Source organism: Enterocloster alcoholdehydrogenati (assembly GCF_013282095.1).
Classification (GTDB): Bacteria; Bacillota; Clostridia; order Lachnospirales; family Lachnospiraceae; genus Enterocloster; species Enterocloster alcoholdehydrogenati.
The window spans coordinates 115,344-173,014 of the sequence record NZ_BLTJ01000002.1; the positions used below are offsets into that span (position 1 = coordinate 115,344).

Consider the following 57,671-nt stretch of genomic DNA (forward strand, 5'->3'; position numbering starts at 1 on the left):
CTCCGGCTGAAAAACAACCAGAAGCGCCGTCACGGCAATGGCGGTAATATTTTTAAGGATCCACAAAATCGTATCCAGCTTAAAAAGCACCACTACCACTGAAAAGGCAAAAATGACTAAAAGTCCCTTAAGCAGCGTCCATGCCCTGGTATTCTTGATCCATACCAGCAGTTCATAGACCAGAAAGGAAATAATGGCAATCTCCACAATATTTTTAAGTGAGATCCTGGGCAGCAAAGACAGCCAGGACGACAGCTGATCCATCACTTCCAGCAAAATATCCATCTTCTATCGTCCTCCTCTCATGAAATGTGTTTTTTATGAAGGCCTCTGTCCGCCAGGCTCCCGTTCCCTTGTACTGCGTTTTCTGGCGCTGATCTTTTTCACCTGCACATCCGTGGTGGACATGGTCATCTTGGGAACTGCCTTTACATAGTAGTAATAGTCCTCGTCCTCAAACTGCACATATTCCGTGCGGGTGTAGTCTACCGAAAATATAAAGAAATTATACACAGCCGCCAGCGCTGCTGAAACCAGCATACCGAGAACCATCTGGATGGGAGCCACCGATACGCCAAATATAAAGTCCCCGATGAAGATCACCAGGAGCTCCGCCACAGAACCGGCCACAATAGCCACCACCCAGGCATAGTCGATAGACATCCTCCGGATCAGGTACACCACCAGGATTCCCACAATACAGGTGACAATCATGACGATCATGGTCTGATTGAAGAATACTGCGCGGACAATCTGGCTGTAGCGCTGTACCATGTCCACAGCCCCCTCTCCCGTAAGGACGCCTGCGTTTTGTTTTACATACATTACGAGATAGTAGAAAAACACGCCGCAGCTTACAGGGATCACAGAGCATAAGCTTCCTCCCAGCCCTACAAGGAGAGGTACCGCATAGGGAATCTTAAAAAGGAACGCTAACGGTGTAAGCACCAGCAGCCAGCTGTCTCCCGGTTTAAAGCCGTAATAAAGAATCCCCACCACAATCATCATCAGAACCGCGATCAGGGCCATCTCCATGGAAACTGCATACAGATGAACCGCCAGCAGGCAGCCGATCAAAAGCACCAGCGTACAATTTGGAAGAAGCGCCCCCACCAGGCAAACCATAAGAACCACCAGGGGATTTTTAAGCTTAGCCATATATCCGATGGTAGAATTGATGCTGAGCACCGTGCACAGAGTAAATAAAAAACGGATCAGCGGATGGATCATGGGGTTGTATTTCTCGTAAAATTCCTTCAGATGCTCTTTCCAGAGCAGAAGTCCTGTCATATGGTTCTTCCTCCTCGATTCTCTCTGCCGGCATCCGGCCGGTCTTTTCCGTATCGCTTCACCAGATGGCGCAGGCGGGCCGTAAACATGGTCTGAGTCCTGGAGGCAATATCATAACGCCTGGCGCTGACCCGCCAGGTGATCATAAGATACAGAAACAGTCCTCCGCCGTAGGCAAGGACGCCATTTGTGATCCAGGAATGAATCTGGCTGATCTCTGCCCCTCCCATAATCACATCCAGTTTATAAATCCCCCAGGTGAGCAGAATAAGGAAAAAGCTGAAGGTATAACCGAAAAAAGCCCGGAACATCTGCCCTCCCACATAGTCGCTTTTAAAGAAACGGTTTACAGGAAAGATCCTTCTGCCTTGATTTTTTTCAAATATGGCCAGCTCTGTCATATAGCGGACCTTCTCTTCATTCAGCATACAGACGCTCCTTAATTTTGAAAATATGTCAATTCAGTATACCACAACTTTTATTATTTTGCGACACTTTAAATGAATTTTTATTTTTGTGTCCTCAAACGGCCCAGCTATGTCCGTTTCCATTCGTTCTTCCATTTATTATATCGGCTCTTTGGCCTAAAGTAAATACGAAACAAACAATTGCAGCCGTTATTATCATTCATAATTGAATACTATATGAAGTAATTATTAAGATTTTATGAATTTCTTTAAAACTCTTGTATTATTTAAAAATTATGCTATTTTTTATAATGATTCTACATAAACCGGTCCCGGCGGATGAGACGGGATCAAAAAACTATATAAAGAGGTTAAATATGAGTACACTGCGAATGCTGCATTATTTTAATTATGTGATGGCAACCATATTTGTTGTGTTCTATTTTTATCAGATCGGTTATCTTCTGCTGGGTCTGATCCGCAGACGCACAAAGACGCCTGATACGCCCCATGCCCTTCACAGGTATGCGGCTGTGATTTCCGCCAGAAACGAAGAAAATGTAATCGGCGGCCTGATCGCCAGCCTGAAAGCCCAGGACTATCCTTCGGAGCTTCTTGACATCTATGTGATCGCCGACAATTGTACCGACAATACGGCTCAGGTGGCCTTAGCGGCAGGCGCCAAGGTTTACCGCCGCTTCAACCGGGATCTGATCGGCAAGGGCTATGCCCTGGATTATCTGTTCAAATGTCTCTCCGCCTCCGGCAAGGACGTATACGACGGATATTTCGTATTCGATGCGGACAATTATGTAGATCCCTGCTTTGTGCGGGAGATGAACAATACCTTTGACAGCGGAAACTACGCTGCCCTTACCAGCTACCGCAATTCCAAGAATTTCGGAGCCAACTGGATATCTGCCGGATACGGGCTGTGGTTTCTGCGGGAAGCCAGATTTTTAAACTTCCCCCGTATGCTTCTTGGAACCAACTGCGCAATCTCCGGAACGGGCTTTCTGGTGTCCGGCGAAGTGATCCGTGAAAATGGCGGCTGGCCCTTCCATCTATTAACAGAGGATATTGAATTTTCTGTAAACTGCGCCATTGACGGCAAGGTCATCGGCTACTGCGACAAAGCTGTCATCTATGACGAGCAGCCGGTGCATTTCGGCCAGTCCTGGAGACAGAGACTTCGCTGGTCCAAGGGCTTTTATCAGGTAGACTGGCATTACAGCTTAGGCCTGATCCGCGGCTGTTTCCGTCCGGGAAGAAAGGGTTTTTCCTGCTATGACATCTTTATGACTGTGGCTCCCGGTATGTTCTTTACGCTGGCCGCCCTGATCATCAATGCAGTCATGCTCTGCGCTTTCTTTACAGAGCCGGGCTACATTGCAAAAATGATCGTTGCCGAGAACCTGTCCTTCCTTGGACGCACCCTGGGTATGTTCTATGTAAGCCTGTTGATTTACGGCGCCATCACCATGGCCGCAGAGTGGAAGCAGGTGGCCATGTCCACCCGCAAGAAGATTCTCTATACCTTCACCTTTCCGCTCTTTATGTTTACCTATATTCCGATCTCTGCCGTAGCTCTTGTAAAGAAGGTAGAGTGGAAGCCGATCTGCCATGGAAATACTACCGGCGAACTGATCCCAAGCAAGGGCCAGGGACGGTAATCGTTTCAATTATTGACGAAAGGGAAACCTCTGAAACATATCAGCGGTTTCCCTTTTCCTGTTAGCGAAAGACGCCTGCACCAATGAGTCTCTCCGCCCGTTCTATCTCCTCTTTTGCCGGTACCGGCGTTCCCTCCAGAGGATAAGTGATTCCCATATTTTTCCATTTAAACATTCCCAATGTATGATAGGGAAGAATCTCCACCCGGCTGACCGTCTTTAAGCTGCGGATAAATTCTCTCAGGCCGAGAAGCCCCTGCTCATCATCTGTAAGTCCCGGCACCAGCACATGGCGGATCCACATTTCTTTTCCGTGATCTGACAGCCAGCGGGCCAGCGCAAGGACGTTTTCATTGGAACATCCTGTCAAAGCCCTGTGCTTTTCCTCATCTATTTCCTTCAGGTCCAGAAGCACCAGATCGGTTGTCTCCATAAGTTTCTCAAACCGCTCTATATAAGGGGAGTTTAAAGAGAACGGATTTCCAGATGTATCAATGGCCGTATGGACACCCTTTTCCTTTGCAAAGGCAAAAAGCTCTGCCACGAACTCCGGCTGCAAAAGAGGGTCGCCGCCGCTGACTGTGATCCCGCCGTTTGGCTGTCCCTTTTTCTTCCAGTAGCTCCTGTAGCGGTATATATGCTCAAACAGTTTCCCTGCCCCCCACATGGTTCCGCCTTCCGCAGGCCAGGTTTCCGGGTTGTGGCAATAGCGGCAGCGCATCTGACATCCCTGTAAAAATACCACAAACCGGACTCCCGGCCCATCTACCAGCCCGAAGGTTTCCATAGAATGAACCTGCCCCTGTACATCTTCTCTCCTTCTTTCCTGTGTTTCCATCTGCAATTCTCCTCTGTCCTGTTTTCCCTGCCGGCTTTGGGTATGTAAATCCCCTATCTCCAACCGGCAGAACCGGTCCAGGGAAAATACGTTTCCCCGGACCGGTTCTTAACTTTTTATGTATAACCGTCTTTTATTCCCGTTCTCACATTGCCTTGTGGCAGGTTCTGGAAATTACATCCATCTGCTGTTCCTTTGTCAGGTCAATAAACTTCACTGCATAGCCGGATACGCGGATGGTAAAGTTGGCGTACTCCTCCTTCTCCGGATGGTTCATAGCGTCAATGAGCTTCTCCGTTCCGAACACGTTTACATTCAGATGGTGCGCACCCTGGTCAAAATAGCCGTCCATCACCTGAACCAGATTTTCAATGCGCTCCGCCTCATTATGGCCCAGTGCATCAGGATTGATGGTCTGGGTGTTGGAGATACCGTCCAGCGCCCACTCATAGGGTAACTTTGCAACGGAGTTTAAGGATGCCAGAAGGCCGTTGGCTTCCGCTCCATAGGATGGGTTCGCTCCCGGAGACAACGGCTCTCCTGCTCGGCGTCCGTCTGGCATATTTCCGGTGGCCTTTCCATATACCACGTTAGACGTAATAGTAAGGATAGAGGTGGTCACCTCTGAATTGCGGTAGGTATGGCGCTTCTTTAACTTGTCCAGGAAGGTCTTAAGAAGCCATACTGCGATGTCGTCTGCCCGGTCATCATCATTTCCATATCGCGGGAAATCTCCCTCTGTCTCGAAATCAATGATCAGTCCGTCCTCTTCACGGATGGTCTTTACCTTCGCATACTTGATGGCGCTTAAGGAATCCACTACATGAGAGAAACCTGCGATTCCTGTCGCGAAAGTCCGGCGCACATCGGTATCAATGAGGGCCATTTCCGCCGCCTCGTAGAAATATTTATCGTGCATATACTGGATCAGGTTCAGGGTGTTTACATACAGACCTGCCAGCCAGTCCATCATCACGTCATACTTGCGGATTACCTCATCATAATCCAGATACTCAGAGGTAATGGGGCGCAGCTCCGGCCCTACCTGCTCCTTTGTTTTCATATCCCGGCCGCCATTCATAGCATATAACAGGCATTTTGCCAGATTGGCCCTTGCACCGAAGAACTGCATCTCCTTACCTGTCTGGGTAGCGGATACACAGCAGCAGATGGAATAGTCATCTCCCCATACCGGCTTCATCACATCATCATTTTCATACTGCACGGAGCTGGTGCGGATGGAAATGTCTGCGGCATACTTTTTAAAGCCTTCCGGCAGAGCAGAGGAATAGAGAACCGTCAGATTCGGCTCCGGGCTGGGCCCCATATTTTCCAGAGTGTGGAGGAAACGGAAGTCATTCTTTGTCACCATAGAGCGGCCGTCTACGCCGATTCCCGCCATCTCCAGAGTTGCCCATACAGGATCGCCGGAGAAGAGCTGGTTGTAGGATGGAATACGGGCAAATTTCACCATACGGAACTTCATAACCAGATGATCGATCAGCTCCTGGGCCTGGGCCTCTGTTAAAATCCCCTTCTTTAAGTCTCTTTCAATATAGATATCCAAGAAGGTTGAAATACGTCCCACGCTCATGGCCGCGCCGTTCTGGGTCTTAATAGCTGCCAGGTAGCCGAAGTAAAGCCACTGAACCGCTTCCCTGGCCGTGGTTGCCGGCTGGGAAATGTCAAAGCCGTAGGACTGGGCCATTTCTTTCATTTCCTTTAAAGCCCCGATCTGACGGCTGATCTCCTCTCTCTGGCGAATGGTCTCATCTACCATAGTGCCGTCACCGCAGATCGCAAAATCATGCTGCTTTTCACGGATCAGAAAATCAATGCCGTAGAGAGCCACGCGGCGGTAGTCGCCTACGATGCGGCCCCGGCCGTAGGTATCCGGCAGACCTGTGATGATTTTACTGTGACGGGCCTTCTTCATCTCGGGGGTGTATGCGTCGAATACGCCCTGATTGTGTGTGCGGCAGTATTCCGTAAAAATCTTGTGCAGCTCCGGGTTTGGCTCATAGCCATAAGTGCGGCAGGCTTCCTCTGCCATCTTGATTCCGCCGTATGGCATAAAGGCGCGCTTTAAGGGCTTATCTGTCTGAAGACCCACCACCTGCTCTAAGTCCTTTGTCTCCTCGCTTATGTACCCAGGCTTGTGGGAGGTGATGCCGGACACAATATCGGTATCCATGTCCAGGACACCGCCCTTGGCTCTCTCCTCCTTCTGCAGCCCCTGTAAAATCCCCCAGAGACGGTCGGTTGCCTCCGTTGGCCCTGCCAAAAAGCTCTCGTCCCCCTCATAGGGAGTATAATTGTTCTGAATAAAGTCTCTTACGTTTACTTCTTCCTTCCAGAGGCGGCCCTCAAAGCCGTCCCACTGACTGTAATCCTGCATAGGTATCCTCCTTCTTGATCCGGCAGTCCTCTTCTGTTGTGTCCCGCCGCAATGTTAGCTTTTGCTAACTTTCATTTGAATCCTATCACATTTCACGTGGAAGGCATAGATGATTATTGAGTATTTTTTCTCATGTGCCGAATAAAAAACATATTTTTCCGTATAGAGGGAGAAAAACTTACTTTTATTTGAATAATGCTGAAAAATATGATATAGTAAGCAGGCATCACGTTTTAACGCTCATGGGAGCGTACTATACTTTAGAAAAGGAAGGTTACAAATGGAAAACTCAAAGAAAATCCCATGGTACACCCTTGCCTTCATGGCCTTTTCCACGGTCTGGGGCTTTGGAAATGTACTCAACGGCTTCGTATACTTTAATGGTATACAGGTCATTTTCAGCTGGATCTTAATGTTTGCCCTCTATTTCGTCCCCTATGCTCTGATGGTAGGCGAACTGGGTTCTGCTTTTAAGCACTCCGGCGGCGGCGTCAGTTCCTGGATCCACGAAACCATCAATCCCAAGTTTGCCTACTATGCAGGCTGGACTTACTGGGCCTGCCACGTTACCTATATCGCAAGCAAGGGAAGCGGCGGCTTAAAAGCTTTAAGCTGGATGTTTTTCCAGAACGGTACGACCTACGACCAGTTCCCCACCATCTGGATCCAGCTTGCCACACTGGCTGTTCTCCTGTTCTTCTGCTGGGTTGCCAGCCGCGGCTTAAACCCCTTAAAGAAGCTTGCGACCATCGCGGGAACCAGTATGTTCATCATGTCCATCCTGTATATCCTGATGATGTTCGCAGCCCCCGTCATCAATCCAAACGGCGGTTATGTTTCTGTGGACTTTACATGGGACAAGCTGATTCCCCAGTTCAACGTGGGATACTTTACCTCCCTTTCTATCCTGGTATTTGCCGTAGGCGGATGCGAGAAAATTTCTCCTTATGTAAATAAGGTAAAGGATCCGTCCAAGGGTTTCCCAAAGGGCATGATCGCCCTTGCCATTATGGTTATGGTCTGCGCCATCCTTGGTACCATCGCCATGGGCATGATGTTTGATCCAACGGTTATCAATGAAAGCTCCGAAAGTTTCAGTTCCTACGTTTCCAACGGCTCCTACTGGTCCTTCCAGAAGCTGGGACAGTATTACCATGTAGGAAATCTGCTGCTGATCATCTACGCAGCCTGCAATGCCATCGGTCAGTTCTCCACTCTGGTGCTCAGCATTGATGCTCCTCTTCGTATGCTTCTTGATAATGAGGATGCAAGACAGTTCGTTCCTACCAAACTGTTAAAGAAGAACAAGTACGGCGCTTACATTAACGGTATCCTTATGGTAGCCTGCCTGTCAGGAAGTATCATCCTGATCCAGTCCTTCGTTCCCGGAGCGGCTGCCGTATTGACCCAGTTAAATAAGTTAAACTCCGTCACCATGCCTTTGCGTTATCTGTGGGTATTTGCCGCTTATATCGCTTTGAGAAAGGCCGCAGACCGTTTCCAGCCTGAATACCGTTTTGTAAAGAGCCAGGGCATCGCTCTGACAGCCGGTATCTGGTGCTTTTTCGTAACGGCCTTCTGCTGTATCTTTGGTATGTATGTAAAGGGAGACATGGTCTCCACCGCTTTAAACGTGATCACCCCCTTTGTCCTTACCGCCCTGGGGCTGATCCTTCCGGTCATCCGCAAAAAAGAAGCGGCCGGCCGCTAAAAAACATCCGGCGTATTCTTCTCATGAATACGCCGGGTGTTTTCATATCTGCTATACAGGCCTGAGGCTGGCCGCTTCTTTATGTCTGTTCCTCGTAGTAGCTGTAGCAGTTTTTTCCCAGCTTTTTGCTGGCATACAGGGCCACATCTGCTTTTCTCAGGTCTTCATTATAGTCAAAATCCTTTTCCCCCACGAGGCGGATTCCCGCGCTGCAGGACAGAGGGATTTTCCCCAGCCGTCCTACTTTTGCAAGCAGCTCTCCCATCCGTTTATCTAAAATGCTTCTGTCAATGGTTCCCTTTACAAACACCAGAAATTCATCCCCTCCAAGGCGGCCGATGGCATCGTGGCTCCTAAAGGTACTCTTAAGAATCTCTGCCAGAAATTTAAGAGTCTCATCTCCCTTCAGATGCCCAAAACGGTCATTTACCTGTTTAAAATCATCCAAATCCAGGATGATCAGCGCCCCCTTTGCATCCGGCTCATCCCCATTCATAAACCGCTTTACCTCAGTTTCAAAGGCAGTTCGATTATATACATTTGTGAGCGGATCCCTGGTAGCGGCATTTTCCTGAGCCAGCTCCCTCTTTTTCTCAGCATCAATGTTTTTCAAATACAGAAGGGCATACATATTTTCCGTGTACCGGTCCTGGAATACATGGAGCACCAGCTTCATCCAGTAAAGCTGCGTCCCGACATAGCGTCTGAAACACAGTTCCATGGTTGGAACGCCTTTTTTATACATCTCCTTCATATAGCGGAGATTTAAGTGGCTGCGGTATTCTTCTTCATCCTCCGGATATACCACCAGGCTCACCTGTTTTTGCACTACCTTGTCAAAGTCCGCCCGTTCTTCTCTGCTTTCTATCCCATAGGTTTCCCATACGCCGGTGGCCTTCATGATATGTCCGCTCTCCACATCCACCTCCGCATGGGCCACTGTATCCGAGAGCAGAGCCTCGTAAAAATCAGACTTTTTCATATACTCCAGCTCCATGGCCCGCTCATGATCCGCCGGTTCCATAATTACCGCAATGGTACCTGCGTCCTGCTGCTTACGGCTTAAATGAGCTGCCTTCAGCTTAAACCATTCGTAGTTCCCTTTCTTTGTGAGAAGCAGCATCTCTTTGCCTCTCTCATCCTCTTTTTCCTGTACATTCTTAAAAATACCTTTAAATTCAGCCGCAAAATGAGGATGTACAATCTGTTCTCTGATCCAGCAGTCCGGAAATCCCTGCTCTCTTATGGCATCGCCTGCAATCAAACGCCGCTTGGTGTGAAAATAAATGGCCTGTTTTTTCTCGTTGTATTCAAACTGCTCGCTCAGACGGTTATTCGGCAGAAAATCAGGGATTTCCAGATCACTGATAATCCGATGGTATCCTTCCAGACAGATCTTTTTGCCATGGGCTGGCCGTCTCACTGCCGCACACCGCACGGTTACAGCTCCCCGCTTCGGATGATTCCAGGTGTATTCTATCTGCACCATCCTGCCGGTCCGGGCCGTCTGTTCCACTGCCTGCTCTACATAGTTATAATACCCCTCGCTGATACGGTTATACCAGTAGGCATAGCAGTCTTTTGGGGACAGTTCTTCTTTCAGGCCCATAATACTGCGCATGACTGCATCTGCATACATCTCGCAGCTGCCCGTCTCCTCGTTCATGCATATCCTCCAGAGGCCCAGCTGAATATCCTCAAGGATACTTAAATATCCCTCCTGGTCCCCGCCTGAAACATATACCGCCTTCTTTGCAGGCAGCTTTCTGAAACAGCGGCCCTGCTCCATGCGTTTTTTGTATTCCTCGGTATCTGCCTCAAGATAGAGCCGCTCAAACTCCTCCCTAAGGCAGGGTTTTGCAAAAAGGAACCCCTGGAGCACATCCGGCTTTAGTTCCTTTAAGGCAGCCAGTTCTTCCGTAGTCTCCACGCCCTCGCAGCAAACCCGGATCTGTGCGCTGTGAGCCAGCTCGATCATGTTGGAGAGCAGGCGGTAATGATAGGCATTTTCCTGAATATGGGTGACAAAACAGCGGTCTATCTTGGCCTCGTCTATGTCAATGCTTTTTAAGTAGCTTAAACTGGAATAGCCAGTGCCGAAATCATCGATAGCGATCTGTATCCCGTTTCGTTTCCACTGGTGGAAGATTCGGTTAAAATAGGGATAGTCCCGAAGCTGTATGCTCTCCGTCACCTCCAGTGTAAGAGCCTCCCCCGGCAGCCCCTCATCCTGCAGAAGTTCCAGCACCTGTCCCTCTATCTCCTTTTCACGCAGCTGCACATAGGAAATGTTTACATTGATATGAAAATCAGGCACCTTCTTTCTCCAGAGTACACACTGTCTTACTGCCGTCCGCAGGGCCCATAGCCCCACTTCGCAGATCAGCCCGCTCTGCTCTAACAGGGGAATAAATTCTCCTGGCCCTACAAGGCCGCGAGTATCTGACTGATAGCGCAGCAGCGCCTCCGCTCCGTAAAGAACAAAGGAATCCTGGGTAATCTGAGGCTGATAGCAGAGGAAAAAACCCTTATATCCCTCCCGGACAGACGTCTTAATCTCATCTAACAGCCGGATCTGCTCCAGGTTTTTCTGATAATCCTCAGATGAGAAAAATATCAGCGTATTTTTTCCTTCTTTTTTTGCCCGGTCCAGAGCGTTTTCCGCGTACTGGTAGATCATTCCTCCATCCATGCCATTGCCCTGTTCATAGGGCACAACGCCTGCAGAAACAGTACACTGCTTTTCAATCTCCTGTTTTACGGCTGTGTAAAACTGCAGGACATCCTCGCGGCTTTTTTGCGGAAAATCCACTGCAAAGCAATCCCCGGCCATGCGGTACAGTTTCATAGGCCGTACGCTGTGCTCCTCCAGTATCTCTGTTATCATTTTAAGGATACGATTTCCATATACACGCCCGTTTTTAACATTGATATGTTTGAAATCATCAATGCCTAAAACCATCAGATATCCATCTGTATCTGCAAGACATTTCCCCATATCCTCTATATATTTATCGTAATTCTGCAGTCCGGTCAGATCATCCACTCTGAGCCGGGCCGCCAGCTCGGATACACTTCCAATAAGAACCCGCGGCCGGCCTTCCTCATCTGTATGTACATTTCCCCGGCAGTTGACCCACACACGGTTTCCTTCCCGATCGATCAGCCGGTATTCCATATCATGGGTATCAGAAATTCCATTTTTAATATCAGCTAAATTCTGCTCAAGCTGCGCCAGATCTCTGGAGTAAACGATGCTGCCCCAGACGTTTAAAGGGATACCCTGGTCTTTCGCCGCAGGTAAGGGATATTTTTCACATATCTTATCCGTGAAATAAATACGGTCGCTGATCATGTCATATATATACAGATAATCATTGGTACTCTCATCCAGAAATCCTATGGTCTGCATATATATCTTCATCTCTTCATTTATATCCATATCCCTGTTCTCTCCTTTCCATCTTGCTATTCTATCATCCCCTGTCATATTTTTGCAATTTATTTTTAAGTATATCCCGCAAAAAGAGAGCAGGCCGCAGATATCGGCTGCTCTCTTTTCTATATTGAAATACAATTATTTCCAGTTTACTCTTCTTTTTCATCCAGCAGATCGGTCATGCTCTTTAAGCTGACCGCCACAGTGGAAGTATTGTGAAGCAGCGCAGAGGTCGCGGGAGAGATAAGACCTGCCACGCCCATGAGGATCAGTCCCAGATTGAAGCTGATTACGAAACGGTAATTCCAGTTAATCCGGCTCATAAGACGGTTGCTGATGGCCTTTAAGGTAACCAGCTGATATAAATCCTCCTCAGATATGGTGATATCGGCGATCTCTCTTGCAATGGCCGCCCCCTCACTGATGGCGATGCCGGCGTCTGCGGCTGAAAGGGCCGGTGAATCATTGATCCCGTCCCCCACCATGATCACCTTGCGGCCGGCGGCCTTTTCCCGCTCCACAAAGCCTGCCTTGTCCTCAGGCAGCACCTCCGAAAAATACTGATCCACGCCTACCCGCTGTGCAATGGCCCTGGCGGTGCGTTCGCTGTCTCCGGTCATCATGACTACTTTCCTGATGCCCAGTTCTTTTAAGGAGCGTATCACCCGGCCCGCCTCTTCCCGAAGAGGATCCTCAATGAGGATAACCGCTGCCAGCTTTCCGCCCATTGCCATATACAGATGGGAATAGGAGGGCGGCAGAGCCTCAAATTCCTCCCTGCGCGCCTCAGGAATCTCACAGCCTTCATCTTCAAATACAAAATGATGGCTGCCGATGATCACGCGTGTTCCGTTTACATAAGTAGCGATTCCATGGGCAACAATATAGTCCACCTTGGAGTGCATCTCCTCGTGAATCAGTCCCCGTCTGGCCGCTTCCTTAACCACTGCGTTGGCCATGGAATGAGGGAAATGTTCCTCTAAGCAGGCGGCTGTCTTTAACAGCTCATCCCGGCTCATATCGTTAAAGGGAACAATGTCGGCTACTACTGGTTCTGCCTTTGTAAGAGTTCCTGTCTTGTCAAATACGATGGTGTCCGCCTGGGCCACTGCCTCTAAAAATTTGCCGCCCTTGACTGTGATGTGGCGGCTGCCGGCCTCACGCATGGCCGACAGCACCGCAAGAGGCATGGCAAGCTTTAAAGCACAGGAAAAGTCCACCATCAGGATGGAAATCGCCCTGGTGGCGTTTCTGGTGATAAGCCAGGTCAGGGCTGTCCCCCCCAGACTCCAGGGAACCAGGGCATCGGCCAGGCCGGAGGCTTTCCCCTCCACCGCAGATTTTAATTTTTCAGAATCCTCGATCATCTGAACAATACGCTCAAAACGGGTGGATCCCTGGGCGCTCTTTACCTGTAAGGTAATCTCCCCTTCCTCTACGGCAGTTCCCGCATAGACATAGGATCCCTTCTCTTTCTTTACCGGTATGGATTCTCCGGTCATGGAAGCCTGGTTGACCATGGCTTCGCCCTCTGTCACAATGCCGTCAAGAGGGATCACGTTTCCCAGATGGACGGTAATGAAATCACCCTCACGGATGGAGGATACAGGAACCAGCACCTCTGCGTCCCCGGTTTTCTGCCATACCTTTTCAATATTTAAGGACATACTTCTTGCCAGGTCGCCTACGGACTTTTTGTGCGTCCATTCCTCCAGAAGGCCGCCGATACCAAGGAGGAACATAACAGAGCCTGCGGTGTCAAAATCCCTCCGGATGATGGATACGGAAATTGCGGTGGCGTCCAGCACCTCGACCTCAAGACGGCCCTGGAGCAGACAGCAAAGGCCCCGGTATACATAGCGGACGGCGCTGACGGCTGTGTAGGCGGCTCTCAGCCAGCCAGGGAAAAATACCTTTGTAGCGGCCCGTATCATAACCCTCTGAATCAGCTTTTCTTTGTACTCCCTGTTTAAGGCGCGGCCGCTGGCCGACGGAACAAGCTCCTTTAAGCCTTCGTCCTCATAGGTAAAGCGGCAGATGCTTTCCAGGATATCCTGACGGTCTCCCTTATAAACCACCACCGCATCTGCGGTACGCTCATACACCTTTGCCGATTCTACCCCGCAGAGTGTTCCCAGATAATACTGAAGGAGGTCTGCCTGACGCAGGGTCATGGCCCCCTTCTGGTAAATATGGACCCTGAGCCGGCCCTTTATCTCATGTTTGATGGAAAATTTCATTGCGGTTCTCCTCATAAAAGAGGACCTGGGAAATGTATCTGCTCCCCAGGCCCCCGTTTTTATATTATCTGTCGCTGTTTTATGCCTCTAAAGGAGCGGTCTCCTCCGCAAATGCTTCCTCGGGCGCGCTCTCGTCCTCGAATACTTCCTCCTTGCAGCGCTCGTCATTGATGGCCTTTGCCTCTGCCAGAATATCCTCTGCGTTCTCCTGAATGTTAGTGGCTGTAGTCATCACGCAGTCCTTTGCGCGAAGGCCGGCTGCCAGACAGTTGATATAAAAGCGCTTGGCATCCTTGCTTGCCAGTACCTTTACGCCTGCTGTACCGAACAGCACGCCGCCTGCGAACAATCCGATTTTCTTCATCTTATCTACGTCTAACATTTTTTATCCTCCTGATCTGTCTTTGTGATTTGAGTGGGTCAAATTACTTATGCCTGTATCCAGTATAGAGCGTCATACCCAGGCAAAATACCATCGCCAGGGCCCAGAATCTGTGCTGCTTCATGCCATCACTGTCCTTTCTGACTCTTTGCATATGTTCTCTGCTCCCTCACAGAGCCCTCACATATTTTTCAGGTTCTATACACATAATTTACCAAACGGAAACCGGTTAGTCAAATCCAACATTTACTTATTGAGAATTTTTTTCAGTTATCTTCTGAAATTTCCAGATTTTAGAAGATATTTTTCTAAAATTTCCCATTTATCTGCAATCCTTTTCCATGCGCTCCAGATCCTCCTTCAGATCTTCCTCGTGAAACTGATGGCCGCCTTCATAGTGATGATGGATCAGCCGATCCTCCGCTCCGTTTAGGCGGTAGGCTAAACGGATGATCTCTACCTGTTCATCTGCATTTTTGATTCCTCTGGGGCCGTTGAGGTGATCAGAACAGCCTGACTGAATCACCAGCGGCCGTGGGGCGATCAGGGAAGCAATATCTCCCATGTCAAAGGCCTTCCAGAGGCCGGGGACATAATTGCAGCTGCAGTTTCCATTTAATTCCAGAAGCGAATCCTTAAAGCCATAGAGATAGCCGCTGATCACAGCCCGGCGGACGCGGTCGTCCAAGGCTGCCAGATAAAGGGTCTGCAGGCCGCCGCCGGAAAAGCCCACGCAGCCCAGATCGTCGGTGCGCCACTCTCCCCTCTCCTCGACGTAGTCGATCAGCCGCATCAGGTCCCAGGTATTCATTCCCGCCACGGTCATGCCCAGAGGCTCCGCCATATGGGCCAGATGGAAGCAGGTTCCCCGCATAAACGCCTCCTCTTCCTCTTTCTGAAAGGCCTTGTCTCTCCGTTCTCCAAAGCCTCTGGCATCGGGGCAGAGTGCAACATAGCCCAGTTTTGCCAGATAGAGGCCGTAATCATAGTGGAACCGGTCAATGGCCTCTGCCACGGCAGGAATCTCCCTGCAGCCTGCCACACTGTATTTTCCCGCTCCCTGGTGGCCATGAGGGGCCAGGACGCAGCCTGGGCGTCCCTCCTTTGCCGGCGGGATCAGGATATATACCGGCATCCAGACATCCGGTTCTGTCTGCAGCAGAACTTTCTCCCTGATAATTCCTCCGAAAAGCTCTGTTCGCTCCAAGAGCTTTGGACACAGAGGGCAGTTTTCCATCTCGTCCATTCCAAGCAGTTCCCAGAGGTGTTTTCCTGCCCTCTGTTTCCACCGTTTCCATTCCTCCTGATCCCCTCCGCCAAAGGCCTCTTTTCTTCCCAGCCGATCGTATTTTTTCATCATCCCATCCAGACTGTCATAGTAGCGGCTCACTGCCAGGATCCGTTTTTGCTTTTCATCCATTCCCTTCTTCCTCCTTCTCCTGCATTTCCCTTCCAGCCTCCTTCAGCCGGTCAAAGGCTCTTCTTATATGAAAAGCATTGACTACGAAAAACAAAGGACAGCCGAAAATGGCAAAAATAACCGCCGCCTGGGGTAAAAAGGCGATACTGACCACGGCCAGGATCCCCAGAACAAGATCCTGCAGCACCATGACAGAAGTCTCTCCCCAGTTGCCCGCCGCCATGAAAAATGCGCTGCGGACTGCACCAAGGCAGGTTGTCTCATAGGTCACAAGCACCGGCCACAGCCAGAGCAGAGTAATCCCGTAGATGATCGTCAAGAACACAGTAAGAGCCATCATGCAAAACCCTGCCGCCCCTCCCATCTGCGCCGGCCCGGAAAGCAGATAGAGATCCGCGCCGATCACCGCCCCTGCAAAGAGGCTTATAAGCCCCAGAGGCAGCGCCTGACGGAAATTGGCCCGGAAGGCCTTAAAAAACATGGAAACTACGGAACTCCCTTCATCCCTTACCAGCTTTAACGCTACATAGTGTGCGGCAGCCGCAGAGGGCCCTGCGGTAATCACTGGCAGGCTGCAAAGCAGCCAGAGCACATGGAGGATCACCATATCTCCAAGTTTCATCAAAAACGTAATAACTGGTCCGTCATATCGCAGCATATCTCTTTACCTCACCATTCTCTGAAGCTGTTCCATCTGGTAAAATTCTCCTTTTCTCTCCATCAGTTCCTGGTAGCTCCCCTGTTCTCTGATCCTGCCCCGTCCGATGACCAGAATCCGGTCCGCTCCCCGGACCGTAGACAGGCGGTGAGCCACAATAAAAGTGGTCCGTCCCTTCGTAAGGCGCTCCAGAGCTTCCTGGATCTCTGCCTCCGAGATGCTGTCCAGAGCTGAGGTGGCCTCATCAAGGATGATCACCTGGGGATCCCGGATCAGCGCTCTGGCAATGGAGATTCTCTGACGCTGGCCGCCGCTTAGGTTCGCCCCATGCTCCTCAATCATGGTGTCAAGCCCCTGGGGAAGTTTTTCGATGACGCCGGACAGATTGGCGGCCTCTACGGCCTGTCTCACCTGTTCCTCGCTTACGTGTTCCAGACCGTAGGTAATGTTTTCACGGACGGTTCCCGTAAACAGCACCGGGGTCTGAGGCACCACCGATATAAACCGCCTGTAGCTCCTCAGGTTCAGTCCCTTTATATCTTTCCCGTCGATCAGCAGTTCTCCCTTAGAAGGCAGGATAAAGCCGATCAGAAGATTTAATATCGTGGTCTTTCCCGATCCCGACTCTCCCACCAGGGCGATGGTCTCTCCCTGTCTGACCGAAAGTTCCAGGCCGCTGAGCACTTCCTTTTCCCCGCCCGGATAAGCAAAGCTGACCTGTTTAAATAAATAGTCGCCCTTTAGCGAGGCCAGCTCCTCCTTCCCCTCATTGCACTCCACATCATCAGAGGAAAGCACCTCACCGATGGAAGAGACGGATTCCAGTCCCTTTGTGAGAATGGGCAGGAGGTTAATCAGAGCCGAAAACTGATTGACCACCGTGGTAAAGCTGGACTGGTAAAAGGTCACATCCCCCACCTTTATAAGGCCGGACATGGCCATAAAACCGGAAACGGCCAGGCACACCACCTGGAATACCTGAAATACCACCCAGCTGACCGCTCCAAAATGGGCCTGAACCATATCAAGACGATAGCCCCGGTTGGCGGTCTCCTCCAGCAGGGCGCTGATCCGGGCCGCCTCCTTATCTTCCAGGGCATGGGCTCTGGCTACAGGCACCATTTCCACCATCTCCATCACACGGGCGCTGGTCTCCTCCATACCCTGACGGAACGAGCGGTTTTCTCTGTGGATTTTTGCCCGGAAGGCCACCACCGCCGCTGCGGCCACAGGCGCAACCAGCACAAAGAACAAAAGGATCAACCGGTTTTTCACGGCGGTGATGGATAAGGTGATCACCAGGTTCATCACGATATTCAGCAGATTTACAAACAGCTGAGAGGACAGTGTTTCCACAGCTTCCACATCGCGCATGATCTTCGACTGCAGACGGCCGGACTGGCTGCCTGTATGGTATGGGATAGACAGTTCCTGAAGTTTCCGCACCAGAGCCGCCCGCAGACCGGCCTCCGTGTTTCGGATCACCCGGCTTTTTAACTGGTTGTGAATCCAGTTCGCAGGAAGATGGATGGTTAAAAGCCCCAGCCAGATCCCTGCATTGATAAGAATCGCCCTTCGCCCTGCTTCGCCGCCTTCAATAACACCATTGATTACATTGGCAATCAGCAGGGGCGAAAGCAGGGAGGGAGAATGTTTCAGTACAAAAAAGACGGTAGACAGCAGGAATTTGTGATACTGCCCCCTGTAAAATTCCAGCAGCACCAGCACAGAGTGCTCCCCGTGCTTTTGATAACAGGCGGCAAAGCGCCGCTCCATTTCCTGATATCTGTCCATTTTTTATTATTCCCCCTCTTTCTCCTCTGCCAACAGACTGCTGTAAGGCTCCCCCAGTGCCCGCAGGCCCCTGGCCAGGAAACCAGCCATCATAACGGCTCCTTCATATTTTAAATGGGTATTGTCCTTTGGCCATACAAACAGCGGACGGCTCCAAAGCTCCCCAACCCCGGCCAGATACTGCTCGGTCACGGCAGTCAGATCCACCACAGGAACACCGGCTTTTGCAGCCGCCTCCTTCATGGCTGTGGGATAAGCGCCATGACTGCCCTTCTTAAACCTTCCCTTTTCATCAAACAGCCGTCTTGCGATGGGAGTGATGAATACTGCCTTCGCGCCGTGATCCTGCGCCGCTTTGGCAAAGGTCAGAAGATTTTCCTTAAAGTCTGTAGCCGGATCTGTGTGACGTGCCTCATCGGGCTTTGCGTCATTGTGGCCAAACTGGACAAAGAGATAATCCCCTTCCTTTAACTCCCGTTCAATGGCCGCCAGACGCCCCTCTGCGATAAAGGATTTGGTGCTCCGGCCGTTTTTGGCAAAGCTTAATACCTGTATATCATCTTTTAAATACAAAGGCAGGGCCTGGCTCATACCGGTCTGGGGATATGTATTGATCTTGTTAAATGCTACGGTGCTGTCTCCAGCATATAAGATTCGTTCCATTGTTGTACACTCCTGTCATCGCGCCTGTAAAGCGTTTTCCTTTTTTTAATCCCTCTGAGCAGATGGATGTAACACCCTCAAAGGTACAAAATTTCTCTTGATTTACATAAAAAGTCCGATTGAGCCCTTCTGTGACGATTTTTAAGAAAACCGGCCCGGTTCCCGGCACAAACTTTCCTTCCTGTCTGCGGATATAGGCGTTATCCACGTATTCCTCCACAAAAAGGCAGCCTCCTTTTATGCCAAACTTAATGTAGGTATTTTCATCATAATACAGGGTCAGCCCGGCATCCTGATATCCGTCTTTACCGGGAGCCCACATCTCATATTCACAGGTAAAGTTAAAGTCCGGCTGCCGTTTCACCAGCAGGCTGCCGCAGGCCCTGTCATTCAAATCCATTGCCTCTCCCCGGATCTGGAGGCAGCCGTCCTCAAACACGGTGATTCGGGAGCTGTCGATGGTCCTGGGGCAGATCCAGCCGTTATAAGGAAGGCCGGAGGCTTTCTGGACATACGAAGTCCCCAACGGCCGTTTTGCCATATAGGAAGGACCCTTCCGCTGATTTACCACCGGCCAGCCGTCCGCAGTCCAGTTGATCTCATCCAGACAGGTTTCCCGCCCCAGCATCCCCCATTTATTTTCCAGATACCGGGAGCAGAGATACACCATATACCAGCGGCCGTCTGGTGTGCTCACCGGTTTTCCATGGCCGCAGCACTGGATGGCTGCCGCCGGATCCTTCTGCGTCATAATGGGATTATAGGGGCAGTCCTCATATGGCCCCATCAGCTGTCTGGAGCGGGCCACCGTGATCTTATGTCCCATTCCGGTGCCGCCCTCGGCTAAAAAGCAGTAATACCAGCCGTCCTTTTTAAGGATATGGGGCCCTTCCGGCCCGTGCTTGTCCCAGCCGTACCAGATAAGCTGTGGTTTGGAGAGGCACTCTTTGCCATCCTCTGAGATTTCCATAATCCGTGCCCCCCGGTTAAGGAGCATATAGGAGCGGCCATCCTCATCATGAAAGATAGAAGGATCAATGCCTGCTACTCTGTGGATCACCGGTTCCCCATAAGGGCCTTCAGGCCTTCGGGAACGGGAAACAAACTGGGTCTGAATACAGTCTGCATCATCATTAAGCCTGAGGGTTGCACATACGGTAAACCAGCCGTTATGATAGCTGATATCCGGTGCCCAGAAGCCGCGTCCGCCTTCCAGAGGCCCCAGATGCTCCTTCGCCCAGCAGGGATCCGCCATCACATAGCCGATGGTTTCCCAGTGAACCAGATCTCTTGAATGAGACACGGGAATACCGGGAAAAAATACAAAGCTGGAATTTACCATATAGTAATCTTCTCCTACCCGCACAATGCTGGGATCGGGATACATTCCCCTAAGGATGGGATTACGGTAGCAGGATTCATAGTCAAAGCCGCACCATAAAGCCATCCAGGCCTCAATCTCTGCGGCGTTACTCCCCGGCCCTTCTGCCTCCGCCTGCCTGTGAGCCAGGTCAAAGGGCGTCACCAGGGCTTTATTGGCCCAGGACGGATCCAGACCGCAGACCTCTGTGAGAAAGCGGACCAGCTTCAGATTCCCTCCGCGGACTGCATAGTGCAGAAGGCTGTTTCCCTCCTCATCGCAGGTTTCCATGTGGAAGGTGTAGTCCGCCAGCTTTTGAACCCTTTTCAGATCACCTGCCAGGGCAGCCTCAAAAGCTTCCTCAGCGTTCTGTCTTGTGGCTGATGTGTATGTAATCATATTCACCCCATCCTCCTGACGGTTCATTTCTGCGGTTACAGGCCCAAAGGCAGAGTTTTGCGCCGGTCCATGTGCCCTTTTCCAGATGAAAGGCAGGACCGACAGGACAGAAATTCTCTCCGTCCTCTGAGGCAGAGAAGGAAAATTTCTTATTCTCCGAAAGCTCCATCCGCAGCCATAAGGGGCTTTTCTCCTTCCATTCCTTTGAAAACACCAGGCCCTCCATGGCCTCTCCCTCAAATTCCTTGCCCGTTACGAAGCCCTCGTAAAGGCGCAGCCAAACTTTGTCTTTTTCCCGTTCAAGGCCTCCAAATGCGTAGTGATGGCCCGTCATTCCAAGGACTGCCATATCTCCGTCGCCGGCTGCGGTCCTGCCGTCATCCTCATCGCCGGCCAGTGCAAGCTTTACCTCGGCGGTAAATGCCGCCGACTGTGGAATCTGTGTCATCACATTGGGGGCATACCAGAGCAGATTTTCCCGCTCCCCATTGGCCAGACAGGCCAGACGCAGGACTTTTGGGCCCCTTTTTTGTGCGAAATACGTTTCCTTTGGATTAGCCTGCCACTGCCACTGCAGTCCCGGCCTTCCGTTTTCAAATTCATCGGAATCCGCAATCCGGCAGACCAGCGCTTCCTTCACCGGCAGCTCCCACTCTTCTACCGGTTCGCCAATCATGTCTCCGTTCCTCTCACAGCCGATAAAAGGCCAATCCTCCTGGAAACACATAGGCTGCAAATGAACGATGCGTCCCAGTTCTCCCACATCCTGAAAATGAATGAACCAGTCCGTCCCTTCCGGCGTATCTACCCAGGCGCCCTGATGGGGGCCGTTTACAGCCGTATTGCCCTGATGCATCACAATCTTATACTCATAGGGTCCCTGGATATCCTTTGCCCGCAGAGCCGACTGCCAACCGGTGGCAACGCCGCCGGAGGGCATCAGTATATAATACCAGCCATTCCTTTTATACATCTTTGGCCCTTCGCTGGTAGGCGCAAGCTGCGTTCCATCAAAAATCACCCTCGGTTCTCCTCTAAGCCCCGTACACTCCGGGTCTATCTCTGCCAGGGCCAGCCGGTGCTTGATGCCGCAGCGGCTTCTTGCATAGGCAAATACCATGTATGCCTTTCCGTCCTCATCCCAGAAAGGACAGGGATCGATCCAGCCCCTTGACTCGCACAGGCGGTTCAGCTGAAAGGTTCCCCTGGGGTCTTTGGAACGGGCCACGAATATCCCCTCGTCAGGAAGGGGGATAAACACAAAAAACTCTCCCTTATGATAACGGATGGACGGTGCCCAGGTTCCGGAACCGTGGGCCGGCCGGTCGTATTTCTCAAAAGGCAGAGCAGGCACACAATAATTAATGATCTCCCAGTGGACAAGATCCCTGGAATGAAGGAGAGGCACCCCCGGAAGATATGTAAACGAAGATGCCACCATGTAATAGTCCGCCCCGACCCGGATAGCATCCGGATCGGAGTAGTCTGCGTATAAAATTGGATTTCTGTAAGTCCCAGCGCTCATGCGTTTCTCCTCCCTGCGTCTGTCATTCCTTGACAGCGCCGATGTTCACGCCGGAAATAAAATATTTCTGGCAGAACGGGTATATGATCACGAATGGAAGGATGGCCACAATAACGGCCGCATTCTTGATCGTGTTCTCAGTCGCGCTTCCCACCGCGGAAGGCAGGTCGCTTCCCATGATCAGGGAGCGCAGCTTCATCTGGAAATTATACAGGTTTTCATTTGTAATGTAAAGCTTATAGTTGGTGTAATCGTTCCAGTACTGGACTGCGAACATCAGGCCGATAGCTGTTAAGGCCGCCTTGGATAAGGGAAGCACGATCTTAAAGAAGGTTCCCATAGGAGAACAGCCGTCAATCTCGGCAGATTCAAACAGGCTGGCCGGGATGCCCTCAAAGAAGTTTCTCATCAGCACCAGATTGTATACATTGATCGCCGGAAGCAGGATAACCACCCACAAGGTATTCGTCAGGCCCAGTGTTTTCATAACCAGGTAAGTAGGGATCATACCACCGTTAAAAATCATGGTAAAAAGCAGGAAATTGGCTAACAGCTTGCGTCCTGGCATCTTCCACTGGATCAGCACATAAGCGCCCAGGGTAGAGATGGCAAGACCGGCAAAGGTTCCTGCAATGGTAGTGACGCAGGAGATCAAAAATGGCTGAAACAGCGTGGGGTTGGTAAATACGGAAATATATCCGTCAAGACCGAACTGTTTTGGCAAAAGCCGCATACCATAAGCAGTCTTTAAGTCAAAGGAGTCCACCAGCACCTTGTAAATGGGAATCAGCATGATCAGGCTGATCAGGATAAATATGATGACTGATATCACATTAAAAACAGTCAGATTTTTCTTTTTCATGGGTTTACATTCCTCCTATACAATACCTCTGCCGCGTACCTTGTAGCTTGCGCGGTTGCACAGCAGCACCAGGATACAGCCTACCACAGATGCCGTCACGCTGACCGCTGTGGTATATCCGAAGTCAGGAAGGGCTCCGGAGTTGAAGGTCTGGGTGTAGATGTAGGTCTGAAGCACATCTGCCTTCTGGATAACTGCATCGTTCTGCAGTACGAATACGGACTCAAACAGGTTCATAACCTTTGCAAGGTTTAAGATCAGCACAGTGATAATGGTATTGGCAAGGGCCGGCAGAGTGATGTAGCGGATCTGATTCCAGCGCCCCGCGCCGTCCATGGACGCAGCCTCGTACAGTTCAGGATTGATGCCCGATAAGGTAGCCATGAATATAATGGTTCCCCAGCCGGTGTCCTTCCAGATATTGATGACGTAGAACATTGTTCTCCACCAGTCCTTGTCGCCTAAGAAGTAAATGCCTTCTTTGACAATTCCCAGTTTGATAAGGATGGAATTTACAAGGCCTGCATCGCCGGGTGAAAGGATCAGCGTAAATACAGAAGCCGTTACTACCCATGACATAAAGTGGGGCAGATACACGATGGTCTGTGTTACCTTTTTAAACTTCATAAAACGCAGCTCGTTTAACAGGATAGAGATCGCAACTGCCATAAAAGTATTGAGCAAAAGCTTTACCACACTTAACAGGATGGTATTGCCAAACGCACTCCAGAATCCGGGCATGGAGAACATACGCTCGAAATTAGCCAGTCCTACAAACTCCGGAGCCTTAATACCTTTGTAGCTGAACAGGGAGTACCGGATTCCCAGCATGGGCAGGTAGTGGAACACTACCGCAAAGATAAATACAGGCAAAAACATAACATAGAAGCTTCTGTAATAATATAACTGCTGCTTCAGAGATTTTTTATGCACCACCCCGGTGCCGGGGTTGGATGTCTCTTTTTTCATTCCATTTTCCTCCAAATTTCAATGTCGTTTCCTTTTACTGCTCGGTGGCTGCCAGATGATTGAGAGAATCCACGATCATATTGGACCACTTCACACCATGCTCTTTCTCAAAGCGCTGATATGCCTCATCAATGGACATACCCTGTACTACTACGTCTGCCACAATAGAACGCTTCAATGTCGTCAGATCACCGTTGTAGGTAGCCATCTCTGTAGTGGAAGGCACCATCAGCGCCTGCTTGCAGTTCTCATTGAAGATCTCCTGTGAGGTCTTGGCAGCCGGAGCCACAGAATCGATTCCCGGATCGCTGTCCCATTTTACAATGGAAAGGGTGGGATCCATAAGGCCCTTGGTGTACTGGGTTCCCGGCTTATCAAGGCTTTCCAGGCCATGGAACTGACCCTCTTCGTAGGTATTTCCGCACACCGTCTCCGCCTTGGTAGACCAGTGTACGCCCTCTACGCCATAAGTCCAAAGAGTCTGCATATCGCCGCCGTCCATCATGGACTCAATAAAATACTTATAAACGGCTTCCGGGTATTTGCAGGAGTTGGTGATGCACCATACCGCAGGCGTTCTCTCCGTGTAGTTTCCCAATTCCTTGATGGGAGGCAGAGGGATCAGTTCGTCATCCAGACCGTTTTTAGCCAGGTTGCTTCTTAAATTCTCCGCCCAGGTTCCGGCCCAGTAGGTAAATACGCCGCTGCGATCCTCATAAAACTTATTGCGCACGTCGCTGGTACCGTTTGTCAGTGTTTCCTTATCAATATATCCCTTTACATAGGCGTCTCTTAAACGAAGCAGAGCGTCCTTAAAGTTCTGCTCCATAAAGCCGTCATACCAGCGCCCGTTTTCATCCTTAGTAAAGGAGGGGTAGGCATCCTGATAAAACTCCGGCAGATAATTGGTATACGGAGCTTCCTCGCCCATAAAGCCGGCTGCGGAAAGAGCATATGTATCCCCGTTGACGCCATTCCCGTCGGGATCTCCTTCTGTAAATGCCTTCAGCATATTCAGGTATTCATCATAGGTAGTTGGAACATCCAGACCGCAGTTGTCCAGCCATTTTTTCTTTACATAGGTAATACAGCCGCCGCCGCGGTTTACAGGAAGGCCGTAGAGCTTTCCGTTGATACGCATACCGTCGATGACATCCTCGCCGGTAATTCTTCCTGATTTCTTTAAGTCAGAGTTTTCAAAGGTATCTGTCATGTCCCACAGCGCGCCCTCTTCCGCATAGCCGCTGTAATAGGTGGAGCTTAAGAGAATCACGTCCGGCCAGTTCTTCTCACCAGAAGCAAAGGTCTGGCCCACCACATCATAGTAGGCGCTGTGGTCCGGCTGAATAAACTCCAGATCGATTCCGGTAAGTTCCTCCCATCTTTTTTCCAGTGCGTCTCTTCCGTTTCTTTTTGTAAAGACGGTTCCATCTGTCATGACGGTGATTTTTTCAGGCTTTACCAGTTCTCCGTCCGCCGTATATTTTTCTACCTTTTCCGACTCTGTGCCGCTCTTTTGGCCACAGCCGCCAAGCAGTGACGCAGCCATTACCGCAGCCAGTGCAGCTGCGGCAGTCTGCTTCCATCCTTTTCTCATGTCATTTCCTCCGAATCATAGATTTCGTATGCTGATCGCATCACACGCATTTTTTGTGTACTTACAAACTATCACTGTTTTTACTTGATTTCAACGGCTAAAATTTCATTTTGTTGTACATATTTCATAGATTTACTGTCTAAGCCATCAGTTTGTTTATATTTTAACAATTTAGATGTTTTTTCACCTTGTCATAAGATATGTACGGTAAAACGCGCATATTTTATGATTCCCATACTTTTTTACTGATTTCCTATTGATTCCATTCAGCTCCTATATTATAATAATGCCTATGAAAACACTTAAGAATCTATCCTTTAAAAACAGACTTGCCATTTCATACAGTCTGGTACTGGCACTGATGCTGATCAGTGCAGCGATTTTTTATCATACCTCCTACCGTCATCTGCAGAGAGGGCTGAATTCCCAGGCAAAAAGCAGCCTCTCCTCTTCCATCCGCCAGACGGATGATCTGTTAAAGCAGATCCATGCGGCCAGCCTGCAGCTTTCTTCCAGTTCTCTTTTTAAGACACTGGCAGATTTCGGAGATCCGAAGGACGCCGCTTTTTCCTACACGGCCTGGCAGGTCCAGGAACAGCTTGGCCTTATTCTGCCCCCTGAACAGCTGATCGCGGGAGGGCAGCTTTTTGTGTACCTGGAAAAAAGCGGGTATATCCTGTCCTCTAACTATTTTTCCGAACTTAGCCTGGCCCAGAAATACAATTCTCAGTATCAGGGACTGTTTCAGTATTCCCTCTCCGATGACCTGATGAATCCCAACAACTGGCGGCGGTTTATTTCCTTAAATGACGGAGAAAGCTACCTTTATATCTGTCCTGTCAACAATTCCCTCATCTCCATCAGCGGAGATGTAAACAGCATCCTTATGTTTATGATCGACCGCAGCAGCCTGGAAAGCTTTTTTCCTGAAAGCAGCACGGCAGGGGACTATATGGTCTGCGCACTGGACAAAGAGGGCAGGCCCTGCTTTTCCATCAGCGGTTCGGAAGCTCCCGCCACAGATCCTTCCCTTTTACCGTCCTTGTCCTATCAGGCAGACGCGGCGGCATTTAAGGAAAACGGACGCTCCATGAGCGCAGTAAACGCTTCTTCCGAATACAATGGCTGGAACTGGTATCTGGTGCAGCCCTCTTCTACCCTTTATTATTCTACCGGAAATTATCAGAAGCTGTCTGTAGCTCTGATTGTCCTTACCATCCTTCTGGAAGGGGGATTTATCATCCTGCTCACCGCCTACAACAGCCGGCCGGTGGCCCACTTAAGCAGTGAACTGGAGAGCCAGACCCATCTGACGTCTGCCCTGACTTCTATGGTGGAGCAGGCAAAGCCTCTGGTCTCAGAGTCCTATATCCGCAGGCTTATGGAAGGCAGTATCACGACTAATGAGCAGATGGATCGGATCACCTCGGAGCTTGGACTGAAGCGGGAGGACTGCCGGTATCAGGTACTCTATGCCGGTGTTGCCCCCCGTCAGTCCAGCCATCTGGACGCAGAAAACCTGAAGCTGTGCATCCAGAATTATGATATCCTGGTTCGTGAAGCATTAAAGCGGTATTTTCCCGATACAGGTTACATCTATAAGCCGGGGGACGCTGTATTTGCCTGTCTGATCGCCGTCTCCCCCAGCCTTTCCGATCAGGAGAATACGGACCGGAATATGCAGGCTTTCCTCTCCCTCCATCAGGAGCTCTTAAAGCTTTATGATATCGAGATCGTAGGCGGCTTTGGAAATATCTACGAGGTAGTTTCCTATATCTGGAAATCCTATCAGGAAGCTCGCAACGCCTGGTCTCTGACCACAGACCGCCGCTGCGTCACCAGCAGCCTGCACCTGGCCGCCTCCACAGATGTCTATTATTTCCCGGAAAGCCTGGCAGTACAGCTTAGCGGCTTTATCTCCACCGGCAGCAGTGATCAGGCGGAAGAGGTATTCGCCCGCTTAAAAGAAGAGAATCTGGAGCGCCGCACCCTCTCCTTTACACAGCTTCGCTGGCTGGTTGCCGATGTCCGGGCCGTGCTGTTTCGCAAACGCCGTGCCCTGGATCCTGCTCTGGCAGATACGCCGGAGAAAAAAGAGCTTTTGGATCTCATCGACCGCCGTTTTGAAAAGGAGATCAATCTGGATACCCTGCAGTCCATTGCCCTGCAGCTGTGCAGCTTTTACACCTCCGGCAGTGATTCCCATGAACTGATCCAGCGGATCCAGGACTATATCAATGCCAACTATATGGACGCCTCCCTGTCCCTTTCCAAGATATCCGAAGAATTCCATATCTCGGAGAACTATTTCAGCTTTCTTTTTAAAAAAGAGGTATCGGAGAATTTCTCTGTGTATCTTGAAAAACTGCGCATGGCAAAAGCCAAGGAGCTGGTGCTTGATTCTGCGGCCTCTGTCTCGGAACTATACCAGTACACCGGCTACAACAACGCGGCCTCCTTCCGACGGGCCTTTAAAAAGAATTTCGGCGTATCTCCCAGAGAAATGCGCGAAAAGGCAGCCTCCGGCCGAAGCTAGAGGCTGCCTTTATGCTTCATAAATAACTATAAACTCATCCTGTAAATCTCGGCAATGTCCTTTGCATATAACGGGACCCACGCATGAGCGGTTCCATATTCTTCTGCCTTTTTAGCCATTTCCTCAAACTGCTCAGGATTAACACCAATTTCCGTTAATGTCTGTGGAATATCCAGGCCTTTAAAGAAACCTGCAGTTGCTTCGATTGCCTTTTTTGCAATCTCATACCGATCCAGGTTTTCATCAATTCCCCAAACTGCGGTACCATAATGAGCAAACCGCCCTACTGTAGTTTCAGAAAGTACATACTTCATCCAACGCGGAGTAAGAATCGCAAGTCCCACTCCATGCGTAGTATTGAATCGTCCGCTAAGCTGATGTTCCATTCCGTGAACCCCAAATACCGCCATCTGATTTCCATTGCTTAAAATAGAATTGTCAGCCATTTCGCTGGCCCACATAATCTGTGCTCTGGCCTCATAATTATTCGGCTCCTTTATTGCTGTATCTGCATAATGAATTACCGTTTTCATAACGCTTTCGACTAACAAATCCGCCATGAACGTAGATTTTGGAACAAAATACTGTTCTAATAAATGCGACATGATATCTGCACATCCGGCTGCTGTCTGTTCAGCCGATACGGTGAAGGTGTAAGAAGGATCAATAATCGATACTTTTGGCACAATCTCATGACTGAACACAGATATTTTTTCATTTGTCTGTGAATTGACGACTACCGCCCCCGCATCCATTTCACTTCCTGTAGCGGCAAGTGTAGAAACCGTACAAAGCGGCAGCGCCTTCTTAATCGGCGAACGTGTCCTTACCATATCCCATGCGTCACCCTCATAGTAAACTGCAGCAGCAATTACTTTGGAACAATCAATTACGCTTCCTCCTCCCACAGCTAAAATCACATCCACATTGTGTTCACGGCACAGTTTTACCCCCTGATAAACACTGGTAATTTTAGGATTGGCTTCTACTCCCCTAAGTTCAAACACATTCAGTCCCTCAAGCTGTTTCAAAACCTTGTCATATAAACCTAATTTTTTTATGCTTCCTCCGCCATAAACAAACAAAACATTTTTTCCATAAAAGGCAATATTCTCTGATAATTTATCAATTTGTCCCTGTCCAAAAAAGATTTTTGTCCCAATATACAGTTCAAAATTTTCCATGCGATTCTCCTTACATTCCACGAACAGATTCTAAAATCATTTTTTCAACTTTTTCAGCGGTTAATTCTGTGTAAATGGACTGCATTTCCCCAAGGGATTCCACCATCCCATGCAAACGCAATTTATCCTCCTGAATCTCATGAATTTCTGAAAAGCTGGCAGCAATTCCATATTTATCATACAGCTTAAATAACTCCCACAAACCATCCTGCAAAATTTCATCCGGTGTACGCAAATTGATCTCTACACCAAACAGCTCATGAAAATACGATGTGATTTCTGGCTGACCATGATAAATCAGCTTCAGCCAATATGGGAAAATCACAGTAATTGCCTGCTTATACTTTACATCACAATAATTCTGTATAACTGCATTGATGGGATAAAGGCACCAATCTCCCTTTTTTCCAAGGGTTGTCAGTCCGTTTACAGTAAAGGCACTGATCGTCATAAGAATACTCCGTGAATCCATATCACCAGGATCTGCAAGGCTTTTATCCAGCTGCTCAAACAGCTGCTTGATCAGTGTAATTGTAATATTTTCTGAGATATCGGAACGTCCAAGCCCAATATAGCCGAGAGAAAGCTGAACAAAGGCGGTCAGCTGTGCGGCTGTCAGCTCTTCATTCCCAATGGACAACATATATTGGGGATTTTGCCAGGTAAAATTGGGATACACATCCGACAGACCGGCCTGTTCCCCTGTTGCCTCATTGGTAATTTGTGTTGAGCCATTCATATCTGAACCGGAGGAAGGGAAGGTCACTATCGTCCCCACAGGTAGGTGCTCCATTGTATCCGGCTCTTTTGAACAGGTTAAATATTCCCAGATATCATCCTGCTGTTTCACACCAAATGCAATTGTTTTGGCAATATCCATACAGGTTCCGCCGCCGATACCAACAACGGAATCGATTTTTTCTTTCCGTACCAGTGCGATCCCTTCCCGCACCCGCTCTAAGGAAGGAGTCCTGTTTCCGCTCATTTCATATATCGTAATTTCCTTCTTTTTCAGGGCTTTTTCCAATTGTGCATAATATCCATTTTTCCTGAAACTTTCTCCGCCTGTAATCAAAAGAACCTTTTTTCCAAAAGTGCGAATTTCTTTTGCAACCTCGTCTAATTTATGTTCTCCATGAAACAGCTTTACCGGATTATAATATGTAAATTCCATCCATGCTCCTCCTGTCTTTTATAAAAAATACCATAGACTGTCTCTCATCTCATATTCTTTCCTAACTCATATGCCTGTCGTTCCTCATCACTTCCAGATACTGCTCCAGACCTGTCTGCCGATAAACCAAACACACTGCCTCCTATTTGATTGCCTCCTCTACGGAAACAATCTACATACTGTTCAAAGCATATCTGCATGGTTTTCATGTAATCCTTTGTTGGAGCAGCACCGGCACTGATCAGATAAAACACTTTATTCTTCAGTGTCTGTTCCATGGCAAAGCTGCGGTCGAGAAGTGTTTTCATCTGTGATGACCAGGTATAAAAATACACCGGAGAAGCCAGTACAATGATGTCTGCTGCGGTCATTTTCTTATAGATCTCTGCCATGTCGTCTTTTTGAACACAGCTTCCTCCATTTTTCTGACATACGCTGCAGCCCATACAGCCATTGATCTGTTTATCCCGGATATAGATTTTTTCCGCTTCAAAACCTGCTTCAGAAGCCCCCTTTAAAAATGCATCGCTTAGCAGATCTGTATTTCCATGTTTTCGAGGACTTCCACACAAAACCAGTATTTTTTTACTCATGTGCTTTTTCTCCTTCTAATTTTCTGCCATACTGTCCATCACAATCCAGGTATATCCTTCTGTTGAAGGTACCATCTCATGCTTCATATTGGCGTAATTCCATCCCGTCTGATAATCCCCCATGGGAGCATTCACATAAACGAGCACCATTATATCATCAGCGCTTTTCCATGGATGAATTTCCGGCTTTGTTGTCAGTGTTCCCCCTTTTACATTGGTTCCTTCCCTGGAAGTCAACAGATCGTCAGCCACTTTTTCCGGCAAATCAAGGGTCAGTTTTCCATCCGCCGTAATTTTTCCAATTTCTCCAATTTCTTTCCCATCAAGAAAACCCTGAATCGATATTTCCTCTCCCGCATAAAGCTGTTTTATGTTGGAACTTAACGTATAAATATCCGCATCTGTAACTTTTCCTGGACGTGCCTCTTCACTCTTTTTGTCTGCCATATTCATTTCCTTATTTTCCCGCTGTGTTTCCTGTGCCGCTGTTGGATTGCTTTGCGTGGTATTGCCTGCACAGGCGGTCATGCTGGCCGCCATAGCTGCCGCAGATATAAAGATCCAAATTTTTCTTTTCAAAGTCCTTACCTCCATATTCTATTGATTGCATCCTTTTTCCTGAGATGTTATAATGAGTGTACTGTATTAGAGTTACTCTAAGTCAACTGCCATTTTATAAATATTCTGGAAACACTTGAAAACTGTTTGCTGTAAGGAGAATTTGGATGAAGTTAAATGTACTGGAAACATCAAAGAAATTAAATATGTCCCCTCATACGATTCGCTATTATACAAATGTGGGACTTGTACCATCACTGGAGTACGACGAGCACGGAAATCGTGTCTTTGATGGAGATGATTTGAACTGGTTGTTATGCGCCCGCTTTTTACGGGAAAGCGGTATGCCTGTTGCACAGGTAAAGCATTATTTTTCCCTGTGTCAGCAAGGAGACTCTACCATTCAGGAACGCTTTGACATTCTCCTGAAATTACAAGAGCAGACAGAAGGAGAACTGAAGCAGATCCAACGTCGGGCAGACTGTATCAACAATAAAATAGAACACTGCCGGAGAATTTTAGCCCGACAGATTCCTGATGACTGCAATCCGATCTATTGGCCGGCTGATTCGTTGAACTAGCGCAGTATCTCACCCATTTTCAGCCATATCTTCTCAGTCCCCAGGCGTATTGGGCTCTTACGCCCCTCAGATGGGCCGTAGCGTACACGCAAGAATAGGGCGCTGCTCCATAGATACGTTCTCATCTATGCTGCAGCAACCCCATTTTTATCTTTTTCAGATTTTGCGTATAATTTTTCCGTCGTCCCATTCCATACAGACGCGTTTTTCTATTTATCTACAGTTTCTGTCTGCGGTTGAAGGCTTCCATGCCTGGAAATACGGCCCCGCCGCCCAGCTGCTCCTCGATTCTTAAGAGACGGTTGTATTTCGCCACCCGCTCACTGCGGCTGGGAGCGCCGGTCTTGATCTGGCAGGTGTTAAGCGCTACTGCAAGATCTGCAATGGTGGTGTCCTCCGTCTCGCCGGAGCGGTGGGAAGCGATCGCTGTGCATCCTGCCTTGTGAGCCATCTTGATGGCCTCCAGAGTCTCGGAAATGGTTCCGATCTGATTCAGCTTAATCAGAATGGAGTTTCCGCACCCCAGAGCGATTCCCTTCTTAAGGCGCTCTGTATTGGTAACGAACAGATCGTCGCCCACAAGCTGTATCTTATCGCCCAGTTCTTTGGTCATATACTGCCAGCCTTCCCAGTCCTCCTCATCCAGACCGTCCTCAATGGAATAAATGGGATACTTCTCACAAAGCTCCTTCCAGTGAGCCACCAGCTCCTTTGATGTAAAGGTCTTTTTGCACTTGGGAAGAATATATTCTCCCTTTCTGCTCCCCTTCCACTCGCTGGCCGCCGCGTCCATGGCAAGTACAAAATCCGTTCCCGGCTCGTATCCGGCCCGTTTTACAGCCTCCAGAATATACTGGATGGCCTCTTCATCGCTTTCCAGATCCGGCGCAAAGCCTCCCTCGTCGCCCACTGAGGTAGCCAGGCCCTTTTCCTTTAAAAGAGCCGCCAGCGCATGGAATACTTCGGTACACCAGCGCAGACCCTCCTTAAAGCTTTCTGCTCCTGCCGGCATGATCATAAATTCCTGTACGTCTACTGTATTGGCCGCATGAGCGCCGCCATTTAAAATATTCATCATAGGCAGAGGGAGACGGTTTGCGTTTGCTCCGCCCAGGAAACGGTATAACGGCAGTCCAAGAGACTCTGCCGCTGCCGCAGCGCCGGCAATGGATACCGCTAAAATGGCGTTGGCCCCCAGCTTTGACTTGTCGGCTGTGCCGTCTGCCTGGATCATAGCCCGGTCAACACGGTACACATCCGACGGATCCATTCCCTTTAAGGTATCGTTTATCACAGTATTGATATTCTCTACTGCCTTTAAAACGCCTTTTCCTCCAAACCGTTCCTTATCACCGTCCCGAAGTTCCAGGGCCTCAAACTCTCCTGTAGATGCCCCGCTTGGAGCAGCGCCGCGGCCTACGGTGCCGTCTGTAAGATAAACCTCCGCCTCCACGGTGGGGTTTCCTCTTGAATCAATGATCTCTCTTCCGATGACCTTCTCAATCTCCAAATGTTTCATACGTCCTTCCTTTCCCACAGAGTTCTTCCCGTACCGTATAGACTGCGCCGGACACGCCTGCGTCCTGTGATAAGGGAGATCTGCCCTATGAACCAGCACGGATTAGTTTTTACTAACTTCATTTGCAGTCTATCACAGTCTGCCGAAAAATACAACCGGCCCTGTAAGGAATTTTTCTCATCTTTTTATTTCCCTCTAGGCGGCGTTTCCCTGTCAGTATACTCCTTTTCAGAGGAAATATGCGCCTGTTCCTCTGCCCGTGTAAGTTTCCCTGTGACGGAATCCATGATAAAGCCGCTGATCCTGATATCCTTTGGCATCAGCGGATGCTCCTTTAAGCTTTTCACCGTCTCACGAACCGAAGTCTCCACGGAAGAAAAGCCGCCCAGCCATTTTTCCAGATCCACCCCGCTGTGGCATATGATGTCCATATGTTCTCTGGACACGCCCCGTTCCTCCAGCTTTTTAAGCATCTCTTTTCCGTCCATCCCCTGAACGCCGCAGTCCGTATGGCCAATAACCATGATCTCCTCTACCCCCAATTCCAGGATCCCCACTAAAAGACTGCGCATTACGCTCCCATAAGGGTGATTGGTGACGCCGCCGGCATTCTTGATGATCTTGGCATCTCCGTTGCGGATGCCAAGGGCCGCAGGGAGCAGTTCGATCAGTCTTGTATCCATACAGGTTAAGACAGCCAGTTTCTTATCCGGATACTTGCTGGTCAGATAAGGCTCATATCCCCGGCTTTCTACAAATTTTCGGTTAAATTCCATAATTTCATCTATCATAATAAAATTACCTCTCTTTCATCAGCAGTTTTTTGGCGTGAAGTACCAATTTTTTTGTATAAATAAAATATTTTTTAGTTTTTATGCAGCCTTTTGTTGCATTTTCCAGAATAAGCGATTACAATAGAATTGCAAAAACTTTTTGCTATTCAGAATATTTTTGTATACTTTTTCGTTTCTCTGGGAGGTACTGCATATGAACACCTGCAAATCTGCAAAAAACTATCTTATCTTTTCTGCCGGGGTGCTGATCAGCGCCACAGGCATCGGATTTATCACAAGAGCCGGACTGGGAACCTCTCCCATTTCCGGAACTCCCTTTGTGCTGAGTCTGGCGACGGCTCCCTCTATGGGCTTTTACACCTTCTGTTTTAATATGCTCTTTGTACTGGGAGAGGCCCTGATCCGCCGCTGTTTCACCCTTATGCAGGCTCTGCAGATCCCCGCTGCCCTGCTCTTTAGCGTCTGTATCGATCTGGCGCTCTCTATCATCCCCACCCAGTATGGAGGGCCCTATATAAATTCCCTGATTTTTCTTGCCGTCGGCTGTATCGTCATGGCCTTTGGCATTTCTCTTGAGGTTTTGGCCAACGTGATCATGCTCCCTGCGGAAGCCCTGGTCCGCGCCCTCTCCCTGCGCTATCACTGGCAGTTTGGAAATGTGAAGGTCGTCTTTGACACCAGTCTTACCCTGGCCGCCGCCCTTCTTGCCATGATCTTTTTTTATAAGCTGAATGGTGTGCGCGAAGGAACCGTGATCTCGGCTTTGGCAGTGGGGCAGATCGTAAAGGTGTTTGGGTCATTCTGGAAATATAATGCCCCATCCTGAATCGTTACTATTTAAAATGGCTTTCCAGGATTTCTTTCTGCGTATTATAGCAAATCAGCCTCCCAAAAACAACTCTTTCCTCCTGAATTGTATTTTTACAGTATAAACGGTCCGATTCTGCCAATACAGACTCCGTGAATAACAAACAAAAAAACGCTCATACTACCATCAAAACCAGAAAGGATGTGAATGGTATGAGAACAGGAAAATATATGCTGGCAGCCGCGGCGTTTCTGGCGGCGCTGGTTCTGATCGGCCTCATGGCCTGGTATTTTATCTGGGGCCCAGGGGAAAAACAATATGAGAAGGAAGGCGTTCTGGTAGAGGCAGAACATCCCGGTTTTTATGGGCCGGAGCGCCTGGTGTATATAAGAAAATGCCAGGGGGTATGACCATGACCCATATCGTTTATGTAAAGTTCAGCCAGATCACGGAGCTGACCCATAAGGATGTGCTTTTAAAAGACGTGGCTCAGGTCTACTGCAAGGATAAGAACATCCAGAACAAATGCAGTGTATGCAAGGTGATGACGGTGCGGCAGGAAGAAAAACACCGCTATGTTGCAAACTCCCTGGATATCGTACGACGGCTGGAGGCCCTGGATCCGGGGATTCAGGTAACTTCCATGGGAGAGGAGGATTTTATTATCGCCTACAAGCCTCCGGCCCCTCCTTCCTATTTATGGCAATGGGCCAAAACCGGCTGCGTCTGCGCCATCTCCTTTTTCGGAGCCGCCTTTGCTATCATGACCTTTAACAACGATGTAAGCGTTACTCAGGTGTTCAGCGAGGTGTACCGGCTGGTGATGGGATATGAGGCAGAAGGGGCTACTGTCCTGGAAGCCAGCTACTCCATTGGCCTTGCATTGGGGATCGTAGTATTTTTCAATCATATTTCTTCCAAACGCTTAAACACCGATCCCACGCCCTTAGAGGTGGAAATGCGTCTCTATGAAGAAAACATCTGCAAAACCCTTATTGACAACTCGGAGCGGAAGGAGAATAAGATCGATGTTTCTTAAGACTGTCTTTCTCATCTTCTTCGGGCTCTGTGCCGGAGGCGTCATCGCAGCAGGCGTCTACGCCTTTCTGGCGATCATCGGCGTTTTCGTCCGTCTTATGGGCCGTACCGGAACCAAAAATAAGGTCCTCCTCTACGAAAGCTTCATCATGGCCGGCGGGATCCTTGGAAATTGCTTTGATCTCTATGAATTTTCCCTTCCCCTGGGCCGTGTTGCCGGAGCTGTCTTTTTGGGTATTGCCGGCCTTTCGGTAGGTGTCTTTGTGGGCTGCCTGGCAATGTCTCTGGCTGAAACCTTAAAAGCCCTGCCCACCCTCAGCCGCCGGATCGGCCTGGCCGTAGGGCTTCCATATCTGATTTTCGGAATTGCGGCGGGAAAACTGGCCGGATCGCTGCTCTACTTTTTAAATGGCATGGCTGAATAGTTACAATTTTAAAGGAGATCCATCATGGAAATCGATAAAAAACAATATGAAGAATATGTAAAAACCATTACACCGGTTCACGCCCTGTGGCCTGCCATGGCAAAAGCCTTTCTCACCGGCGGCCTGATCTGCACTTTAGGGCAGTTTATCACAAACTGGCTGATGAACAGCCGCGGCCTGGAGCAGGAGGCGGCAGGGGCCTGGACTTCTTTGACGCTGATCTTCTTGAGCGTCCTCTTTACAGGTCTTAATATCTACCCTAAGCTTGTCACCTTCGGCGGCGCAGGAGCCCTTGTCCCCATCACCGGCTTTGCCAATTCCGTAGTAGCGCCGGCCATCGAATTTCACGCCGAAGGCGAGGTATTTGGAGTAGGCTGCAAGATTTTTACCATCGCCGGCCCGGTGATCCTGTACGGAGTGCTGGCAAGCTGGGCCATGGGGGTTCTTTACTGGTTCGGCCGTATAATGGGAATCCTATAGAACATCAAAAAACGCGCCCTTCAGACGCGTTTTTTTCTGCCTTTCCCATTCCCCCCTTCTTCATACTGTCTGCGCATCTCCTTTAAAATCCGCTTTTCCAGCCGGGATACCTGAACCTGAGATATATGAAGCGCTTCAGCCACCTGGGTCTGGGTCTGACTGCCAAAATACCTCCGAAGAATGATCTCCTTATGCTGCTCGGACAGCCCATCCATCAGTTCCTTTAAAACCATACGGTTTAAAAGCTCCTCGTGACCGTCCCTTTCCTCCTCTATCCGGTCCATTAAAAGCAATTCCTTTTCTCCGCCATTTCTAAGAGGCTTATAAAGCGATTCTACCTCTGCTCCTGCTTCTAAGGAAGCTGCCACCTCCTCGCTGCTTGCCCCTATTTTCCCGGCAATCTCCTCAATGGTAGGCTCCCTTCCCAGCTTTCCTGTTAACTCCTCCCTGGCGCTTCTGGCCTTAAAGCCCAGTTCCTTGACCGAACGGCTTACCTTGATCATGCCGTCATCCCGCAGAAAACGCCGGATCTCCCCTGCAATCATCGGCACGGCGTAGGTGGAAAATTTCACGTCAAACGCTGTATCGAACTTGTCAATAGCCTTCATCAGGCCAATGCTCCCAATCTGAAACAGATCCTCCAGTTCGTACCCTCTGCCTGCATATCTGCGGACGATGCTCCACACCAGTCCTGTATTCTCCGTTACCAGCCTGTCTCTGGCCGCTTTATCTCCCTGGTGAGCCATTTGAATCTGCCGGATGATCTCTTCCATAAGCGTCACCTGCCAATGTATTTCTTCATGGTGACTGCCGTTCCTCTGCCAGGCTCCGACTTTACTTCTACCTGATCCATAAATGCCTCCATAAAGGAGAAGCCCATTCCCGACCGGTCTCCAGACCGGTCTGTGGTATACATGGGCTCCATGGCCTTTTCTATATCCTGGATCCCCACTCCCTGATCCGTTATGCGCACCGTCAGACAGCGGTCCTTCCGGTCAGCCGTAAGTTCCATCCAAACGGTTCCTTCCCCTTCTTTATACCCGTGGATAACGGCATTGGTCACTGCCTCGGAAACCGCCGTTTTTACATCATCCGTCTCCTCTATGGTGGGATCCAGCCGGCTCATGAATACGGCTGCCACCACTCTGGCAAACTCCTCGTTGTCCGATCGGCTCTCCATTTCCAGTCTGATATGCTCCCTTGCATCCTCCATTTTCCCTGTCCTCCATCTCCGTTTTAGCAAAATGCTCCCGCTTCTTAAATGCTCCCGTCTCCAAAGGCTTCTTCCCTGCTGGCATAGCCTTTCAACAGGCCGCAGATCCCGCTCATTTTCAGAATCCGCATCACTCTGGCGCCGGCCCCATAGTAGCATACGCTCCCCCGGCTGGCCGCCATCTCCTTATACCGGCTTAACAGCACACCAATGCCGGAAGAATCCATAAACTCTGTCTTTCCAAAGTCAAAGAGAATTCTTCTTACAAAATTTTCCTCCAGCATCAGGTCTGTATCTGTTTTCAGACGCCGGCAGTTGTGATGATCCAGTTCCTTAGGCATATGGATCACCAGTGTGTCCCCAAAGGCTTCATATGTAATATTTGCTGACTCCATTCCCTTCTCCTCCCTCCTGCTCCATTCTAGGCCTTTTGCCTGTCTGCGCAAAAAACGGCAGAAGATGGATTTGCATATCCCTTTCTTCTGCCGTAAAAATAGCTGTGTGCCCCTTTAGTATCCTCTGGCGTTCCTTGCCCGCTGAGCATACTCAGAATCCCCGTGCTCGCCTACTACCTTATCAAACATTGCATTGGCGTTCTCCGTATCTCCTGCATCCTGATACAGACGTCCCGCATAGAACATGGCCTCAGGATTATCCGGGTGGATCTTTAAGCTTGCAAGAAAATACTCCAGAGCCTGTGTTTTGTCTCCGCCGTTCCAAAGCTGCAGTCCCCGGTCAATCAGAGTCTGATAAACGGTTCCTGACATCTCCTGACGGATGTTCGTTACAATGCCCTGGATATTCGCATCCTCGATGAGGTCAAAGCTGGCGTCTGCAAAGGTCTTGGCCGCTGACACCATATCCCCGGTGCGATAGTCCTGCAGCACCCAGATCAGGCTCTGATACTGGGCAATCACACTGGTATTGCCCGTAGTCAGGGTATCCAGCTGCTTCTGCACTTCCTCCATCTGGGACTTGATATCCTCATTCTGCTCCATCAGCGTATCATTTTCCTGATTGGCGCTGTTAAGCTTCTGCATATATCCTGTCAGTTCATCATCTCTCTGCCGGTTGAGGCTGCTCTCTCTGGCCGGAAGAACCAGCACATAAAACGCCGCCAGACCCAGGATAAGACCCAGGATAACGTGAAGTACCGTAGAAAGCCCCGTAGACTCCTTATAGGTATTAGGGATGATTACATCGTCATCTTCCATCTGCCGGTGAGAAAACGCCTTGACCATCCGCCGCTTTTCCGCTTCTGCCCGCCCTGTATTCTGCTTTACCAGAGACATATAGTAAAGAGCCTTGGAGTTGCTCTTATCGATCTGGAGGATCTTATAAAGAGACCTCCCCGCTTTGTTATAGTCCTCCCGGCGCATATACAGCAGGGCTAAAAGCAGATGAGCCTTGATAAAATGAGGCTTGGCTGAAACAACCCTTGCAAGCTGCACCGCCGCCAGATCGTCGCTGCCGTTCTGGGCGTGCCACAGCGCCTGATTAAAAGTCTTGACCGCCTGACTCTCCGCCTCCAGCTGTCCCGGCTTTCTCTGGATCAGATCCAGATAGTGATCCGCCAGATTGTTCTCCGGCTGCAGGTTCATGCTGATTACCCACTGTACCAGAGCATCGGCCACTTCGCCGTTTTCATAATAGATCAGCCCCAGAAGGTTTCTGGCGTCTGTCTGGTATTTGCAGAAATGAAGGCTTTTTTTCAGGCACTGGGCCGCGCCGGACAGATCCCGGATCTTCGCCTTTTCCAGTCCCAGATTGTAATAGCTGTTGGCGATCTGCCTGTTCTTTGCCGCAATATCCATCACGTTCTCTTCCCGTCTCTTTCCCGGATCAGTTCCATCATAATATCTGTCATATCCGTAAGATCACTCTTTACAATGGCGTCCTCCACAGCCTCTACATCAAGGCTTGGCTTAAAACGCTGGATCTCTTCTTCAAAATCGATCATGTATCCTCTCTCCTTTCCATTTCTGCAAGCTGCGCTTTCAGCTCCCCAACCATATACAGGGAACCGACGCAGAACAGAAGTTCTTCTCCTGCCTGTTTTTTCATCCCGCAAAGAGCTTCTTTTACCCCCTGGAAGGCGGCCACGGGGCAGTCTGCCTTGTCAGAAAATACCTCTGCCAGCGCCTCCGCCTCCACGCCTCTGCTGCTGTGGATATGTACCACGCCGATCCCGGACCAGCGGATCCTGCTGCACAATAGCTCTGCCATGGATCTGTAATCCTTGTCCGACACCGCCCCAAACAGAAGGAACCCCTTCTTTTTCCTGCGCTTCATCAGCGCCTGGGCCGCCTGGATAAAAGCCTCGATCCCCCCTGGATTATGAGCTCCGTCCAGATAAAGGTTTTCTCCGGCCCGCTCCATCCGCCCGGCCCAGCGGGCCTTGCCGATGCCTTCAATCAGCTGGGATTCTGTAACCTGTATGGAGGGCCGCCCTACTGCCTGAACGGTTCTGATTGCCAGCATGGCATTTTCCGTCTGATAAGGCGCCTCAAAGGGGATAAAAAACCTGAGCCCTTCTGGGGTTCTTGTCCAGATTCCCTCCGTTTCCTCCTCTTCCATGGTAAAATCGCCCGTTCCCACCGGAAAGGCTTCTGCAGCCATCCTGAGAGCCCTGGCTTTAATTACCTCTGACGCCTCCTTCACCGTGTCATCATAGATCACAGGCACGCCCGATTTGATGATGCCGGCCTTTTCCCCGGCGATGTCCTTTAGGGTATCTCCAAGATACATGGTATGGTCCAGACTGATGGAAGTGATCACACAGGCCAGAGGCTTCTCCAGCACATTGGTGGCGTCAAGCCTTCCTCCCAGGCCCGTTTCTATGATCATCAGATCCATTCCTTCCTGTGCAAAAAGCGTCATTGCCATATAAAAAAGAAATTCAAAATAGCTGGGATGAGAGAAGCCCTTCTCCTTCATCCGCTCCACCGCTTTAAGCACTTTCTCAAAGGCAGCCTGTACCATTTCCCTGTCTGCCCTCTCTCCATTGATCAGAAACCGCTCTCTCACTGATTCCAGATGGGGAGAAACAAAGGTTCCCACACGAAAGCCGGCCTGTCGGTAAACGGAAGTAAGAAACGCGCATACCGATCCTTTTCCATTGGTTCCTGCCACATGAATAGCCGGCGTCTCCCGGTCCGGATTACCCAGTTGGTCAAGAAATCCCCTCACTTCTGTAAGAGAATGTTTCTCTCTGGTCCACATAGGGATATGTTCCAGATATTCCTCTGCCTGTATCATGGTCTCTTCCTCCTGCCTGTTCCCTCTATTTTAAATGATTTTCCCCAAAGTTTCAACACCATGTTCTCGTCCCCTTTTTTCAGGAAACGACGTTTTTCCCCTTCTCTGTCAGCCGGCAAACGCCGATATGAGGACCGGAACCGCAAAGGAACAGATCATTCCATTTAAAACCGACAAAACAACGGTCTCCTCATTGGTGTATTTAAGCATCACCGGCAGTGTGGTATCCTCGCTGGTGGCTCCCGCAGGAGCGATGCAGGTCAGATCATTGAGCTTTATGGAAATAAAAGGAATAATGAAAAACGAGGCGATCTCTCTCATCAGATTGCTCATAAAGGCGATGCTGCCAAGTCTGGCTCCTCCCAGCTCGCTGATAGCTGCGCCGGCCAGGCTGTACCATCCCATGCCGCTTGCGATGGCAGCTCCCTGCCCTATAGGAATCCGGGTGAGAAGGGAGCAGAGAATACCGCCTGCAACGGATCCGGCTATAATCCCTGCGGGGATAATAAATATCTTAATATGATATTCCCGTATTTTGCTTACGATCCCGCGGTGCATTCCGATGCTCACGCCCACGGAAAACATAAGCACATATAAAACCCCGTCTGTATTCTTAAGGAGAAAGGAGAACAGAGGGTTTTCCATCCCGAGGATCCCGTAAAGCAGGCCTGCCGCCAGCGATATTGCCGTACATAAAACGATCATTGTTCTGTCCCCTTACGTTTCTTTTTTCTGTCCATAAAACGTCTTGTAAGAATATACACAAAACCGATGGAAAAAATGGTTGGGATGGCAAAAAAGAGGAAACTGTATCCTCCCAGAGCCAGAAACTCTTTAAGAAAATTCTCCTGCTGTCCCAGCTTGCCGCCCATTGCAAAAATCAGGACAAAGGTACAGAGCAGAGAAAGCCGCTCATTTGCCCTTTTTATCCGGCCGGATATAAAAAACCGGCCTGCCAGTATCCCCACGCACATTGCGATTAAAATATCCACAGCCTAACTCCTTTTCTTCTGCCCGTCTTAACGCAAACCGCACAAAAGGGGCCGCCGCAGTTTCTTATCCTGCAGCAGCCCCACCGCTGCGCCCGATTCCGGACGGCAGCCCTGTACGGGTTTTCTTATTTTACAAGCTGTGCCAGACGTGCCTTTACCTGCTCCATCATCTGGGTGTATTTTTCCAGCTTTGCACGTTCCTCGGCGATTTTTGCCTCCGGAGCGCGGCTGACGAATTTCTCATTGTTAAGCATACCGTTTGAGCGGGCCAGCTCGCCGTTTAAGCGCTTCTCTTCCGCTCTCAGGCGCTCAATCTCCTTCTCAACATCCACCAGTTCCGCAAAGGGTATATAGATCACCGCTTTGTGGATCACTGCGGATACGGCATCCTCATCGATACCGCTCTTATCTCTTTGAAGGATCACCTCGCCTGCATAGCCCAGGGCGGCAAAGAAGCTGCGGCTGCGTTCAAATACTCCAAGAATATCCTCAGCCTCAGATACAACGTAAACCGTCGCCTTCCTGCTTGGCGGAACGTTCATGGACGTACGCACATTTCGGATGGCTCTTACCGCCTCCTTAATGGTTTCCACCGCCTGCTCCTCTGCCTCAAAGTTCCATTCTCCCTTATACTGCGGCCATGAGGACAGCATAATGGTTTCTTCCTCCTCCTGCAGGTTGCAGAAGATCTCCTCTGTGATAAATGGCATAAAAGGATGGAGAAGCTTTAATGCCTGGATCAGCACGTGCTTTAAGGTCCATAAAGCAGCCTCCTTGGTATCGTCAGCCTCGCTGTAGAGTCTTGGCTTTACCATTTCGATGTACCAGTCGCAGAATTCCTCCCAGATAAAATCATATACCTTCTGAAGGGCAATGCCAAGCTCGTACTTATCGAGATTTTCCGTCACATCCTTAGACAGCGTATTGATCTTAGACAGGATCCACTTATCCGCCAGAGTCAGCTTCTCTTCCGTCACACTGGACAGATCGGAAGCCTTCTCAATGTTCATCATAATAAAGCGGGAAGCATTCCATACCTTATTGGCAAAGTTGCGGCTGTTCTCCACACGCTCCCAGTAAAAACGCATATCGTTGCCGGGAGCATTTCCCGTCATCAGGGTCATACGCAGGGCGTCAGCGCCGTACTTTTCGATGACCTCTAAGGGATCGATGCCGTTTCCAAGGGATTTGCTCATCTTGCGGCCCTGGGAATCACGTACCAGGCCGTGCATTACTACCGTATGGAATGGTTCTTTTCCCGTCTGCTCCAGCCCGGAAAATACCATGCGGATTACCCAGAAGAAAATGATGTCATAGCCTGTTACCAGCACATCCGTGGGATAAAAATAGTCCAGATCCTCCGTATGCTCCGGCCATCCAAGGGTAGAGAAGGGCCAGAGGGCAGAAGAAAACCAGGTATCCAGAGTATCCTCATCCTGCTTAAAATGGTGTCCGCCGCAGCCGGGGCAGGTATCGGGCTCCGTCTTTGAAACTACGGTTTCCCCGCAGTCCTGGCAGTAATAGGCCGGAATCCGATGGCCCCACCACAGCTGTCTGGAGATGCACCAGTCACGGATATTTTCCAGCCAGTGCAGATATGTTTTTCCATAGTTTTCCGGTACGAATTTCAAACGGCCGGACTTAAAGGCCTCTACAGCCGGCTTCGCCATCTCCTCCATGCGCACAAACCACTGCTGCTTTACCATCGGCTCTACGGTAGTCTTGCAGCGGTCATGGGTGCCCACGTTGTGGGAATGCGGCACTACCTTTACAAGCAGGCCCTGCTGATCCAGATCCGCTACCATGGCCTTTCTGGCCTCATAGCGGTCCATTCCGAAGTAAGGCCCAGGTACATTGACCGTGGCGTCATCATTTAAAATAACGATCTCTTCCAGACTGTGGCGCTTTCCTACCTCAAAGTCATTGGGGTCATGGGCGGGTGTGATCTTTACGCAGCCGGTTCCGAATTCCCTGTCAACATACTCATCGGCAATTACAGGGATCTCCCTGTCTGTCAGGGGCAGCTTTAACATCTTTCCAACAATATCCTTATAGCGTTCATCATCCGGGTTGACCGCTACGGCCGTGTCTCCCAGAAGAGTCTCCGGGCGAGTGGTTGCGATCTCTACGAAACGTCCCGGCTCTCCCGCAACCGGATATTTGATGTGCCAGAAGAAGCCGTTCTGTTCCTCATGCTCCACCTCTGCATCCGAGATGGAAGTCTGGCATACGGGACACCAGTTGATGATACGGGAACCCTTATAGATATACCCCTTTTCGTAAAGCTTTACAAATACCTCTAAAACCGCATTGGAGCAGCCCTCGTCCATGGTAAAGCGCTCTCTGTCCCAGTCAGCAGATGAGCCAAGCTTATGAAGCTGCTTTACGATCCGGGTGCCGTACTCTTCTCTCCACTTCCAGCATTCCTTTAAAAAGCCTTCTCTTCCCAGCGTTTCCTTCTCCACGCCTTCCTTTTTCAGCTTGTCAATTACCTTAACCTCTGTGGCAATGGCTGCATGGTCTGTTCCCGGCTGCCATAAAGCCTCAAATCCCTGCATCCTCTTATACCGGATCAGGATATCCTGCATGGTGTTGTCAAGGGCATGGCCCATGTGCAGCTGGCCGGTAATATTTGGCGGCGGCATCACAATGGTAAATGGTTTCCTGCTTCGGTTTACTTCTGCATGGAAATACTTTCCCTTCAGCCATTTTTCGTAGAGACGGTCCTCAATGGCCGCCGGATCATAGGTTTTTTCCAGTTCCTTCATCGTTGTCCTCCTTTAGGTTTTGGGATATCCTGCGCCTCTGGCCGGTAAAATCTGCCCGCTGACAGCGTTTCACGGCCCATGAGCCAACAAAAACGCCCTCTGCCTCTCCCCAATGGGAAAAGCAAAGGGCGATCATCTCGCGGTACCACCTTTTATTCTGCCGGACGGAAACGTCACTGCTCCCATCGGCGATCTTTTGCCCCTTTAACGCAGGGAATACGGAAAAAGCTACTGAAAGCAGATCTCATCTGCTCCGTTGGCCCTTCCAGCTCAAAAGCTACCTTCCGCGTCATCCTTCCTGAACTGCCTTTCAGCCTGCGGGCAGTCCTCTCTGCTGGCTGACGGCGCGTACTCCTCTTTTTCACAGCCATTATATTTAATATACTGTTTCAATCAAGCATAAATATTTTTTCATCATTTGTCAAGCAAATTTTTCAGCCCGATCCCGCTAAAAATCCTACACCATCATCCGGTACTCCTTCTTCCAGCGCCCTACCAGCCTTGCAGCGCCTTCCATCCGTCCGTCGGGATTTTTCTTCATCAGACCTCTTAAGGTCCTGACCGCCTCCACCTGCTCCCCATTTGTCCGTGCCTGGCGCAGCTCTTCCTCCCAGGCAGCGGTAAACTCCGGCTTGAAAAGGCCTTTATAGGTATCTGCGGCATCCAGTTCAGGTGCAATCACGCTCAGGAAAAAAATGCGCTTTAACACGTCCCGGCTATGGCTAAGGCCATAGGCCCTGTCATACGCACGGTAAGCGCGGTGAAACTGGAACATCTGTGCATAAGCTGCCCCCAGGCACTCATACAGCGTCCCCACAAAAACGGCCTCTTCCTTTTTTTCCTCTGCCTCCGATACCAGTTTCTCATATCTGGCTGCCGCGCGGCCGTACTGTTTCTTTCCAAACAGGTAATCCGCCGCCTCCTTCTCGTATCTGGAGGGCGGAAGGCTCCGGTAGGCAGCCGCTGTCTGCCGGAACTTGTGGATGTCCTTTTCCGTACAGTAATCACATTCTGCCAAAAATAGGTAGAGCACCTCCTCCGGGCGGCTGCCTGTCTCTGACAGCTTTTCCATCCGGCCGGCCACGGCGCCCATACCCAGTTCATTTTTCACAAAACCAAACAGGGCCTTATCCACAAAGCCATCCATTACAAGCAGCGGATGATTGCAGATCACATAGCACAGTTCCTGGGATGAATAAATATAGATCCCCAGAATCTCAATGTAAAACGGATGCTTTACAAACTCCCTTCTGCACAATAACAGACTCATAAGCTTACCTCTTGTCTCACCACAGCCCCCGCTGCCGGGAACAGCTCTCCAAAGCCCTTGTCCCGAATCACCGTCACCATGGTATTTTCATCTGTAAAACCAATATTCATCTCAATCCGCGTAGTCTTTGGCGGACGATTGGGAAACCCGGTTAAAGGTACCTTCACGATTTTCTTTTTTCTGGAATCCAGATGGGAAATGATAAACTCAATTTCCTTTTCATCCTCCAGAATCAGTTCCAGGGAACTCTTTGATTCATACCAGTTGTCCCCATAGGATGCCACCGCTAAAAGAACCTCCCTGCCGTTTCTCATCACCTTTAAAGCCACCTCTGCCTTTAAGCGTCCCTCACAGACAAAAATGTAGGGATACTCTGTGACCGGGTTCATATAATCCTGTCCCTTCAGGGCGGCGCCCCTTGCAAACAATCCCTTTTCCACGAACACTCTTCTGTGGCTGCAGACAAGATTCATAAAGCTTCCAGCCCAGTCCTTACAGTCGGCCCGCTCAAACCCCTTTCCCGTCAGAAACACGGTAGAAAACAGCTTTTTGCTCAGCAGTTTTTCCCCGCAGGAGGAGAGGATCTGATCTGCCAGTTTCCGCCCTGAAAGCGTATCCAGGATATCCAGATTAAAGGATTCCTCCTGCTCCTGGGCCTCTGCCTGAACCATGTTGCGGCGCATCCCCCTCTGAACCTTCATCTCATAGTAGCAGAGCCGATCAGCCGCCAGTTCAAAAAGGCCTACCTGATTAGACCAAAGTTCTTTTCTCTGACTTAAAACATAGTATGCAAAGCTTTCCGTATGGCTGATCACATGGACTCTCTCTCTGGGGATCTCCATGGCATCCGCACAGTACATCAGCGTATCCGTTACCCTGGCGTCGGCTGTCTGCATGGTCACCACCAGCTGGGCTACCCGCTTCTTCCCGTTTTCCTTAAAGGGATACTCCAGGATCCGTTCTAAAAAAATCTTAAGAAGGGACGCTCCTGTATAACAGATTCCTCCGATGGTGGCTGTGCCCTCCTTCTTTACCATCTTAAGGAGCTTGTCTACAATCACTCCCTCCCCAATCAGGGTGGCTGCATAAGCGTCCTCCCCTGTAAGCCAGATTTCCTCTTCCTTTTTCCTGCAGATCACCGTAGGAACCGTCCAGGATATCTCATTTCCATAGCAGCTGATCTGAGTATAATCGTCATTCAGATCCAGACCGATCACAAGGCCATCCATCCGCTGTTTCCTCCATCTATTCTTTCAACGGAAATAAACTTCCCAGCATGGCTGACCGTTTCAGGTAATCCTCCATGGCCTCGGCAAGCTTTTCCTGATTTTTTTCATTTAATGCCGCTCCCATACGATTTAAGCAGGCAAACCGGCTGTTCTCCCTGCCCTCCAGTTTGTGGTCGCAGATTTGCCGTCCCTCTGCGGCCAGCACCCGTTTCTGGTCTCTGCGCTCATAGATCTGATACTCTAAGGTCTCTCCCTCAAAAAGCACGATCTCCTTTACGTAGATCCCCTGATACACACGGCGCATTTCCTCTCTGTGAAACTGCTTTTCCTCCGGCAGCAGGCGCAGCTCCATCCAGGGGGCATGGTCTCTGTCTCCGTGGTACTCCACCATGGTCTTGTCCAGAATATCCTCCGGGACAGGTATGTGGCGGGACAGATCTCTTGTATACGGGAAAATAAGCCCCTGCTCCAAAAGCAGCTTTGTCATGGAAGAAAGGAGCTCTCTCTCCTGCGGCTCCACGGTTTCCATACCGGCATAGTATTTCGTCAGGGCCAGCAGGTAAAGCGTGGGCAGCTTTTCTTTATGGAAACTTATTTTAGCCGCATTTTTTAAGTAGTCAAAAACCCTGGAATCCATCTGCCGGCCTTCCAGAAAATACTGGATACATTTTTCCGTAAAATATGCCTTTACAATGGTTTCCCCGGTCTTTTTGCGTTTCATATACAGGTCAAACACAGAATCGATCCGGTCACAGCACCCCGTAAAGAGCATCTGGGCCAGCAGCCGCTCCTCCAGATCATAAGTCTCGATATGCTCTATGACACCGGCTATGAGGATCTCATACATCTGGGATACTGTACCATTAAAATGCTCGCAGAGATAATCCAGGATCACTCCGTCTGCCTTTCCCGCCTGAAAAACCTCGTAGGAAAGAGTTAAAAGCGGTTCGTCCTGGTCAAAAAGCTGCTGCAGGATCATCCGGCTGCACAGTTTAAGGAGCAGCGTCGGGTCAACGCCCCCTATTTTATAGGCGCCGATCATATCATAGGCCTCCCTCAGGCAGTTTTGACCGATGAGTGTTTCGCAGATCTTTTTCCTGTCTGCCCCGCTTAAATGCTCCTTATCCATCTGAATCAGATACGCACAGTTTCTGGAATTATGCCCATCTGTATCCTCAGCCTCCATATGGCAGTAAAAGTCTGTTGCCTTCTTCTGGATCTGCTTTTCAAAGACGGGATTCAGACGGAGATTCTCTGCCGTTTTCTCCAGCACTCCCGCATCCTCCCAGGTTTGCACGCCCTCCTTAAGAACCTGGCAGCAGGCGCGCAGAATCAGCATAGGATGGTCGGGAGCCAGTCTGCTGCAGCGGTCTAACAGCTCTTTTCGATCCATGACAGGATGCTTTCTGTGCTTTACATCCAGATACCTGTTTCCGTAGGCATCCTGAAAAAGCAGCACCATATGGGCGGAACGGGCCGGAACATAGGCCTCCCCCTGTTCTAAGGCAAATGTCTCCTCATCCTTTAGCTCCTCATACCGGACAATCACTGACTTCATCTGAGGATCCTCACATATGATCCTCCTGGAGCAGAGAATCGCAGGAAGGAATCGCGCTGCCCGCGAATCAATCATATCCTGGAATATCATGTGTTCATAGATAACCGCCAGACGGCTGTCGATTCGGGATGCAAACAGCTGCTCCATGGCAAACTGCTCCATTTCCCTTGTATAAGACTGGTACAGCTCCGAGGATGGATTCATGTACAGCAAAATATTCCGATACAGGATACATCTGTGATCCCGATCCAGCGCCTTATCATAGGAAAAATACAAAAGCACCTCTTTGGGCAGCAGGCGCCCATAACTCTCCGGCAGAGAATACAGAAAATATTCATATAGCCGCGTAATATTGACATGAGCCTCCAGCGCCTTCTCATACCACTCAAAGGCTTCCCGGCTTTTTTGCTCTCCCCGGATCAGGAACCCGCAGACTGCCTCTAACAGTTCCCGCTCAGGATACGTTTCATAGAGATTTTTTCCAAGCTTCCATACAAGCCTTCTGTAGCGTTTCATACCGGAAATGAAACCGGCCGCCTTTAAAGCGATTTCCCTGGTCAGGATTCCCTCGCGGATCCCAAGGCTGAGTACCTGGAGTTCAAACTCCCCCATCCCTCCAAAAAGCACCGGATGTTCCGTCAGCAGACGGCAGGCTTTTCCGTAGAGGAAGGGGCTTTTACAGCCGTTGGCAAACAGGGTTTCCATGGAGCGGTACAGATCCAGAGGGTTCTGTAAGCAGGTCTCGTCTGCACGAATCAGCAAAAGCAGAAGCCATGGAGACGCTCCTCTCTGTTCCCAGAGAAGTTTTTTTAAGGTCCGAATCAGGCTCTCCCTCCTGCTTTCTGAAGGCTCCACGAGAATACAAAGATACTCATGGTAGCAGTATATCCACGGCGTATGCTCCCGCTCTCCTGCCGCCTGAGCCTTAAGCTCCTCCAAAACCGCAGCTGCCGCATCCCGGCGTCCGCAGGCATACAGATGCTCCGCCCGAAGAAGGCGCACCCGCATATCAGAAGGATAAAGGATCCGTAATTTTTCCGCCTCCTGCAAAAGAGCGCTCTCTGCTCCCTTTCCTTTAAGAGTCCCCAGCTCATAGGCCAGACGCATTTGCATATATTCAAGAAATCCCTTTTTATCCTCCACCGTCTCACGGTATGGATCCCCACGTCGTTTTCCCTCTGCCTCTATGGGAATCACAAACTCCTGACGGAGGGTCTTAATCCGGATCCGGCCGAAGTTTTTGCCTCCGTGGAGAGCCTGGGACAGAATACGGTAGGGAACCCGGCACCGGTTATCTGTAAAATCCCGGTCTGTCACTGACTGTACCTCCATGGAAATAAAATCTCCCTCAGGAATCAGCCTTGCTTCTCCATAGCCCCAGCCGTTTAAAACCAGCTCGATTTCTCCTCCTGCCGGCTCCTCCAGATCCCTGTAATATCTTGGAGAGGGGTCAGCCTGGATACGCACCGGCTCTTTCACACGGAGCGCCACCAGAAATTCTTCCAGAAGATTTCTCCTTCCGTTTCTTCCGCGCAAGCCCTCATAAATGGTTCTGGCTTCCGCATCCTGCATAAAGGGCGCCTCTGTAAAATCCTGGTATTCAAAGAGGCGCAGCGCTGTTTCCACGTTCCTCCTTGCAAGATTTGCAAAGTCCCTGGCTGTCTTTAGGGAGGTCAGTTCCTCCCCTCCGTTTTCCGTCTGAATACGCAAAGAATAAGGAATCTCCCTCTCACCACCGTTAGTGACCAGGTAAAAAGATCCCTTGATTTCGTCTCCATCCTCTAAATAGCGGGTATCGACCTCATATATGATATGGCTGCGAAGGCCGCCGAAGGCCTCATTGACAGCTTTTACTCTTTTATTGCTGGAATAGACCAGTCCTTTGATGTGCAGATCATTCGTACTCTGCACAAGAAATTCTCCCCTGGCCGTCTGACCGGCCCCCAGGGAGCTCTCTACACGCTCAGGTTTTATCATCAGCCCCGGTACGCCGCCGTCAACGATGCCCCTGGCCAAACGGTTGATCCGTTCTCTCATACACTACCACCTGTGTCTTCCTCTTATGCTTTTCACTTACGTTTCATGATAACACATTTTCCCCTGATTTAAAAGAGAATTTTGCGCCAGGATCCGTGTTTTATCCGCAGCTTTGCTTCACAGATCCCAAGTGCCGCTTGATTTAAACCCTTAAACTTGATATGATAGACGGTAAGAAATGATAATTGTTGATTGGATGGAGTACAAGATATGCTGACAGAGCCTATGACCTTATATAAACTGATGAATCTGTATATGCTAAAGCAGGTTAATTTTCCTCTGACCAATGCCCAGCTGACCAGTTTTTTTACAGAACACGAATATACCACCTACTTTACCCTCCAGCAGGCGTTAAATGAGCTGGAGGAGGCGGGACTGGTTCACAAGGAGGCCAGCCACAGCAGCACACGCTACGAGATCACCCGAGAAGGCGAGGAAACCCTTAATTTTTTCGGCAAAAACATCTCTCCCGCCATTGTGGACGACATGGACCAGTATCTGAAGGAAAACAAATTTCGTCTCCGGGAAGAGGTAGGCACCACGGCTGATTTCTATAAGGGCACCAACCAGGACTATATCGTCCACTGCGAAGTCCGGGAAAACAAGGCCGTACTCATCCGCCTGGATCTCTCTGTTCCCGATAAGGAACAGGCCGAGGATATCTGCAGTGCCTGGCGCAGCAAAAGCCAGGAGGTGTATTCCCACATTATGCATACGCTGCTGTCATAAAAAGGGCTGTCCCATGGAATCATGCGCGCTTTCTGCACATGACTCTTTGCGAGACAGCCCTTTTTTACCTCAAAGGAACCTCCGATTTTTCTTCTTTTCAGGAATTCAAAGGCGTTTCCTGCGCAGCCTGCTCAATCAGCTCCCAGATTTCCTCTCTCCCCTGCTTTGTCTCGGCAGAAAACGGAATCAGAATATCTTCCTTTTCCATCCCCAGTCCCGTGCGGATGACCTTTACCGCCTTTGGCACCTGGCTCCGCTTGAGTTTATCCAGTTTCGTAGCGATAATCACCGGATGGTAGCCGTTGCTTACCACCCAGTCGTACATCATCTTATCATTGGCCGATGGCTCGTGACGGATATCCACCAGAAGGAATACCATCTTAAGCATGGCGGATTTCTGAAGGTAGCGTTCAATCATCTTTCCCCATTTTGCCTTAGCCTCCAGGGAGACCTTGGCATAGCCATAGCCCGGAAGATCCACATAATACAGAGCCTTGTTGATATTGTAAAAATTGATAGTCTGTGTCTTTCCCGGCTGGGATGAGGTTCTGGCATAAGCCTTGCGGTTCATAAGCGCATTGATCAGAGAGGATTTTCCCACATTGGACTTGCCTGCAAAGGCAAACTCCGGCAGGGTGTTTTCCGGCAGACGGCTGGTAACGCCGCATACAGTCTCCAGATCTACGGTTTTAATGATCATGCAAATGCCTCCTTTACCACTGCCTCCATATTCTTCACATAGACGATCTCCAGTCCCTTTGTGATCTCCTTTGACAGCTCCCCCTATATCAGGCCGGTTCTTCTCAGGAACAAGCACCTTTTTAATATGGGCCATTCTGGCTGCCAGTATCTTCTCTTTCAGACCGCCGATGGGCAGAACACGTCCTCTTAAGGTAATCTCTCCTGTCATGGCAACCTTTGCAAGAACCTTTTTTTCCGTAACCGCCGACAGCATGGCAGTAGCCATGGTTATACCGGCAGAAGGCCCGTCCTTGGGCACTGCGCCCTCCGGGATATGGATATGCAGGTCATGCTTCTCAAAATAGTCGTCCGCCAGCCCATACTCCGGGCATACGGAACGCACATAGGTCAGCGCAGTCTGAGCAGACTCCTTCATCACATCCCCCAGCTGTCCGGTCATAAGAAGGCTGCCTTTTCCAGGCATTACGTTGACCTCAATCTGCAGCGTATCTCCTCCGGCGCTGGTCCAGGCCAGTCCTCTTACAATGCCCACCTCATCCTCTTCATTCACGTCCTCAAAGGTGATCCGCTCTTTTCCGAGGTATTTTTCAAGGTTTCCATCTGTAATGCGGATGCAGCCTGCCTTTTTATTCTCCAGGTATTTTCTGGCCGCCTTGCGGCATACGTCTCCGATGCGGCGCTCCAGACTGCGGACTCCTGCCTCCCTGGTGTAGTTATGAATGATCTTTTCCAGACTCTTGTCTGAAAATGTAATCTGCCCCTCCGAAAGGCCGTTTCTCTCCCGCTGCTTATCCACAAGGTAATCCTTCGCAATATGGAACTTCTCATTTTCCGTATAGCTGTTTACTTCGATCAGCTCCATACGGTCAAGCAGAGGCCCCGGAATGGTCTGTGTGGTATTGGCGGTAGCGATAAAGAGCACCTGGGACAGATCCAGAGGTACCTCCACATAGTGATCTCTGAACCGCACATTCTGCTCGCCGTCCAGAACTTCCAAAAGAGCGGAAGAGGTATCTCCCTTATAGTCGCTGCTGACCTTATCGATCTCATCCAGCAGCATCAGCGGATTGCTTACGCCAGCCTGACGCAGTCCGTCCGCCAGACGGCCCGGCATGGCTCCCACATAGGTCTTTCTGTGTCCGCGGATTTCAGCCTCGTCCCGGACGCCGCCCAGACTGATGCGGACGTATTTCTTGTTCAGCGCTTTTGCCACGGATCGAGCAATGGAGGTTTTTCCCGTTCCGGGAGGGCCCACCAGACAGATGATCGGGGAGGTTCCCTTTTTAGTCAGGCTGCGGACAGCCAGATACTCCAGAATACGTTCCTTCACCTTTTCCAGACCGTAATGATCCTCGTTTAATACCTTCTCAGCGTGGCGTATATCGTCATTATCCTTTGAAGCCTTCTTCCAGGGAAGCTCCAAAAGCGTTTCAATATACGTCCGCAGCACATTTGCCTCCTGGCTTCCCGCCGGCATGGTGCGGAAACGGCCGATTTCCTTTAAAAGCTTTTCCTTTACCTCTTTATCTGCCTTTAAGCCTTCCGCTTTTTTCTGGTAATCATCCGCATCAGAAAGAGAATTATCCTCTCCCAGTTCCTGACGGATGACCTTCATCTGCTCCCTTAAGATATAGTCCTTCTGGTTCTGGTCAATATCTGCCTTTACCTTGTCCTGAAACTCCTTCTTAATCCGGTATACCTCCATCTCTGTCATCAGAGTCTGGAGCACCGTTTCATACCGCGCAGACAGCGCCGTACACTCCAATACCGTCTGACGCATGGTATAATCCCAGGGCAGCTGGATGGCGATCTGATCCAAAAGTTCGGCAAGATCGCCGATCAGCAGAAGGGACGGCAGAATTTCCTTTGCAGCCCGCAGGTTTACTTTTCCATATTCTTCCAGTTTATCCCGAAGAATCCGCACCATGGCTTCTTTGGCCATGGGCTCTACATCCTCCTGCTCAGGAGCCATAGGGCTGATCTCGCCCATAAAGAATGGATCCTCTGAGTCGAATCCCAGAAGTTCTCCCCGTTCCAGTCCCTCTGTCAGTACCCGCACCATCTTTCCCGGCAGCTTCACTAACTGCTTGACTACTGCCACAGTGCCTACCTGATACAGATCCTTCAGTTCAGGATCCTGGAGTTCCGGATGTCTCTGGCTGACTAAAAACAGCTTCTGATCCCCCATCATAGCCTTCTCCACTGCCGCTACGGATCGTGGCCTGCTTACATCAAAATGCTGCACCATTCCCGGCAGGATAGTAAGCCCTCTTAAGGCTACCACCGGCATGGTTATCACTTGTTCTTCCATGTATTTTTCACCTCGTATCTTTAAAAAAGGCCGCTGCAAATGCAGGGATCTGGTTTGCAGCGGCCTTGAAATGTTCTTGCTTATGTTTTAAATCCTTGCAGACAGGAAACTCGCCTTCAAAGCATCAGGCGATCTCACCGTTTCGTCCTCCCCTGAGGCGTTCGGACAGCGTTTTTTTCAACGCAGGCTGCATATCCCTGTACACAAGTTCCGGCAGCCCGGTCTTGTCAATCACACCTTTTGTGATCGTGCAGATGCCAATGGAATCATCGGAAGGAATCTCATACATCAGTTCCATGATCGCTCCCTCCAGAATGGACCGCAGACCTCTGGCGCCAATCTTGCGTTCCACTGCAAGTCTGGCGATTTCATCTAAGGCCTCCTGTGTAAATTCAAGCTTTACATTGTCGAGTTCAAACAGCTTCTGGTACTGCTTGGTAAGCGCATTTTTCGGCTCGGACAGGATACGGACCATCGCTTCCTTGGTCAGCTGCTCTAAGGACACCTCAACCGGCACACGGCCGATAAATTCCGGGATCAGGCCGAATCTGGTCAGATCCTGGGGTTCCACCTTGCGCAAAAGCTCATCGATATTCATGGCGTTTCGGTCTACTACCTCTGCGTTAAAGCCGATGGAGCCCGCGCTTATACGCTGCTCCACGATCTTCTCCAGTCCATCAAAAGCCCCGCCGCAGATAAAGAGGATATTGGTGGTATCGATCTGGATCAGCTCCTGATGCGGATGCTTTCTTCCGCCCTGAGGAGGAACACTGGCAACAGTTCCCTCCAGAATCTTAAGAAGTGCCTGCTGTACGCCCTCGCCGGACACATCGCGGGTAATAGATACATTTTCGGCCTTCTTGGTGATCTTATCAATCTCATCGATATAAATAATGCCGTACTCTGCCCGGCTCACATCATACTCAGCCGCCTGGATCAGCTTTAAAAGGATATTTTCAACGTCTTCGCCTACATAACCGGCCTCTGTAAGAGCCGTTGCATCTGCAATGGCAAAGGGCACATTGAGGATCTTTGCAAGGGTCTGCGCAAGATAGGTCTTTCCGGAGCCGGTAGGGCCGATCATCAGGATATTGCTCTTTTGCACATCCACATCCATATGCTGACAGGAGGTCACTCGCTTATAGTGGTTGTATACGGCCACGGACAGCACCTTCTTTGCCTCCTCCTGGCCGATCACATACTCGTCTAAAAAGGCCTTGATCTCCTTCGGCTTTAACAGATGAATATCGTTTAAGGCAGAAGCCTCTTTTCCCTCTGCGTCTCCCGCTAGTTCCTCCTCCAGGATCTCAGAGCACAGTTCGATACACTCATCGCAGATAAATACATGGTTATCGCCTGTTCCGGCAATCATCTTTCGTACCTGATCCTGAGTCCTTCCGCAGAAGGAGCAGCGGATCGTGTCATCTGGTCTAATTGGCATACTCACTAAACCTACCCTTTCCTATCTCCTAAGTCTTATCAGTGATGCATGAGGATCTCGTCGATCAGACCGTAAGCCCTGGCTTCCTCTGCGGACATATAATTATCCCTCTCTGTATCGCGCTCGATCTCCTCAATGGGCCTGCCTGTATTGGCTGCCATAATCTCGTTTAACTTCTTCTTCGTCTTTAAAATATTCTCAGCCACGATCTTGATCTCCGTCGCCTGTCCTCTGGCTCCGCCGGAGGGCTGGTGGATCATGATCTCGGAGTTAGGCAGAGCAAAACGTTTGCCCTTTGCACCGCCTGAAAGAAGGAACGCGCCCATGCTGGCCGCCATGCCGATACAAATGGTGGACACGTCGCACTTAATGTATTTCATGGTATCATAAATGGCAAGTCCTGCGGACACGGAACCGCCCGGACTGTTGATGTAAAGGTGGATATCCTTGGAAGGATCCTCCGCCTCCAGAAACAGAAGCTGCGCCACGATAATGCTTGCGGAGGTATCATTTACCTCCTCGCCCAGGAATATGATCCTTTCCTTCAAAAGCCTGGAGTAGATATCATAGGAACGCTCTCCCCGGCTGGTCTGTTCAATGACATAGGGTACTAAACTCATGCAACCATCCTCCTGTAATTCTGTATTAAAATTCCTTATTTTCTAAATGAAACCAGGGAGTTCCTCCCTTTTGTGCGCCCTTCAGACACACGAAAAGAGGAACCCCCCTGCCATCCTGCGTAGATTAAACCAGCTTAGCCTCAGATACCAGCAGATCAACCGCCGCCTGAACTGCAAGATCCTGCTTCATCTGATCCTTATCGCTGTCTGTCATATAGCTCTTAAGTT

General features: G+C 49.9%; 49 protein-coding genes and 1 pseudogene (2 of these 50 cut by a window edge). 10 read left to right on the plus strand and 40 right to left on the minus strand.

Going from position 1 to position 57,671, the window contains the following annotated elements:
- The 3 genes in view from cdaA to HW447_RS02940 are tightly spaced (at most 33 nt apart) and all read right to left on the minus strand, a layout consistent with a single transcriptional unit that may run on beyond the window.
- Positions 1-285 carry the beginning of a diadenylate cyclase CdaA gene (gene cdaA, locus HW447_RS02930; RefSeq protein WP_330588966.1) on the minus strand. The gene continues 600 nt to the left of window position 1, outside the view, so only the first 285 of its 885 coding nucleotides appear in the window; it begins with the start codon at positions 283-285; its stop codon lies beyond the left edge, outside the window.
- A gap of 33 nt (positions 286-318) precedes the next feature.
- Positions 319-1,290: an ABC transporter permease gene (locus HW447_RS02935; RefSeq protein ID WP_176253842.1), complete on the minus strand. Its 972-nt coding sequence runs from the start codon at positions 1,288-1,290 to the stop codon at positions 319-321.
- Positions 1,287-1,718, minus strand: a complete 432-nt coding sequence (locus tag HW447_RS02940) for a hypothetical protein (RefSeq protein WP_176253843.1) — start codon at positions 1,716-1,718, stop codon at positions 1,287-1,289. Before HW447_RS02940 ends, HW447_RS02935 begins: the two co-directional genes overlap by 4 nt.
- 356 nt (positions 1,719-2,074) lie before the next feature.
- Here HW447_RS02940 and HW447_RS02945 point away from each other — a divergent pair, with 356 nt between their 5' ends.
- A complete protein-coding gene (locus tag HW447_RS02945; RefSeq protein WP_176253844.1) occupies positions 2,075-3,370 on the plus strand; it encodes a glycosyltransferase family 2 protein in 1,296 nt (431 codons plus the stop codon).
- A 61-nt stretch (positions 3,371-3,431) separates the two neighbouring features.
- On the opposite strand, the gene pflA is transcribed toward HW447_RS02945, so the two are convergent.
- Positions 3,432-4,208 (minus strand): pyruvate formate-lyase-activating protein, encoded by a 777-nt coding sequence (gene pflA / locus HW447_RS02950; protein WP_176253845.1) that lies wholly within the window; start codon positions 4,206-4,208, stop codon positions 3,432-3,434.
- 145 nt (positions 4,209-4,353) lie between these two features.
- Positions 4,354-6,606 (minus strand): formate C-acetyltransferase, encoded by a 2,253-nt coding sequence (pflB, locus tag HW447_RS02955; RefSeq protein ID WP_176253846.1) that lies wholly within the window; start codon positions 6,604-6,606, stop codon positions 4,354-4,356.
- Between the two features lie 280 nt (positions 6,607-6,886).
- Here pflB and HW447_RS02960 point away from each other — a divergent pair, with 280 nt between their 5' ends.
- The gene (locus HW447_RS02960; protein ID WP_176253847.1) at positions 6,887-8,317 is read left to right on the plus strand and encodes an amino acid permease; all 1,431 of its coding nucleotides are present in this window, start codon (positions 6,887-6,889) and stop codon (positions 8,315-8,317) included.
- 79 nt (positions 8,318-8,396) lie between these two features.
- Here HW447_RS02960 and HW447_RS02965 read toward each other — a convergent pair whose 3' ends face one another.
- The 12 genes from HW447_RS02965 to HW447_RS03020 all read right to left on the minus strand — a co-directional run bounded on the left by HW447_RS02965 (position 8,397) and on the right by HW447_RS03020 (position 25,625).
- Positions 8,397-11,759, minus strand: a complete 3,363-nt coding sequence (locus HW447_RS02965) for an EAL domain-containing protein (RefSeq protein ID WP_176253848.1) — start codon at positions 11,757-11,759, stop codon at positions 8,397-8,399.
- Between the two features lie 146 nt (positions 11,760-11,905).
- Positions 11,906-13,996: a heavy metal translocating P-type ATPase gene (locus HW447_RS02970; RefSeq protein WP_176253849.1), complete on the minus strand. Its 2,091-nt coding sequence runs from the start codon at positions 13,994-13,996 to the stop codon at positions 11,906-11,908.
- A 79-nt stretch (positions 13,997-14,075) separates the two neighbouring features.
- Complete coding sequence (locus tag HW447_RS02975; RefSeq protein WP_176253850.1) at positions 14,076-14,378, minus strand: DUF6110 family protein; 303 nt, start codon at positions 14,376-14,378, stop codon at positions 14,076-14,078.
- Between the two features lie 322 nt (positions 14,379-14,700).
- Complete coding sequence (locus HW447_RS02980) at positions 14,701-15,798, minus strand: dienelactone hydrolase family protein (RefSeq protein WP_243176183.1); 1,098 nt, start codon at positions 15,796-15,798, stop codon at positions 14,701-14,703.
- On the minus strand, positions 15,791-16,456 hold the full coding sequence (locus HW447_RS02985) for a YesL family protein (protein WP_176253851.1): 666 nt from the start codon (positions 16,454-16,456) through the stop codon (positions 15,791-15,793). Before HW447_RS02985 ends, HW447_RS02980 begins: the two co-directional genes overlap by 8 nt.
- Positions 16,457-16,462: 6 nt before the next feature.
- Positions 16,463-18,250 carry an ABC transporter ATP-binding protein gene (locus HW447_RS02990; protein WP_243176184.1) on the minus strand — a complete coding sequence of 596 codons (1,788 nt, stop codon included), beginning with the start codon at positions 18,248-18,250 and terminating at the stop codon, positions 16,463-16,465.
- 6 nt (positions 18,251-18,256) lie between these two features.
- Positions 18,257-18,913: a rhamnogalacturonan acetylesterase gene (locus tag HW447_RS02995; RefSeq protein ID WP_176253852.1), complete on the minus strand. Its 657-nt coding sequence runs from the start codon at positions 18,911-18,913 to the stop codon at positions 18,257-18,259.
- Positions 18,870-20,672: a family 43 glycosylhydrolase gene (locus tag HW447_RS03000; RefSeq protein ID WP_243176193.1), complete on the minus strand. Its 1,803-nt coding sequence runs from the start codon at positions 20,670-20,672 to the stop codon at positions 18,870-18,872. The genes HW447_RS02995 and HW447_RS03000 overlap by 44 nt, the downstream gene beginning before the upstream one ends.
- Positions 20,635-22,197 (minus strand): glycoside hydrolase family 43 protein, encoded by a 1,563-nt coding sequence (locus tag HW447_RS03005; RefSeq protein ID WP_176253854.1) that lies wholly within the window; start codon positions 22,195-22,197, stop codon positions 20,635-20,637. Before HW447_RS03005 ends, HW447_RS03000 begins: the two co-directional genes overlap by 38 nt.
- A gap of 22 nt (positions 22,198-22,219) precedes the next feature.
- Positions 22,220-23,059 carry a carbohydrate ABC transporter permease gene (locus HW447_RS03010; RefSeq protein WP_176253855.1) on the minus strand — a complete coding sequence of 280 codons (840 nt, stop codon included), beginning with the start codon at positions 23,057-23,059 and terminating at the stop codon, positions 22,220-22,222.
- Between the two features lie 15 nt (positions 23,060-23,074).
- Positions 23,075-24,028: an ABC transporter permease gene (locus HW447_RS03015; protein ID WP_176253856.1), complete on the minus strand. Its 954-nt coding sequence runs from the start codon at positions 24,026-24,028 to the stop codon at positions 23,075-23,077.
- A gap of 34 nt (positions 24,029-24,062) precedes the next feature.
- Complete coding sequence (locus HW447_RS03020) at positions 24,063-25,625, minus strand: extracellular solute-binding protein (RefSeq protein WP_176253857.1); 1,563 nt, start codon at positions 25,623-25,625, stop codon at positions 24,063-24,065.
- 292 nt (positions 25,626-25,917) lie between these two features.
- Between HW447_RS03020 and HW447_RS03025 the strand changes: the two genes are divergently transcribed.
- Entirely contained in the window at positions 25,918-28,161 is a 2,244-nt protein-coding gene (locus tag HW447_RS03025) for a helix-turn-helix domain-containing protein (protein WP_176253858.1), read from the plus strand.
- Between the two features lie 26 nt (positions 28,162-28,187).
- On the opposite strand, the gene HW447_RS03030 is transcribed toward HW447_RS03025, so the two are convergent.
- Genes HW447_RS03030 through HW447_RS03045 form a run of 4 tightly spaced genes read right to left on the minus strand, consistent with a single transcriptional unit; the run spans position 28,188 to position 31,691 of the window.
- Positions 28,188-29,345 (minus strand): iron-containing alcohol dehydrogenase, encoded by a 1,158-nt coding sequence (locus HW447_RS03030; protein WP_176253859.1) that lies wholly within the window; start codon positions 29,343-29,345, stop codon positions 28,188-28,190.
- Positions 29,346-29,355: 10 nt separating this feature from the next.
- A complete protein-coding gene (locus HW447_RS03035) occupies positions 29,356-30,519 on the minus strand; it encodes an iron-containing alcohol dehydrogenase (RefSeq protein ID WP_176253860.1) in 1,164 nt (387 codons plus the stop codon).
- A 44-nt stretch (positions 30,520-30,563) separates the two neighbouring features.
- Positions 30,564-31,112, minus strand: coding sequence for a flavodoxin family protein (locus tag HW447_RS03040; RefSeq protein WP_176253861.1), 549 nt, complete (start codon positions 31,110-31,112; stop codon positions 30,564-30,566).
- 15 nt (positions 31,113-31,127) lie between these two features.
- The gene (locus HW447_RS03045; protein WP_176253862.1) at positions 31,128-31,691 is read right to left on the minus strand and encodes a hypothetical protein; all 564 of its coding nucleotides are present in this window, start codon (positions 31,689-31,691) and stop codon (positions 31,128-31,130) included.
- A gap of 146 nt (positions 31,692-31,837) precedes the next feature.
- Here HW447_RS03045 and HW447_RS03050 point away from each other — a divergent pair, with 146 nt between their 5' ends.
- A complete protein-coding gene (locus tag HW447_RS03050) occupies positions 31,838-32,251 on the plus strand; it encodes a MerR family transcriptional regulator (protein WP_176253863.1) in 414 nt (137 codons plus the stop codon).
- A 217-nt stretch (positions 32,252-32,468) separates the two neighbouring features.
- On the opposite strand, the gene eno is transcribed toward HW447_RS03050, so the two are convergent.
- Both eno and HW447_RS03060 read right to left on the minus strand, forming a co-directional pair.
- On the minus strand, positions 32,469-33,770 hold the full coding sequence (eno, locus tag HW447_RS03055; protein WP_176253864.1) for a phosphopyruvate hydratase: 1,302 nt from the start codon (positions 33,768-33,770) through the stop codon (positions 32,469-32,471).
- 185 nt (positions 33,771-33,955) lie between these two features.
- A complete protein-coding gene (locus HW447_RS03060; RefSeq protein ID WP_176253865.1) occupies positions 33,956-34,561 on the minus strand; it encodes a beta-class carbonic anhydrase in 606 nt (201 codons plus the stop codon).
- Between the two features lie 196 nt (positions 34,562-34,757).
- On the opposite strand from HW447_RS03060, the gene HW447_RS03065 reads away from it, so the two are divergent.
- The 5 genes from HW447_RS03065 (at position 34,758) to HW447_RS03085 (ending at position 37,315) form a co-directional block, all read left to right on the plus strand.
- Positions 34,758-35,390, plus strand: a complete 633-nt coding sequence (locus HW447_RS03065; protein ID WP_176253866.1) for a YczE/YyaS/YitT family protein — start codon at positions 34,758-34,760, stop codon at positions 35,388-35,390.
- Between the two features lie 194 nt (positions 35,391-35,584).
- Entirely contained in the window at positions 35,585-35,782 is a 198-nt protein-coding gene (locus HW447_RS03070; protein ID WP_176253867.1) for a hypothetical protein, read from the plus strand.
- Positions 35,783-35,784: 2 nt separating this feature from the next.
- Positions 35,785-36,411, plus strand: a complete 627-nt coding sequence (locus tag HW447_RS03075; RefSeq protein ID WP_176253868.1) for a stage V sporulation protein AA — start codon at positions 35,785-35,787, stop codon at positions 36,409-36,411.
- Positions 36,401-36,835, plus strand: coding sequence for a stage V sporulation protein AB (locus HW447_RS03080; RefSeq protein ID WP_176253869.1), 435 nt, complete (start codon positions 36,401-36,403; stop codon positions 36,833-36,835). The genes HW447_RS03075 and HW447_RS03080 overlap by 11 nt, the downstream gene beginning before the upstream one ends.
- Before the next feature lie 24 nt (positions 36,836-36,859).
- Positions 36,860-37,315, plus strand: a complete 456-nt coding sequence (locus HW447_RS03085; protein WP_176253870.1) for a SpoVA/SpoVAEb family sporulation membrane protein — start codon at positions 36,860-36,862, stop codon at positions 37,313-37,315.
- Between the two features lie 20 nt (positions 37,316-37,335).
- On the opposite strand, the gene HW447_RS03090 is transcribed toward HW447_RS03085, so the two are convergent.
- The 12 genes from HW447_RS03090 to HW447_RS03145 form a co-directional block, all read right to left on the minus strand.
- The gene (locus tag HW447_RS03090; RefSeq protein WP_176253871.1) at positions 37,336-38,088 is read right to left on the minus strand and encodes a SigB/SigF/SigG family RNA polymerase sigma factor; all 753 of its coding nucleotides are present in this window, start codon (positions 38,086-38,088) and stop codon (positions 37,336-37,338) included.
- A gap of 5 nt (positions 38,089-38,093) precedes the next feature.
- Complete coding sequence (spoIIAB, locus tag HW447_RS03095) at positions 38,094-38,528, minus strand: anti-sigma F factor (protein WP_176253872.1); 435 nt, start codon at positions 38,526-38,528, stop codon at positions 38,094-38,096.
- A 44-nt stretch (positions 38,529-38,572) separates the two neighbouring features.
- Entirely contained in the window at positions 38,573-38,923 is a 351-nt protein-coding gene (locus HW447_RS03100) for an anti-sigma factor antagonist (protein ID WP_176253873.1), read from the minus strand.
- A gap of 114 nt (positions 38,924-39,037) precedes the next feature.
- Positions 39,038-40,342: a tetratricopeptide repeat protein gene (locus HW447_RS03105; protein WP_176253874.1), complete on the minus strand. Its 1,305-nt coding sequence runs from the start codon at positions 40,340-40,342 to the stop codon at positions 39,038-39,040.
- On the minus strand, positions 40,342-40,488 hold the full coding sequence (locus tag HW447_RS03110) for a hypothetical protein (RefSeq protein ID WP_176253875.1): 147 nt from the start codon (positions 40,486-40,488) through the stop codon (positions 40,342-40,344). The genes HW447_RS03105 and HW447_RS03110 overlap by 1 nt, the downstream gene beginning before the upstream one ends.
- Positions 40,485-41,786 (minus strand): bifunctional folylpolyglutamate synthase/dihydrofolate synthase, encoded by a 1,302-nt coding sequence (locus HW447_RS03115; RefSeq protein ID WP_176253876.1) that lies wholly within the window; start codon positions 41,784-41,786, stop codon positions 40,485-40,487. The genes HW447_RS03110 and HW447_RS03115 overlap by 4 nt, the downstream gene beginning before the upstream one ends.
- Positions 41,787-41,894: 108 nt before the next feature.
- Positions 41,895-42,491, minus strand: coding sequence for a lysine exporter LysO family protein (locus tag HW447_RS03120; protein ID WP_176253877.1), 597 nt, complete (start codon positions 42,489-42,491; stop codon positions 41,895-41,897).
- Entirely contained in the window at positions 42,488-42,778 is a 291-nt protein-coding gene (locus tag HW447_RS03125; RefSeq protein WP_176253878.1) for a hypothetical protein, read from the minus strand. The genes HW447_RS03120 and HW447_RS03125 overlap by 4 nt, the downstream gene beginning before the upstream one ends.
- A 125-nt stretch (positions 42,779-42,903) precedes the next feature.
- On the minus strand, positions 42,904-45,546 hold the full coding sequence (locus HW447_RS03130) for a valine--tRNA ligase (RefSeq protein ID WP_176253879.1): 2,643 nt from the start codon (positions 45,544-45,546) through the stop codon (positions 42,904-42,906).
- Between the two features lie 457 nt (positions 45,547-46,003).
- Positions 46,004-46,816: a hypothetical protein gene (locus HW447_RS03135; RefSeq protein WP_176253880.1), complete on the minus strand. Its 813-nt coding sequence runs from the start codon at positions 46,814-46,816 to the stop codon at positions 46,004-46,006.
- The gene (locus HW447_RS03140) at positions 46,813-48,045 is read right to left on the minus strand and encodes a DUF5716 family protein (RefSeq protein WP_176253881.1); all 1,233 of its coding nucleotides are present in this window, start codon (positions 48,043-48,045) and stop codon (positions 46,813-46,815) included. The genes HW447_RS03135 and HW447_RS03140 overlap by 4 nt, the downstream gene beginning before the upstream one ends.
- Positions 48,046-48,061: 16 nt before the next feature.
- Entirely contained in the window at positions 48,062-51,640 is a 3,579-nt protein-coding gene (locus HW447_RS03145; protein WP_176253882.1) for a DUF5717 family protein, read from the minus strand.
- A 210-nt stretch (positions 51,641-51,850) separates the two neighbouring features.
- Between HW447_RS03145 and HW447_RS03150 the strand changes: the two genes are divergently transcribed.
- Positions 51,851-52,369 carry a DUF4364 family protein gene (locus HW447_RS03150; RefSeq protein ID WP_176254045.1) on the plus strand — a complete coding sequence of 173 codons (519 nt, stop codon included), beginning with the start codon at positions 51,851-51,853 and terminating at the stop codon, positions 52,367-52,369.
- Positions 52,370-52,466: 97 nt separating this feature from the next.
- Here the strand turns inward: HW447_RS03150 and yihA are convergent, their stop codons facing one another.
- From yihA to tig, 5 genes and pseudogenes are all read right to left on the minus strand, one after another.
- On the minus strand, positions 52,467-53,069 hold the full coding sequence (gene yihA, locus HW447_RS18365; protein ID WP_176253883.1) for a ribosome biogenesis GTP-binding protein YihA/YsxC: 603 nt from the start codon (positions 53,067-53,069) through the stop codon (positions 52,467-52,469).
- Positions 53,066-55,382: pseudogene (lon, locus tag HW447_RS03160) on the minus strand (endopeptidase La). Before lon ends, yihA begins: the two are co-directional and overlap by 4 nt.
- A 124-nt stretch (positions 55,383-55,506) precedes the next feature.
- Entirely contained in the window at positions 55,507-56,823 is a 1,317-nt protein-coding gene (clpX, locus tag HW447_RS03165) for an ATP-dependent Clp protease ATP-binding subunit ClpX (RefSeq protein WP_176253884.1), read from the minus strand.
- Positions 56,824-56,861: 38 nt separating this feature from the next.
- The gene (gene clpP / locus HW447_RS03170) at positions 56,862-57,443 is read right to left on the minus strand and encodes an ATP-dependent Clp endopeptidase proteolytic subunit ClpP (protein ID WP_176253885.1); all 582 of its coding nucleotides are present in this window, start codon (positions 57,441-57,443) and stop codon (positions 56,862-56,864) included.
- A gap of 124 nt (positions 57,444-57,567) precedes the next feature.
- A protein-coding gene (gene tig / locus HW447_RS03175) for a trigger factor (RefSeq protein WP_176253886.1) crosses the window boundary here: on the minus strand, positions 57,568-57,671 show its end. The gene runs 1,183 nt beyond the window's last position; 104 of the gene's 1,287 nt are visible here — the last part of the coding sequence; its start codon lies off the right edge, out of view — the gene reads right to left on this strand; its stop codon occupies positions 57,568-57,570.

Coding starts and splice junctions, on each gene's coding strand:
- yihA (WP_176253883.1), bottom strand. CDS start 53,069: ATGATCATTAAAACCGTAGATCTGGAGACTGTATGCGGCGTTACCAGC.
- HW447_RS03090 (WP_176253871.1), bottom strand. CDS start 38,088: ATGGAAGAGATCATCCGGCAGATTCAAATGGCTCACCAGGGAGATAAA.
- HW447_RS02995 (WP_176253852.1), bottom strand. CDS start 18,913: ATGGAACGAATCTTATATGCTGGAGACAGCACCGTAGCATTTAACAAG.
- HW447_RS03065 (WP_176253866.1), top strand. CDS start 34,758: ATGAACACCTGCAAATCTGCAAAAAACTATCTTATCTTTTCTGCCGGG.
- eno (WP_176253864.1), bottom strand. CDS start 33,770: ATGAAACATTTGGAGATTGAGAAGGTCATCGGAAGAGAGATCATTGAT.
- HW447_RS03110 (WP_176253875.1), bottom strand. CDS start 40,488: ATGATCGATTTTGAAGAAGAGATCCAGCGTTTTAAGCCAAGCCTTGAT.
- HW447_RS03030 (WP_176253859.1), bottom strand. CDS start 29,345: ATGGAAAATTTTGAACTGTATATTGGGACAAAAATCTTTTTTGGACAG.
- HW447_RS03050 (WP_176253863.1), top strand. CDS start 31,838: ATGAAGTTAAATGTACTGGAAACATCAAAGAAATTAAATATGTCCCCT.
- HW447_RS03040 (WP_176253861.1), bottom strand. CDS start 31,112: ATGAGTAAAAAAATACTGGTTTTGTGTGGAAGTCCTCGAAAACATGGA.
- HW447_RS03105 (WP_176253874.1), bottom strand. CDS start 40,342: ATGGATATTGCGGCAAAGAACAGGCAGATCGCCAACAGCTATTACAAT.
- HW447_RS02985 (WP_176253851.1), bottom strand. CDS start 16,456: ATGCTGCGATATGACGGACCAGTTATTACGTTTTTGATGAAACTTGGA.
- HW447_RS03100 (WP_176253873.1), bottom strand. CDS start 38,923: ATGGAGTCAGCAAATATTACATATGAAGCCTTTGGGGACACACTGGTG.
- spoIIAB (WP_176253872.1), bottom strand. CDS start 38,528: ATGGAGGATGCAAGGGAGCATATCAGACTGGAAATGGAGAGCCGATCG.
- HW447_RS02940 (WP_176253843.1), bottom strand. CDS start 1,718: ATGCTGAATGAAGAGAAGGTCCGCTATATGACAGAGCTGGCCATATTT.
- HW447_RS02970 (WP_176253849.1), bottom strand. CDS start 13,996: ATGAAATTTTCCATCAAACATGAGATAAAGGGCCGGCTCAGGGTCCAT.
- clpP (WP_176253885.1), bottom strand. CDS start 57,443: ATGAGTTTAGTACCCTATGTCATTGAACAGACCAGCCGGGGAGAGCGT.
- HW447_RS03005 (WP_176253854.1), bottom strand. CDS start 22,197: ATGAGCGCTGGGACTTACAGAAATCCAATTTTATACGCAGACTACTCC.
- HW447_RS03015 (WP_176253856.1), bottom strand. CDS start 24,028: ATGAAAAAAGAGACATCCAACCCCGGCACCGGGGTGGTGCATAAAAAA.
- HW447_RS03140 (WP_176253881.1), bottom strand. CDS start 48,045: ATGGATGGCCTTGTGATCGGTCTGGATCTGAATGACGATTATACTCAG.
- HW447_RS03120 (WP_176253877.1), bottom strand. CDS start 42,491: ATGATCGTTTTATGTACGGCAATATCGCTGGCGGCAGGCCTGCTTTAC.
- HW447_RS03135 (WP_176253880.1), bottom strand. CDS start 46,816: ATGAGTCTGTTATTGTGCAGAAGGGAGTTTGTAAAGCATCCGTTTTAC.
- HW447_RS02935 (WP_176253842.1), bottom strand. CDS start 1,290: ATGACAGGACTTCTGCTCTGGAAAGAGCATCTGAAGGAATTTTACGAG.
- HW447_RS03075 (WP_176253868.1), top strand. CDS start 35,785: ATGACCCATATCGTTTATGTAAAGTTCAGCCAGATCACGGAGCTGACC.
- HW447_RS02990 (WP_243176184.1), bottom strand. CDS start 18,250: ATGGACAGATATCAGGAAATGGAGCGGCGCTTTGCCGCCTGTTATCAA.
- HW447_RS02975 (WP_176253850.1), bottom strand. CDS start 14,378: ATGTTAGACGTAGATAAGATGAAGAAAATCGGATTGTTCGCAGGCGGC.
- pflA (WP_176253845.1), bottom strand. CDS start 4,208: ATGGAAACACAGGAAAGAAGGAGAGAAGATGTACAGGGGCAGGTTCAT.
- HW447_RS03070 (WP_176253867.1), top strand. CDS start 35,585: ATGAGAACAGGAAAATATATGCTGGCAGCCGCGGCGTTTCTGGCGGCG.
- HW447_RS03000 (WP_243176193.1), bottom strand. CDS start 20,672: ATGATTACATACACATCAGCCACAAGACAGAACGCTGAGGAAGCTTTT.
- HW447_RS02960 (WP_176253847.1), top strand. CDS start 6,887: ATGGAAAACTCAAAGAAAATCCCATGGTACACCCTTGCCTTCATGGCC.
- HW447_RS02945 (WP_176253844.1), top strand. CDS start 2,075: ATGAGTACACTGCGAATGCTGCATTATTTTAATTATGTGATGGCAACC.
- pflB (WP_176253846.1), bottom strand. CDS start 6,606: ATGCAGGATTACAGTCAGTGGGACGGCTTTGAGGGCCGCCTCTGGAAG.
- HW447_RS03020 (WP_176253857.1), bottom strand. CDS start 25,625: ATGAGAAAAGGATGGAAGCAGACTGCCGCAGCTGCACTGGCTGCGGTA.
- HW447_RS03085 (WP_176253870.1), top strand. CDS start 36,860: ATGGAAATCGATAAAAAACAATATGAAGAATATGTAAAAACCATTACA.
- HW447_RS02965 (WP_176253848.1), bottom strand. CDS start 11,759: ATGGATATAAATGAAGAGATGAAGATATATATGCAGACCATAGGATTT.
- HW447_RS03035 (WP_176253860.1), bottom strand. CDS start 30,519: ATGGAATTTACATATTATAATCCGGTAAAGCTGTTTCATGGAGAACAT.
- HW447_RS03080 (WP_176253869.1), top strand. CDS start 36,401: ATGTTTCTTAAGACTGTCTTTCTCATCTTCTTCGGGCTCTGTGCCGGA.
- HW447_RS03115 (WP_176253876.1), bottom strand. CDS start 41,786: ATGATACAGGCAGAGGAATATCTGGAACATATCCCTATGTGGACCAGA.
- HW447_RS03130 (WP_176253879.1), bottom strand. CDS start 45,546: ATGAAGGAACTGGAAAAAACCTATGATCCGGCGGCCATTGAGGACCGT.
- HW447_RS03150 (WP_176254045.1), top strand. CDS start 51,851: ATGCTGACAGAGCCTATGACCTTATATAAACTGATGAATCTGTATATG.
- HW447_RS02980 (WP_243176183.1), bottom strand. CDS start 15,798: ATGGATGAAAAGCAAAAACGGATCCTGGCAGTGAGCCGCTACTATGAC.
- HW447_RS03025 (WP_176253858.1), top strand. CDS start 25,918: ATGAAAACACTTAAGAATCTATCCTTTAAAAACAGACTTGCCATTTCA.
- HW447_RS03010 (WP_176253855.1), bottom strand. CDS start 23,059: ATGAAAAAGAAAAATCTGACTGTTTTTAATGTGATATCAGTCATCATA.
- clpX (WP_176253884.1), bottom strand. CDS start 56,823: ATGCCAATTAGACCAGATGACACGATCCGCTGCTCCTTCTGCGGAAGG.
- HW447_RS03145 (WP_176253882.1), bottom strand. CDS start 51,640: ATGAGAGAACGGATCAACCGTTTGGCCAGGGGCATCGTTGACGGCGGC.
- HW447_RS03060 (WP_176253865.1), bottom strand. CDS start 34,561: ATGATAGATGAAATTATGGAATTTAACCGAAAATTTGTAGAAAGCCGG.